Genomic DNA, 56079 nt, shown 5'->3' with positions numbered 1-56079 from the left:
TTCCGGTTCTCTTGACCAATGGGTTTCTTCAAACTGATGTTGCACGTAGAAGAGCCAGATGCCTGCGGTTGCGGCCAGTAAGGCGACAGGCAGATGCACCAGCAGGAAGGGCAGGATTCCGATTGCCCACATCAATGTTGCGGAGATAAGCGCGATCGCCAGATTTGTCGCCATGGTGGATATCCAGGGCAAGGAACCCGATCGCATCATGCCGAAGGGTAGCCGCTGCTTGAACAGGAACAGCCATGCCGGGCCGATGCCGAACATGACTGCCGGATGCCTGTACAGGCGATAGCTAAGCCGACCGGTCCAGGAACGGCGGTCATATTCCGATACCGTCAGCGTTGTTATGTCGCCAATGCCGCGCCCCTCGAGATTTCCCGCCAAGGCATGATGCTCCGCATGCGCTCGGCGCCAGTAATCATAGGGCGTAAGCGTCAGGACACCGATCACGCGGCCCGTCCAATCGTCGATGCGCCGACGCGCAAAAAAGGAGCCGTGGCCGCAATCGTGCTGGATCATAAACAAGCGAAGCAGAAAGGCGGCTGCGGGAACGATCAGAACCAGCCCGGCCCAGAAGCCGTAGTGAACCGCTGCCACGGCACCAGCCCAGCAAAACGCAAATGGAATGGCCGTTACTGCAAGTTCAAAAACACTGCGTTTGAGATGCGGTTGGCGATAATTGGCGATGATCTTGAGCCAAGCCTTTTCGTCGAAAAGGGGTGGGCTTAGGTCGCGGTGAAGAGCATCGATCAAAGAATAGTTCCGCGCATGGCAATGAATGTCGAGGAGACAAGGGCGATTGCGACCCCAGATTTAATGAGGAAAAGCGGGTAGTCGAAGCGATAGATCGCATAAAAAGAGTTCATCGTTGCTGGATGTCCTGAGGTTCGGAATGTTGGCGTGGGGATGCTCGCTTGACAACGGCGCTCGGCCGCCTGGCGCGTTTCCCTTTGGCTTCATCTTTTGTGCTTGCCGCCTGGGCTGCTTTTCGTCGCGTCCTTGACCTGATTGGCGAAGGTCGCCTCGACCTTCACCGGCGACTTTTCCTGTTTAGGCTTCCGCGTCTCGCGGTTGCTTCTCATTTGTCCCTTGGCCATTGGTTCGATCCTTTCCGTCTTGAAATTGAGCTTTCCGCTTTCGTCCTGGGGCGTGATTGATGCACATCACCCCGCCTTCCTGGGTTCTTCCTATGCGGTATCGGAAATCCTGCCCTCGTATTGGGTATCATCTTCGGCGCGTCGGATGACGACGCGATCACGAAGCGGCCGGTATGTCATGGGGATCTTTCTGCGGCACAGCGCTTAGTGCGGCTTAAATAGCACCGATTGCCCTTGGCTGATAGAAGCGCCAAGAAATATTATCCGGAGATGAAAATCACAAAAAACAACAATTGCGGTTCTATAACAATAAGAGAATGCGCGCGGAAATTAAGATGGAATTCCAGTGCGCGGATTGATTGGAGATATATTTCAGAGGCCGCCATTGGCACCCATTGCGGACATTCGATCTAATGCTAGCGCATCGGCTTCTGATTGGGATTCGCGGCGAGGAATTCGCCAAGGGTCGGGACCTCGGTATGGCGTTTCTGCTCATCTGCCATCACGAATTCTGCCCCCAACTCTCCCCGAAGCGATACCAGAAGCTGGTCCACATTGTCATTGAAGCGCTCGCACTTGGCTTGTGTCCAAAGACTCGGGCCAGGCGGGTAGAATGGGTTGAGGTAACTAGCATGTTCTTGGTCGAGACGACTGATGAACGAGTGAACCTTGCGAAATAAGGAAATTTCGGGGAGGCACTGCAATGTGCCCTTGAAGGTCATAAACGGTGGCATCAAGCGGTCCGCCCACAAGCAGCCGCGGGCGCCATAATCAAAAAAGAATCGGAGTGAGCCCTTTGTCATGGCCGGAATCGTCGTGCCTTTAGAGATGTCCGCTGTCCGGCCGCCATGCCAGCCGCGCCGCATCCCATTAAACTTGCGTCAACCCCTGCATGGCATATCTGCCCCGGCAATGCGAAAGGAGACATGCATGGCATTCGTAGGCTTCAAGAACACCCACAACAACGCGATCTATGTCAATCCCGCGCAGGTCCTCTACGTCTCCGCCTTCGAGGAAGATGTCACCATCATCGCCTATGCCGTCGCCGATGCCGGCGGCAAGCCGGTGGTGTCGCATGTCCGCGGCAGCGCCGATTTCGTGCAGCACAAGCTCGGCGGCGCGGCTGCCCGTTAGGATTGCACCTCCTTGCAGGTACGCCCGAGGAAGGGAAGGCGCCGCGGCGGTGCCGTTCCAGCACAGTTTCCGGAAATGGGACAGCCGCGGCGGTGCATGGTTACCATTCGTCAAGTGTCTGAATCTTTGGCCATTCCCGGTACGTAGAATCGCATGCCACAATATTGCCGCTTGCCTTTTGCTTCGAATGCTGTCACCAAATGCGGCTCTCGGGCATTTGCATGCCGGTGACTGGACTGATGTGGTAACGCCTTCCGGCAGGAAGGCAGCGTGGGGGACACCTGCGTGCGTAGACGTTCTTTCCCCGTTCGTGAACTACTCGACTGACCCTTCGTGCGTTGATTTTTCGATGAGAGCGCGCGAAAGCTAAAGCCGTCCATTTCCTCTCGGGGGGATGGATACCAGACAGACTAAGGGAAAAGGACTATCCCAATGGCCACCAAGGGCACCGTAAAATTCTTCAACCAGGACAAGGGTTTTGGTTTCATCACGCCGGAAGGCGGCGCAAAGGACGTTTTCGTCCACATCTCCGCGCTGCAGGCTTCTGGCATCCAGTCGCTACGCGAAGGCCAGCAGGTCACCTTCGACACCGAGCCGGATCGCATGGGCAAGGGCCCGAAGGCCGTCAACATCTCGGCCAACTAATCCAAGTTTCCTGTTTCGGCAGGATGGAACGGCGCTCCGCAAGGGGCGCCGTTTTCGTTTGCTGGGATGGCGGCCGGACCCAAAGGACGCTCGCAAGGTGGCGTGCCACTTGCGGATGCCTCCTGCCCACCTGGACGCCACGGCCGCAGTTGCACCCGTCTCCGGTCAGCTCCCGTTGGCCTTCCACGGACATGCTGTCGCAGACGCAAACATCCCCGCTCCCGACAACGGTGCGATACTCGCTCCGAAGATCCGCGCTTCATTCCCGAACACCGGGGAATCAGGTGCGGACCAAGCCGCTGGAGATGAGAGGGGAGCGTGTGCACACAAACGGCGAAGAGGCTTCTTGCGCGCAAGGGCGTGTCGCCTGTTTTTCCTTAACTGGCGTGGGAATGCCATCTCGGACAGAGTCTGGCTCAGCAGCCAAGGCACAGCTTCGCCGCCTGCCGCTCGCCGGACACCGGCGCATCGTGCAGGCTCGAGCTACGCGCCGACCGCTTCCCGTGCGCCTTCGAAATCCACCGCCGCAAAGGCGGCTGCGATCACCTCGGGCCCCGCCCCTGCCTTGACCGCATCGGTCGACAGGATCTGCCGGTAGCGCCGCGCGCCGGGCAGCCCGGTAAACAGCCCGACCATGTGCCGCGCCACCTGCTGCAGCCGCCCGCCGTTGGCGATATGGCGCTCGGCATAGGCCATCATCCGGTCGCGGATCTCGCCCCAGTCGGCTGCGTCGGTGGTAGCGCCATAAAAGCGATCATCGACATCGGAAAGAATGGCGGCGTTCTGGTAGGCTGCGCGGCCAAGCATGATGCCGTTGACGTGGTTCAGATGATCGACCGCCTCGTCCAGCGTCTGGATGCCGCCATTGACGCCGATGAAGACATCCGGCCGCGCCTCTTTCATGTGGTAGACGATCTCGTAGTCGAGCGGCGGAATCTCGCGGTTCTCCTTCGGCGACAGGCCCTTCAGCCAGGCCTTGCGGGCGTGGATCCAGATCGCATCGGCACCCGCATCGAGCACCCGGTCTAGAAGATCGGGCAGCGCCGTTTTCGGATCCTGCTCGTCGACGCCGATCCGGCATTTGACGGTGACCGGCACGTCAGCCACCGCCTTCATCGCGCTGACGCAGGCCGCCACGATCTCCGGCGTCAGCATCAGGCAGGCGCCGAACGTGCCAGACTGCACCCGATCGGAGGGGCAGCCGACATTGAGATTGATCTCGTCGTAGCCGTAGGGCGCGGCGATCCGGACCGCCTCGGCAAGCTTGGCCGGATTCGACCCGCCGAGTTGCAGCGCCACCGGATGTTCGGCTGCATCGAAGGACAGCAGCCGCTCGCGGGGCCCATGAATAATCGCATCGGCCACGACCATTTCCGTGTAGAGCAGCGCATTGCGGCTGATCTGCCGGTGAAAATAGCGGCAATGGCGATCAGTCCAGTCGATCATCGGCGCAACCGCGAAGATCGGCCGGTCGGTTTTCAAGGCCTCGGCATAGAAATTGGATGTCGTCATGTCGCGCTCATAGCGCAAAGGCGGGTGAAACGCCAGTTTTCCCCGTGCAGGGCAGCAATGTCAGGATGCAAGGCAACAATGACTGTCGCTTTGACGAACCACGCTTCCCCCTTTGGTTGCTTTCCGTCTAAGATGCCGGGACTCACGAACAGCAAGAGCTCGCAATGTCCCTTCCCGCGACCGTCATCCCGCTTCCGCAACCTGTCTTGCTTCCCGTCAAAGGCACGGCCGAACTCTTCCCGGTGCGCCGCGTCTACTGCGTCGGACGCAACTATGCTGACCATGCGATCGAAATGGGGCATGACCCGAGCCGCGAGCCACCGTTCTTCTTTCAGAAGAATGCCGACAATCTGCTGCCTGAAGGCAAGGATTTCCCCTATCCGCCTCTGTCAAGCGACGTGCATTTCGAGGTCGAGTGCGTGCTGGCGCTAAAGGCTGGCGGCCGGAATATTGCCGCCGACAAGGCGCTCGACTGCGTCTACGGCTACGCCGTCGGCATCGATTTCACGCGTCGCGATCTGCAGGCCGAGGCGAAGAAGCTCGGCCGTCCGTGGGAAGTCGCCAAGGCCTTCGAATATTCGGCACCGGTATCGCCGATCGTCCCGGCAAGCAAGCTTGGCCACCCCTCGGCGGGCCGGATCTGGCTGGATTTGAACGGCAAGCGCGTCCAGGATGGCGATCTCAACCAGATGATCTGGAAAGTGCCGGAGATCATCGCCGAACTGTCAAAGCTCTTCATCCTGGCGCCGGGCGACGTCATCATGACCGGCACACCGGCGGGCGTCGGCGCCGTCAAGAAAGGCGATCGCGTCGATTGCGGCATCGACGGCATCGCCACGCTGTCGATCAACGTGGCCTGAGGGGGAGATGCTATGCCGGTCTATGCGCTTGGCGAATTGACGCCGGACCTGCCGCCGTCAGGCACCTACTGGATCGCGCCTGACGCCCATGTCGTCGGCCAGGTCGCGATCGCTGAGGATGTCGGCATCTGGTTTGGCGCGGTGCTTCGCGGCGACAACGAGCCGATCAGCGTCGGCAAGGCAACCAACATCCAGGAGGGCGCGATGCTGCACACGGATCCGGGCTTTCCCGTGACAATCGGCGAGGGTTGCACCATCGGTCATCACGCCATCGTCCATGGCTGCACGATCGGTGACAATTCCTTGATCGGCATGGGCGCCACAGTGCTCAACGGCGCCAAAATCGGCCGCAACTGCCTGGTTGGCGCCAATGCCCTGATCACCGAGGGCAAGGAGTTTCCCGACAATTCCTTGATCGTCGGCTCTCCGGCACGGGTGGTCCGCACGCTCGACGAAACGGCGATAGCGGGGCTTCGCCGCTCCGCCAAGAAGTACGTCGGCAACTGGCAGCGTTTCGCGCGCGACTTGCGCCCTCTATAACCTTCAGAATAGCAGACCCACGCCGGCCACGTTCTTTTCGGCCGTCTCCACGAGATCGAAGACGGCACCAGGAATCTTCTACGCGGCTGCGTAAATGAGGAGTTCGAATTCGGCCAGCGCGCTGTTGAGATCGAGTTCGAGAAGATGCAGCGTCAGGTCTGCGGCCTTGACGGTAATCGTCTTTGCCACAAGCTGCGCCATGACCTTGGCGGTTTTCTGCGCGATGAAACCCAGCTGGTAGGTCATCTCGTCGCGAATGGCCGTCCATTGCTTCTTTGCCGTTGTGGCAGCGACGGACAGCAGCTCTTCGGCAGCAATCATTGCGAGAACACGGTTGCAGGAAGTTCGCCGTGGCTTAAGCAGCGCAAGCCTCGCACAGACCGCGGATCTCGATCGTGGTCTTCTCTGCCTTGAACTTCTTGCGGCGCGTCCAATCCATCAGGCGGTGATCGACCTCGTGGTCATGGAATTCCATGACATGTCCGCAGCTCTCGCAAATAGCGAAGGCGACGATGCCGTGGTTGTGGCAGTTCTGATCCGGATGCGCGCAGGCGACGAAGGCGTTGATGCTCTCGAGCCGGTGCACGACACCATATTCAAGCAGCTTCTCCAGCGCCCGATAGACCTGCAGCGGCGCACGAAAGCCGTGGTCGCGCAGCTTGTCGAGGATCGTGTAGGCGCTGAGCGGTCCGTCGGCCTTTTCGAGCACCTCGAAGACGAGAGCCTGGTTTTTGGTCAAAGCAGGTGCATTCATGAACGTGGTCCTTCCAAGGCCTGCCCGCGCCCGCGCTTCGGCAGCAGGCTCAGGACGAAGAGGATCAGGGCTGCGACGACGATCGACGGGCCAGAGGGCGTGTCGTAGGTCAGCGAGCCGAACAGACCGCCGACCACGGCAACGGCGCCGATCAGCGAGGCGAAGATGGCCATGACCTCGGGCGTCGAGGCGAAACGGCGCGCTGCGGCCGCCGGGATGATCAGCAGCGAGGTGATCAGCATGATGCCGACGATCTTCATGGCGATGGCGATGACGACGGCCATCAGCAGCATGAAGAAAAGCCGGGCCCGCTCCGGCTGCAGCCCCTCGGCCTCGGCAAGCTCAGGATTGACGGTGGAGGCGAGCAACGGACGCCAGAGCCAGGCGATCGCCGCCAGCACGACGATGCCGCCACCCCAGATCATGACGATATCAGCCTTCGAGACCGCGAGGATGTCGCCGAACAGAAAAGCGATGAGGTCGATGCGCACCCAACTCATGAAGGCGACCATAACGAGACCGATCGCCAGCGTCGCGTGCGACAGGATCCCGAGCAGCGCATCCGCAGACAGCGCCTGACGCTTCTGCAGGAACAACAAGAGGATCGACACCGTCGCGGCGACGAGGAAGACGGCAAGCGTCAGGTTGAACTGCAGAAGCAGCGAGAGCGCAACGCCGAGCAAGGCCGAGTGGGCGATCGTATCGCCGAAATAGGCCATGCGCCGCCAGATGATGAAACAGCCGAGCGGGCCGGTCGTCAGCGCCAGCCCGACGCCGGCAAGGATCGCGCGGACGAAGAAATCGTCAAACATGGCGTTCTCCTGCAGGCTGCCTGTGATCATGATCGTGGTTGTGATCATGACCGTGATCACCTGCATGATGATCACCGGCGGCATGGGGATGGTCGTGACCGTGGCCGGCGTGGTCGTGATGGGTGTGGTCGTGCCCATCGTGGTCGGGATGGTGGCCGTCGTCGGGGTGGCAGTGATCGGTCACCGAACCGTCCGAATGCAGCACCCGGCCATCCGGTAGATGTGTGTGATCGTGGTGATGACTATAGACCGCGAGTGCCTGCGCCGCGCGGCTACCGAACAACCGGACATATTCGGCACTCTGCGTTACTGCCTGCGGCGTGCCGCGGCAGCAGACATGGCCGTTGAGGCAGATAACGGTGTCCGTCGCAGCCATGACGACGTGCAGGTCGTGCGAAATCAGCAGGATGCCGCAGCCGGTCGTGTTGCGGATTGATTGGATCAGATCGTAGATCGCAATCTCGCCCGAGAAATCGACGCCCTGGACGGGTTCGTCAAGGACGAGGAGATCGGGCTTGCGGGCGATCGCGCGCGCCATCAAGGCCCGCTGAAACTCGCCGCCCGAAAGATGCTGTACTTCCGCACCAAGCATATGTGACAGTCCGACCGCATCGAGTGCGGCCGCCATATCACGCTCGGAGAGCGGACCGGTCAGCGTCATCAGCCGGCGAACGGTAAGCGGCAATGTCCAATCGATCGCCAGCCTCTGCGGCACATAGCCGACCTTGAGGCCGGCGGCGCGTTCCACCTCGCCCTCGTCGGGCTTCAGCACGCCGATCGCCGTCTTTACCGTCGTCGATTTGCCCGAGCCGTTGGGGCCGATTAGCGTGACGATCTCGCCGCGCGAGACGGAGAAATCCACACCGCGCACGAGCCAGCGGCCGTTCCTTCGAACGCCGACATTGAAAAGCGAGACCAATGGCTTCGCTTCGGAATTTGCGGGAGAGAACATCATTTTTCCGAATGTGCTGTTGCGACTTGCTATTGCACACGTTATAGCATAACGCAATTGATGTAATAACATTACAATTGCAATTCAAGCGGAGCACACCGATGAAATTCGCGATGGCCCTTACCCTCGCAGTCCCCGCCATGCTGTTTGCCGAGGCGGGCAGAACGGCGGATGCGCCTGTCGTCGTGACCTCGATCAAACCGGTGCACTCCCTCGTATCGGCTATCATGCAGGGCGTCGGTACACCCGAGCTGATCGTCGACGGCGCCGCCTCCCCGCATACCTACAACATGAAGCCGTCGAACGCGCGCGCGCTTCAGAATGCCAAGGTCGTGTTCTGGGTCGGCCCCGGACTTGAAGCGTTTCTGGAGAAGCCTCTGGAGGCGATCGGGTCTGATGCCGTCGTCGCCGAGCTCGACAAGGCGCCGGGCCTTACGAAGCTTAAATTCCGGGAAGGCGGTGCCTTCGAGCCGCACGATGACGGCGACCATGACGAAGCCGCCCATGCGGGCGCCGATCATGACCACGATCATGGGGCCTTCGACACCCACCTCTGGCTCGATCCACAAAATGCCAAGGCGATGGCAGCCGAGATCACCACCACTCTCGTCGCGGCCGACCCTGCCAACGCCCTCACCTACCAGGCCAACGCCAAGACGCTGGACGACAGGCTCGACGCGCTGGACAAGGAAATCACCGGCATCGTGTCACCGGTCAGGGACAAGCCGTTCATCGTCTTCCACGATGCCTACCAGTATTTCGAGAACCGCTATCATGTGCGGGTCGCCGGCTCGATCACCGTCAGCCCCGAAACGATCCCCGGCGCGGAACGCATTGCGGAGATCCACAAGAAGGTCGGCGAACTCGGCGCCACCTGCGTTTTCGCCGAACCGCAGTTCCAGCCGCGATTGGTCGATGTCGTGATCGAGGGAACCAAGGCGAAGGCCGGTGTGCTCGATCCGGAGGCAGCCACGCTCGACGCTGGACCAGATCTCTATTTCAACCTCATGCGCGGTATCGCCAAGAGCATGAAGGACTGCCTCTCGCGAGAAAGCTGAGAGGCGGCGAAGGCGGACCTCACAGTCCGCCTTTTTCAGCACAAGAGCTGTAATTGTATAACATCTCAGAGGCATGAATGGATACGAAGCTTCCCGTAACGGTGTTGTCGGGCTTTCTTGGCGCCGGCAAGACCACGCTGCTCAACCACATCCTTGGAAACCGGCAGGGGCTGCGGGTCGCCGTGATCGTCAATGACATGAGCGAGGTGAACATCGACGCCGCCCTCGTGCGAGACGGTGGCGCCAACCTGTCGCGAACCGACGAACAGCTGGTGGAGATGACGAACGGCTGCATCTGCTGCACACTGCGTGACGATCTGCTGAAGGAGGTCCGCCACCTGGCGGAACAGGGACGCTTCGACTATCTCCTGATCGAATCGACCGGTATTGCCGAACCTCTGCCGGTCGCGACCACCTTCGAGTTCCGCGATGAGAATGGCGCAAGCCTCTCCGACATCGCCAAGCTCGATACGATGGTGACGGTGGTCGATGCCGCGAACTTGCTCTCGGACTATGCATCCGCAGACTTTCTGGCAGATCGCGGCGAAACCGCAGGCGATGGCGACAATCGCACGATCATCGATCTGCTGGTAGAGCAGATCGAATTCGCCGATGTGATCATCCTCAACAAGATCGGCACAGCGACGCCGGCCGAGTGTCAGGCCGCGCGCCAGATCATCGTCGGGCTCAATCCCGACGCAAGGTTGATCGAGACCGACTTCGGCCAAGTGGAGCTCGGTGAAGTGCTCGGAACGGGACGCTTCGACATCGAACGCGCCGAAACGCATCCGCTCTGGTACAAGGAGCTGCACGGCTCCTCCGAACATATGCCGGAGACCGAGGAATACGGTATCCGCTCCTTTGTCTATCGCGAAAGGCGGCCCTTCGACCCTGCCAAGCTACAGCGCTTCTTCGACACCGCCTGGCCCGGCGTCGTCAGAGCGAAAGGCTTCTTCTGGCTGGCGACGCGCCCGCACCATGTCGGTGAAGTCAGCCAGGCCGGGGCACTCCTGCGGACGGGCAAGATGGGGCTCTGGTGGGCGTCGGTGCCGCGTGAGCGATGGCCGGACGATGAACGCTTCCTGAAGGCCATATCGCCCTACCTCGACCCCGTCTGGGGTGACCGCCGGCAAGAGATCGTCTTCATCGGTAGCGATCCGATGGACGAGGACTGGATACGGCAGCAGCTCGACGGCTGCCTTGTAGCGGACGAGACCTTTGCGCCGGAAAAGTGGCGCGGGCTGCCGGATCCCTTTGCCAGCTGGGGAGAGCGCGGAGCGTGACGACACAAGCTCCCAAAGCCTATCGCTGCCGATGTGAGGAATGTCAGCCTCTTGCGCCGATCGAGGGATTGGCCGCGCCGCAAGCAGTGGAAGCGGAAGCAGGCGCCATCAGTCGGCTGGCCGCCGTCGTGCAGCGGCTCCTTGACTCACGCAAACAAGCACCCGATTGAATCAGAAGGGCGGCATCGAAGCCGCCCTTTCCGGATATTGGCGTTGCCGCTTAGCGAATATTCGCGATCACGCCGTTGACCGAGCCAATGAGCAGGAAGTCGTTATCGACCTGCACCCACCGATAGCCGCGCGGCGGAGCCGACAGGCGGTAGCGATGATAATCGCGCACGTCGCGCATATGGCGGCGCTCCGCCGACGTCATGCGATGGCCGCGGCTCCACTTGTACTTCTTAACGTGAACGTCGCGCTCCACGACAACGGGCCGACGATGATCCTGGGCGCTCGCTTCGGTCGTCGCCAGCAGCGGGGCGGCAATCACGGTAGCGGCAAGAAGGAGGGTGGTGAGCTTTTTCATTGGGAGGTTCCTCGTGTTGAACACGCCCCGAACCTAGGCCAAAAAAGATGAACCGAAACTGAAACTTAAGTTAAACTTCTGTAATCATAACACATACTTAAAAGCATCTTCTAAATTAAGAAATGCGACATCGCCCGGCATTTTCGGGCGATGTCGGTGCCTCTATCAAAGCTCTTCGTAGTTGAACCAGTCGAAGTCTGCCGTTCTTGCGCGGCCCGACGTATCGAAGGCGAAGACCCCGGCGAAGGCGCCCGTAAACGAGCCGTGCTCGCCGCGCCCGCCTTCATCTGACACGACGCCCGCATCGAGCACGGGACCGATCGGCTGCCATGCCCCCTTGCCTTCCGTCTGCCAGAAGAACTGCAGGTCGTTGTCCCTGATCTCCATGGAAAGCTGCACGCGCCCCTCCGCCGGAATGGCGACGCCGCTGCCTGCCGGGAAGCTGAGGCGGCTGTGTGGGTAATCGCCGTCACAGGAAAAGATCGTGACGCAGCGCCCTAGCTTTTCATGCAGGGTCACGCCGATCGCATGGAACTTGTGCCTGTTGTAATAGTGGGTCAGGCCGGCAACCTGCTGGTAGGTGACGGGATCGAACTCGACGACCGTCTCCGCCCGAAAGCTGTGGTGCTCCTGGCGACGGGCGACGAGAGATTGCTCGAACCACGAGCCGATGCTTTCGCGCGCGATCAGTCTGAGGTGCCCTGCCCGGTCGGTCAGGTTGAAGATGCGCTCCGGCTTCGGCGTGCGTAGCCACTGAAAGTCAGCAGGCAGGCTGCCGCCATCGAAGCTGTATTCGCTGCGCATCGGCTTCTCGACGGGCACGGCGCCAGCCAGTCCCGGCACGGTGACATCTGGAACGGTCGTGCCGTTTTCAAGATAGAGCCACCCATCCTCCTTCCAGACGCACTTCTGCAGGCTGGTTTCGCGACCGAGCGTGCAGCGGCGCTTCGGCGGCATCGGCCGACCGCAGAGATGCGTGTGATAGACCTGACCATCCGGCGTTTCGACATATTGGCCGTGCCCTGCCCGCTGCAGAATGGCTTCGGGATGATCCTTCGAGGTAATCAGATGCTTGTTCGGGTGCATCTCATAGGGACCGTCGATCGCGCGCGAACGGGCCATTGTCACCGCATGATCGTAACCGGTGCCGCCCTCGGCCGTCGTCAGATAGTAATAGCCGTTGCGCTTGAAGAGATGCGGTCCTTCGACAAGCCCAAGCGGGCTGCCGGCGAAGATGTTCTTGATTGGCCCCTTCAGCGATTGTGTCACCGCATCCCATTCCTGCATCAGGATACCGTCGAACGCCGGCGACTTCGGCGCACCGCCGAAGCTCTCGGTGCGCTGATTCCACTGCATGTTGAGGAACCACTTGCGGCCATCGTCATCGTGGAACAGTGATGGGTCGAAGCCGGAAGAATTCACGTAGACCGGCTCGGACCATTCACCCTCAGTATCAGGCGAAGTCACGATGTAGTTGTGCGCATCCTTGAAGTTGCCGTCGAAGCGCTTGACGTCGGTATAAACCAGCCAGAACAGCCCATCGGCATAGGACAGACAGGGCGCCCAGACGCCGCAACTATCGGGATTGCCGCGCATGTCGAGCTGCGACTGACGCTCGAGCGGCCGCCGCACCATCGTCCAGTTCACGAGATCGCGCGAATGATGGATCTGGACGCCGGGATACCATTCGAAGGTCGAGGTTGCGATGTAATAGTCGTCCCCGACGCGGCAGATCGATGGATCCGGGTTGAAGCCCGGCAGGATCGGGTTGCGGATCATTGGTGAAATTTCCTCCCTGAAATACGCACACAGCTTGCGGCACGTACATCAAAACTCAATAGAAAAAACGCCCGGAACGTGGGTTCCAGGCACTTCGGTTTATTCGCGTTCCGCAGACTTGGCCCAGAGATTGATGTCGGCCTCGCGGGCGTAGCCATCGATCTCCTTGAGTTCCTCGGCCGTGAAGTCGAGATTGTCGAGCGCTTTGACACAATCGACGATTTGCGACGAGCGGCTGGCGCCGATCAGCGCCGACGTCACCCGGTCGCCACGCAGCACCCAGGCGATCGCCATCTGTGCCAGCGTCTGGCCGCGGCGCTCCGCGATCTCGTTGAGCTTGCGGATGTTGTCGATGATCTGAGGACGGATGAACTCCTTCTTCAGGAAGTGGTTCTGGGCCGCACGGCTGTCCTGAGGGATGCCGCCGAGGTACTTCGTCGTCAGCATGCCCTGCGCCAGCGGCGAGAACACGATCGAGCCCATACCGACGTCATCGAGCGTGTCGAGCAGCTTGTCGTCCTCGACCCAGCGGTTGAGCATCGAATAGCTCGGCTGGTGGATCAGGCAAGGCGTGCCAAGGTCCTTCAGGATCGCTGCCGCCTCACGGGTACGCTGCGAATTATAGGACGAGATGCCGACATAGAGCGCGCGGCCGGAGCGCACGATATGGTCGAGTGCGCCGCATGTCTCTTCCAGCGGCGTATCCGGATCGAAGCGGTGCGAATAGAAGATATCGACATAGTCGAGGCCCATGCGCTTCAGGCTCTGGTCGCACGAGGCGATCAGGTACTTGCGGCTGCCCCACTCACCGTAAGGACCGGGCCACATGTCGTAGCCAGCCTTGGACGAGATGATCAGTTGGTCACGCAGACCTGAAAATTCGGTGCGCAGGATTTCGCCGAAGGCGGTCTCGGCTCTGCCAGGAGGCGGGCCGTAGTTGTTGGCGAGGTCGAAATGGGTGATGCCGAGATCGAAGGCGGTGCGGCACATGTCGATCTTGCGGTCATGCGGCGTGTCACCGCCGAAATTGTGCCAGAGGCCGAGGGAGACGGCCGGCAGCTTCAGGCCTGAACGGCCCGTGCGGTTATACTTCATCTTTGAATAGCGGTCGGAAACCGGTTGCCAGCTCATAATTCTGATCCTTTAAGCAAAAAGGCGCGGGCTCGTCGCCCGCGCCGGACCATAGTCCTTTGGACGCTTACTTCAAGAGCGCCTGTGCCTCTTCGATGCCGAGGGCGGCCGGCTGCGTGCAGGTCGTCGTCAGCTCGATGAAGCGGCCTTCCTCGCCCGACTTCAGGATCGAAGTCATGACGTCGACGCCGTGCAGCGTGCGATCGAGCGAGCAACGCGCATCGCGGCCCTCGATGATCGCCATCGCCATGTCGGCGAGACCTGCGGTGCGGTAGTTGGCGCGCGGTCCCTGCGGGCTTTCCTGGTTGAAGATCCCGAACGGATGCTCCCAGCCGTCCAGCGCCTTGATCTCCTTGTCGCGGCCGCTGGCCTCGACGACACCGCCGAAAAAGTTCGGGTCCGGGACGTAGAGCGAACCGTCGGTGCCGTAGAGCTCCATGTTGGCATGGCGGTGAGACCAGACGTCCCAGCTCGCCGTCAGCGTGACGGTCGCGCCGCTGACGAATTCGAGGATCGCCTGGATCGTCGTCGGCGTCTTGACCGGGATGATCTCGCCATGACGCGGCTGGCTGGTGATCGTACGGGTGTCGGACGCCATGGAGGTCATGGCGCCGACGCGCTTCACCGGACCGATCAGGTTGATCAGGTTGGCGATGTAGTAAGGGCCGAGATCGAGGATCGGACCGCCGCCGGGCAGGAAGAAGAAGTCCGGGTTTGGATGCCACATCTCCATGCCCGGGCTCATGACATAGCACGCACCCGAGGTGACGCGGCCGATGCCGCCTTCGTCGATGTACTTGCGGGCAAGCTGATGCGCGCCGCCGAGGAAGGTATCCGGAGCGCAACCGACGGAGAGGTTCTTCTCCTTGGCGATGCGGCGCAGCTCTTCACCCTGCTCGAGGGTGAGAACCAGCGGCTTTTCCGAATAGACATGCTTGCCGGCTTCGAGGATCGCCTTCGAGACCGGGAAATGCGCGTCGGGGATGGTGAGGTTGACGATGACGTCGATCTCGTCATTGGCGAGAAGCTCGTCGATCGTCTGCGCTTTGACGCCATATTCTTCCGCGCGGGCCTGGGCGGCCTGCACGTTGATATCGGCGCAGGCCAGAACCTTCAGCCCCTTGAAAAGGGGCGAAAGCGAAAAGTAGGTGGTGGAGATGTTGCCGCATCCAATGATGCCGACGCCAAGTTCCTTGGTCATGATGTGCCTCAGTATGTCTTGAAGGATGCGATCGAGCGGGTGATCAGGCGATCGACATCAGCCGGGTTGTCGTGCTCGACGACGTAGTGCTTGGTCTTGGTGCCCGTGAGGGCTGCGACGAGCTTTGCCCAAGGCAGCGTCCCGTGGCCGACATCGGCCCAGCCATCCTCGTTCTTGTTCTCGCCTGCCGGCGCAATGTCCTTGACATGAGCCGAGGTGATCCGAGACCCGAGCTTTTCGATCCAGGCGAACGGATCGGCACCGCCACGAACGACCCAGGCGATATCGGCTTCCCAGGAAATATCAGGCGCGCCTTCGAAGATGCGCTCGATCGGCAGAGAACCATCGGCAAGCTTCGCGAACTCAAAATCGTGGTTGTGCCAGCCGAACTCATAGCCCGCATCCTTGTAGGGCTTGCTCATTTCCTGCAGGCGCTTGCCGAATGCCAGCCAGCCGGCAGCATCGGTCGGGCGCTGATCGGCCGCCAGGTGGGGAGCATAGATCGAGTCCATGCCGAGGATCTTGGCAATATTCAGCGACTTCTTGACTTCGCCGTCGAGGAAATCGGGACTGAAATGTCCGCTGGCCATGACAAGGCCGTTCTTGTCGAGTTCCGCACGCAGGCTCTTCAGGCCGGCATCGTCGAGATCCGCGTAGATGCCGCCAAAGCCTTCGACTTCCTGATAGCCGGCCTTGCCGAGCTTTTCGAAGATCGCAGAATAGGGCTGGAAGTTACGGGCGCTGTAAAGCTGAAAACTCAGTTTCGTCATCATTCCTCCTCGGGCCTCGTGCCCTTTGCATTTCAGTCAGGATCAATCCACGGATTGGCAGGATTGCAGGTCGTAGAAACGGAAGTCCGGCAGTGCGTCGCTCTCCAGCGACTTGGCCGGGGTGAAGGTAATGCGGCGCGTCTCGCCCGCCGCCAGATCGAAGGCATTGTCGGAATACTTGCCGTCGGTGTCGGTCTCGATCATCACGAAGAGCGCCAGTCCCTTGGCGGTGACGTTGAGGCAGACGGAGCCATCCTCCTCGACATATTCGTGCGTCACCATCAGGCCTGCCGGCTCCAGCTCCAAGGCCTTGTAGGTGCCGTGGACATAGTGCCCCTCGCCGCCCATGCCGTTCGACGCCGTGAAGCGCCAGGCAAGCAATGTACCCGTCGGTAGATCCGCCACGTCCATGGTTGCGGCGGTAACTGCCGCATCAGGCGTGCAGACCGCCTGAACATCCTTCAGGTGCTTGCGCTCGCCCTTCATGTCGAGCACCGAGATCGACAGATCGACGCTGACTTCGGCCAGCGTGTCGTTGACCAGCGAAAAGCGGATCGTCTTGCTGTCCTCATCGGGAATCGCCGCCACAGCGACCGGCTGGAAGAAGCGCTTGACGAGATAGTGCATCGCCTTCCAGCGACCGCCGTAATCAAGGCTCGACCAAGAGGCAACCGGCCATGTGTCGTTGAGCTGCCAGTAGATCGTGCCCATGCAATGCGGCTTCAGCGAGCGCCAGTATTCCACCGCCGTCTTGATTGCGATACCCTGCTGGATCTGGCTGAGATAGACGAAGTTCGGGAAATCCTTCGGGAAGCGGAAGTAGCGGAACATCGTCCCGGCAATGCGCTCATTGCCGCCGGCATTCTTCTGGTGCAGCTCCATGACCGGCGACGCGACGTTCATATCCTTGGCGTCGGCATAGGTCTTGATGACGGGCAGCGACGTATAGGACTGGAAGCCGAACTCCGAGCAGAAGCGCGGGCGCACCGTGCGATAGTTGTCGAACGACTTGTTCTCGTGCCAGACCGACCAGTAGTGCATGTCGCCGGAACCGTCGGCATGCCAGGCATCGCCGAAATCGAGATAGCCGGACGCCGGGCTCGACGGCCACCAGATCGCGTCCGGCGCCGCCTTCTTCATCGCCTGCTCGATCGTCCGGTTGAGGCGGTCGTAGGAAACGAGGTAGCGGTCGCGGTCCTTCCGTGATTCCTCGAACCAGGTCAGTGCGCCGACGAGCTCGTTGTCACCGCACCACAGCGCGATCGACGGATGCGAGTTCAGGCGGCGGACCTGATAGTCGACCTCGAGCGTGACGTTGTCGAGGAAGTCCTCGGTTGAGGGATAAAGATTGCAGGCGAACATGAAGTCCTGCCAGATCATCAGGCCGAGCCGATCGCACAGATCGTAGAAATGGTCGTGCTCGTAAAAGCCGCCGCCCCAGACGCGGATCATGTTCATGTTGGCGGCCTTGGCCGACTGCAGCAGATCCTTGCTCTTCTCAGGGCTCGACAGCGAGAAAAGCGCGTCGGCCGGGATCCAGTTGGCACCGCGGCAGAAGATTTCGCGGCCGTTGACCTTCAACGCGAAACGGCTGCCGGCAGCATCGGGTGTCGTGATGAGTTCGACCGTGCGAAGGCCGATGTGCTTGGTCACCGCATCCGTCGGCAAATCGACCGTCAGTGCATATAGCGCCTGCTCGCCGCTGCCCGCCGGCCACCAGAGCCGCGGCTTGTCGATTTCGAAGACATGATTGACCACCGTCTCGCCGGCACCAACGCCGACGTCGAGACGAACGCGCTCACCATCGAGCGAGAAATGGACCGGCACGATGCCGGGGTTCTTGGCAAACAACGTCGCGCTGACCTGCAGATCCACGGAACCGTTGAGATTGTGCACCTGCCGCGTCGTGACGTGCTCGATGCGAGCCGTCTCGAGCTTGCGCAACGCGATCGTGCCATAGAGCCCAAGGGGGGCAATCGCGATGTTCCAGTCCCAGCCGAAATGGCACTGTGGCTTGCGCAGCATGTTGCCGTTGGGGATAGGCGAATTGCCTGTCGAATAGGGAATATAGAAGGGCTGCCTAGCCTGCCGGTCGGCGCCGGCCGCAATGCTCGAATGCAGGACGACGCGAATAACATTGTCGCCGGCCTTCAACTGGCCGCCGACGTCAGGTCGATAGCGCCGAAAGCTGTTATCTGCGAGCAGAACCGGCGAGCCGTTGATGAAGACGGCAGCCACCGTATCGAGATAGTCGATGTCGAGATACCAGTCGCCATCCGGCTCCGACAGCGTGAAGCTACGCTCGAGCACCCAGTCGCGATGCGCCACCCACTGAACGACTTCCTCGTTGCGGCCGAAAAATGGATCGGGAATGAGCTCGGCGGCATGCAGGGCCGTGTGCACATCGCCCGGCAGCTTAATCGATGTCGTGACTTCGCCATCGGCTGAAGTGAGCGTCCACGATCCTGATAGGTCGAGGTTAAACCCATTTGTCGGCAAGAATGTCATAGTATTATCCCGATCGGGCCGCGCTTGGGAATGCCCGCACCCGCGAGCCGCAGCCGAACTTGGTGGCCAGGTGGCCGATTAGACGAACGGGCGGAACCGAAGCTCCGCCCGCATTGCGGTTTCTAAAGGCGAAGCTCGGTCTCGGCATCGAAGATCGACGCCAGCGACATGTCGAAGCCGAGCTTGACAGCCGAGCCCGGGCTGAAGCGGCGTGCGCCATTGATGCGCACCGACATCGTGTGGCCGGCATGCTTCAGCCAGAGCAGGTTATCGGCGCCCATCGGTTCCTCAATGTCGACGGTTGCATCGTGAACCTCAGCACCGAGATTCTCGTTGACCTTCACATGCTCCGGACGAACGCCGAGGATGACCTTGCGCCCGGCCTGCAGCACTTCGGGCGTTTCATAGTCTGCGACAGAGAAATTCACGCCGTTGGCAGTGAAGAACGTCTGGTCGCCCTGCTTGGCGATCTCGCCGTGCAGGAAATTCATCGACGGCGATCCAATGAAGCCGGCAACGAAGAGATTGCGTGGCTTGTTGTAGATCGTCGTCGGATCGGCGAGTTGCTGGATGATGCCGCTCTTCATGATCGCGATGCGGTCGGCCAAGGTCAGCGCTTCGATCTGGTCGTGCGTGACGTAGATCATCGTATTGTTCAGCGACTGGTGCAGACGCTTGATTTCGACACGCAGTTCCGAGCGCAGCTTGGCGTCGAGGTTCGACAGCGGTTCGTCGAACAGGAACACGTCCACATCGCGCACCAGGGCGCGGCCGATCGCGACGCGCTGGCGTTGGCCGCCCGAAAGCTCGGCCGGCTTGCGCTTCAGGAGCGGCTGGATCTGCAGGATCTCGGCGGCACGCGCAACGCGCTTGTCGATTTCCTGCTGCGGCACCTTGGCAACCTGAAGACCGAAGGACAGGTTTTTCTCGACGCTCATCTGCGGATAGAGCGCGTAGGACTGGAACACCATACCGATGCCGCGGTCCTTGGGCTCCTCCCAGGTGACATTCTTGCCCTTAATGAAGATCTGACCGTCCGACGCATCGAGCAGACCGGCGATGCAGTTCAGCAAAGTGGACTTGCCGCAGCCTGAAGAGCCGAGCAGTACGAGGAATTCGCCGTTGTTGATTTCGAGATTGAGGTCTTTGAGCACGCTGACCGCGCCGAAATTCAACGAAAGATCTCTGATGGAAACGCTCGAATTCATGGATCAGCCTTTCACTGCGCCGGCGGCGATGCCACGGACGAAAAGTCGTCCCGACACGAAATAGACAACGAGCGGCACCAGACCCGTGAGGATAGTTGCGGCCATATTGACGTTGTATTCCTTCACGCCTTGGACAGAATTGACGATGTTGTTGAGCTGCACGGTCATTGGATAGGTGTCAGGCCTTGTGAAGACGACACCGAACAGGAAGTCGTTCCAGATACCGGTGACCTGCAGGATCATGGCGACGACGAAGATCGGCAGCGACATGGGCAGCATGATCTTGAAGAAGATCTGCCAGAAGCCTGCCCCGTCGATACGCGCAGCCTTGAAAAGTTCCTGCGGCAGCGACGCGAAGTAGTTGCGGAACAGCAGCGTCAGGATCGGCATGCCGAAGATGCTGTGCACGACAATCAGCCCCGTCAGCGTTCCGTAGATGCCGATCTCGCGCAGCACGATGACGATCGGATAGATCATGACCTGATAGGGAATGAATGCACCGACGACGAGGATCGAGAAGAAGAGTTCTGATCCCTTGAATCGCCAGTTGGCGAGCGCGTAGCCGTTGACAGAGGCAATGGCGATCGAGACGATCACCGAAGGAACCGTGATGCGCACCGAATTCCAGAAGCCGCGCGAGAGGCCATCGCAGTTGAGACCCGTGCAGGCGGTCGCCCACGCCTTTACCCAGGGCTCGAAGGTGATTTCGAGCGGCGGTGCGAAGATGTTGCCAAGCCGGATTTCCGGCATGCCCTTCAGCGACGTCACGATCATCACGTAGAGCGGAAGCAGGTAATAGGCCGCGGCGACGAAAAGCGTGCCGTAGAGCATGATGTTGCGCGGAGAGATCACCCGCTTCGGCTTCGGGCCGCTAGGGCCGGAGACGGACTTGTCGGAGATGCGACCATCGGCAGTCTTGAGAGCAATAGCATCAGGCACGTTTACGCCCTCCGAATTCCAGATAGGCCCAGGGAATGATGATGATCGCAACGGTGATCAGCATCATGGTCGAGGCAGCAAAGCCCTGCCCCAGATTCTGAGCCTGGAACATGTAGTCGTAGACGTATTTCGCGGGCACCTCCGACGCGATGCCGGGACCGCCGCTGGTCTGCGCCACCACGAGGTCATAGACCTTGACGATGCCGCTGGCGATGATGACGAGCGTCGTGATGAAGACAGGCCGCATCATCGGAATGACGATGAAGAGATAGGTCTTCCACATCGGGATGCCGTCGACGCGCGCAGCCTTCCAGATGTCTTCATCAATACCGCGCAGACCGGCGAGCATCAGGCACATGACAAGACCCGTGCCTTGCCAGAGGGCGGCAATCAGGATGCCGTAGATGACGATACTTGGCGTATAGAGCGGGTCAAAGGTGAAGCTCGTCCAGCCGAGCGAGCGCACCACCGACTGGACGCCGAATTCGGGGTTGAGCACCCACTGCCACACAAGGCCCGTCACGATGAAGGACAGGGCGAACGGATAGAGAAAGATCGTCCGGAACGTATTCTCGAACCGGATCTTCTGATCCATCAGCGCCGCCAGCACGAAACCGATCACCAGGCTGAAGATAAGAGAGAGAACGCCGTAGACAGCGAGGTTCTCGATGGAGACGATCCAGCGCGGAGCAGCCCAAAGGCGCTTGTATTGATCGAAACCGACGAAGCTCAACCGCGGAAGGAGCTTCGAGTTGGTGAATGAATAGAACACCGTCCAGACCGTGCCGCCGAGAAAGATAACAAGGGCGGTAAGGATCATGGGGATGGATGCAATCTTCGAATTCAGATTGCGCAGTAGCTGACTTGGCCGGCCTGCTTTCGCTTGACCCGTCATTGTAATTCCTCCTGAATCGCAATTCCTCTGTGATCCAGAGCGGCGAACCGTCTGCCGGTCGCCTCCTCTTCTCACTCCCGTACCGAGACCGGACGATCGCGCATCAGCGCGTGTCAGTCGCGAGCGCTGCCGCCACCCGGATCACGATGGGAGTTCCGGGCAAATCCGGCTCCGTCAGACGGAGCCGGATCGCAACAGCATCGGAATGCAACGATCAGTCGGCAGAAGCGATGATTTCAGCGAAGCGCTTCTGAGCAGCTTCCGGCGTCATCGACGGATTTGCGAAGAACTCGGAGAAGAGGTCTTCCTTCTGCTTCTGGCTGTCCGCCGACAGAAGCTGGTCCGTGCCTTCGATCACATTGCCCTTGGCCAGGATGTCGAGACCTTTCTTCATGCAGTCGTTGGCGGCTGCAAGGTCAACGTCACCGCGAACCGGCAGCGAGCCCTTCTTCAGGTTGAAGGCAACCTGCGTCTTGGGATCGAGAAGCGTCTTGGCGAGGACATCCTGCGCCTTCGACTTGGCTTCATCCTTAAGCAGCGGGAAATAGAAGGCATCACCACCGGTGGAGATGATTTCATTCACGCCGAGGCCCGGAAGGCAGGTGTAGTCGGTACCGGCTTTCTGGCCGGCCAGCTGGAACTCGCCCTGTGCCCAGTCACCCATGATCTGGCCACCGGCCTTGCCTGTGATGACGAGGTTGGTTGCCTGGTTCCAGTCCTGGACGTTGCTGCCCTTCGACATCTTGCGAGCGTCGTCGGCAGCCTTGAAGACCTTGGCGATCTCCGGACCAGCGGCAGCTTCCGCGTCCTTCTCCTTGAACACCTTGTAGAACGTCTCCTTGCCGGCGATGGCAACCATCAGCACGTCGAACGCGCCGGCAGCCTGCCACGGCTGACCGCCAACGGCGAGCGGAACGATGCCGGCCTTCTCAAGCGCCGGAGCAGCAGCGACGAATTCGTCCCAGTTCTTCGGCACTTCGACGCCGGCCTTCTTGAAGGCTGCATTCGAAAGCCACAGCCACTGCCAGGAGTGAATGTTGACTGGAGCGCAATAGATCTTGCCGTCGATCGTGCAGGAATCGAGCAGGCTCGACGGACGAATAATGTCCTTCCAGTGCTCGGCGGTGGCGACGTCGGTCAGGTCGCGCATCAGACCAGCCTGGACCAGTTCCTCCGCCTGGCGGCCATGGTTGAACTGCGTCGCACCCATCGGGTCACCGCCGGTGATGCGGCTGATCATGATCGGACGCGCAGTACCGCCGGAGCCGGCGATTGCACCGTCGACCCACTTGTTGCCGGTCGCATCGAATGCCTTTGCGAGCTCCGCCACGGCAGCAGCTTCGCCGCCCGATGTCCACCAATGGGTGACTTCAAGATCGGTCGCGCTGGCCGCACCGAGCGGCAGCACTACGGAAGCGGCAAGTGCAGCCGCCATCAAACGAAAATTCATGAGTTCTCCTCCCTCACTGAAACGTTGCCGGAAAAACTTAGTTCAATCGATATTTGGGTGCAACAGCTCGCCTCCAAAATTTTCTTTTCGAGGGGCATTTGCTACCAATGACTGTTGATATGCTTGTATTTTCAACACCGTGGCGCCATTCTAGCCAACAGATTGAGCACTTGCACGCCAATACTAGCATATTGATATAGATATGTTTTATTGCCATATTAGGCCTGCGAAACCAAGATTTCTGTTCGCAACCGCAAAAAATCCGAGCAAAATCGACATATGCAATCATCGCGAGTAGTGGCCGCAACGCCATGATAGAAAGCCCTCGACATTTCTACTGTATCGTTACAGATTTTGCTCCTTACGGGAGGAGCGGCGATTGCGTTCTTTATGCTTACAGCGCTTCGAAAAGACTCTATAAGCGGGACCAAAACGCGCAGGACGGCCTAGAGGGATGGAAAACAAAGCGAATTTTGCAGGAGTGGCCTCCGAGGCAACTCGAGAGCGGCCGACACTGAAAACGATTGCCTTCATGACCGGGCTCGGCGTGACGACGGTGTCGCGCGCCCTCAAGGATGCCCCTGACATCGGCGCGGAAACCAAGGAACGGGTTCGCATGGTCGCCCGCCAGCTCGGCTATCAGCCCAACAGGGCCGGCGTGCGCCTACGAACCGGCAAGACCAACGTCATTGCGCTGGTCCTCAGCATCGATGAAGAAATCATGGGCTTCAGCAGCCAAATGGTGTTCGGCATCTCGGAAGTGCTGACGGGCACGCCCTATCACATCGTCGTCACGCCGCATTCCCACAGCAAGGATCCGATGCTGCCGGTGCGCTACATCCTGGAAACGGGATCGGCGGACGGCGTCATCATCTCCCGCATTGAGCCCGACGATGCGCGGGTCCGGCTGCTCGCCGAACACAACATGCCCTTTGCGACGCACGGGCGCACCGATGCCGGCCTTACCCACCCCTTTCACGACTTCGACAACGAGGCGTTCGCCCATCAGGCCGTCGAGAAGCTGGTCGGCAAAGGCCGCAAGCGCATTGCCCTTCTCCAGCCTCCAAGCAAGCTCACATACTACACGCACATGCGCATCGGATTTCAGACGGGACTGCATGACTACGGCGCCGAGGAAGTGCCGTTGCGCGTCACGATCGACAACCCGCTGGAGGAAATCCGCAATGCCGTCGAGGTGATGATGCGCGCGCCGAATGCGCCGGATGGAATCGTTTGCTCCGCCGGAAGTGCCGCCATCGCCGTCAACGCCGGTATAGAGGCCGCTGGCAAGCGGCTTGGCCGGGATGTCGACATGGTCTCCAAGGAATCGGCGCCGATCCTCAACTGGATCCGTCCCGAGATCATCACCGCCTATGAGGACGTCCGCCACGCCGGGCGGGAGATGGCGAAGGCGGTTATCGCCCGCATCGACGGCATCGAACCGGAGTTGCTGCAAAGCATCAGCCAGCCCGTTTGGTCGCGGAAAGTCAAGTAGACCATCGCCATCACCGCGCCACCTCAATCCGATGGCGGCAGAGGTACAAGCAGTCACAGCGGAGACGCACTGGATATGACTACGGCACTGCTGATCATCGACGTTCAAAACGCCATTCTCGCGGGAAAATGCAGCCCCGAGCGTCAACCCATCATCGATGCGGCACTGAATGAAACGGTTTCACGGCTCCAGTCGCTTCGTGCCGAGGCCCATCGCCAGGGGGCACCGGTCGTGCTCGTCCAGCACGACGGCGATCCCGGTCACCGCCTGGCGGTTGGCACTGACGGCTGGGCCATCCGGCCGGAACTGTCTCCTGCCGAAGGCGATACCGTTGTTCACAAGAAGAGCTCGGACTCGTTTTTCGAAACGGATCTTGCCGACCGATTGGCGGAACGCAACGTGACCCATCTGATCGTCGGCGGCTGTATGACGCAATTCTGTGTCGACACAACGGTCAGGCGTGCAGTGTCGCTGGGTTATGATGTCACGCTGGTTGGCGACGGCCATACGACGGCCGATTCTGATACGCTGAACTTCGCCGATATCGTCGCGCATCACAATGAAACGCTCGACGATTTCGATGCCGGCAGTGCCCGCATCCTGGTTCGCCCGATGGCGGATATTCGCTTCTGAAGCGACACTTTTCAGGTCCGAGACCAGCCGGGCGTACCCGGCTGGCTTCATCAAGCCGTTTTAGAACGTTGAAGCACCACTGCCCCACGGGCCGTGGTGGAAGTCCTTGCCGTCGAGGCGATCGAAGCCATGCGCGCCGAAGAAATCGCGCTGCGCCTGGATCAGGTTGGCGGTGCCGCGGCCCTGGCGATAGGCATCGAAGTAGGTCAGAGCCGAGGTGAGCGCCGGAACCGGCAGACCGGCCTGCAGGGCTGCACCAACCACGCGGCGCAGCGCCGGCAAAGATTCCTTGACCATCTCGGAGAAAGCCGGCGTTACGATTAGGTTGGCCGCATCCGGAGCCTTGGTGAAGGCAGAGGTGATTTCGTCGAGGAACTGCGAGCGGATGATGCAGCCGGCACGCCAGATCTTGGCGATGACAGGCATCGGCAGCGACCAGTTGAACTCGCGCGAGGCTTCCGCCATGACGGCGAAGCCCTGTGCATAGGCGCCGATCTTGGCCGCAAACAGCGCCAGTTCCAGATCCTTGTTGAGTTCCGGACCGTAAGCGATCGGGAACTTGTATTCCGGCTTGCCGAAGATCTTTTCGGCCGCCTCTCGCTCGGTCTTCATCGACGACAGGCTGCGGGCGGCAACGGCGGCTTCGATCGCGGTTGCCGGGATGCCCATGTTCTGGGCTTCGATCGCCGACCACTTGCCGGTGCCCTTCTGGCCAGCCTTGTCGAGGATCATGTCAACCATGGAACCGCCGGAAACCGGATCGGTCGCCGCCAAGACCTTTTCGGAGATCTCGATCAGATAGGAGTTCAGGCGGCCCTTGTTCCACTCGCCGAAGATCTTGCTGATCTCCTGCGAGTTCTTGCTAAGACCGTCGCGCAGGATGCCGTAGATTTCGGCAATCATCTGCATGTCGGCATATTCGATGCCGTTGTGGATCGTCTTGACGAAGTGGCCGGCACCGTCATTGCCGAGCCAGGCAACGCAAGGGTCGTCGTTGTACTTGGCGGCAATCGAGGTCAGCACCTTCTCAACGCGCTTCCAGGAGTCCTCGGTGCCGCCGACCATGATCGAAGGACCATGACGTGCCCCTTCCTCGCCGCCCGAGACACCCATGCCGATGAAGGTCAGGTCGGTGTTCTTCAGGCGGTCGAAGCGGGCGATTGTGTCGCGGAAGTTGGCGTTGCCGGCATCGATCATGATGTCGCCCTTGGACAGATACGGGCGCAACAGTTCCATCTGCTGATCGACGGCCTCGCCGGCCTTAATCATGATGATGATCGGACGCGGCGGGCGGATCGCTTCGACGAACTCTTCGATCGTCTTGCAGGGAATGATCTGCTTTTTCAGATCGCCGGCGCTCTCGTAGAATTCATCCGTTTTCTCAGGAGTGCGGTTGAAGACGGCAATCTTGTTGCCTTTTTCCGCAATGTTGAGCGCCAGGTTGGAACCCATGACGGCAAGGCCGATGAGCCCGATTTCTGCCTTTTCCACGATACACCTCCGATGAGTCATTTTGGACCGGTGTTGTGGCACTCTCTGGCTCAAACGGCAAGTTCGATTCGGCTTCGAATCGGCCTCGTATTGCCCGCATTACAAACTAAGCCATATTCTCTCTTAGACGCAGGGGGAAGAAGATTGATGGGCCGTACAGCACGACAGGAGGCCGCCTTTCTGGCCGCACGCGCGGGCCTTTACAGGGAGCACGCGCCCTCACCTGTGCTTGAGGCGCATTTTTGCTGCCTGTGGTCGCACGATATCCATGATGGCCCCAATCGCAGAATTGCGATCGTTCCGGACGGTTACTGCGACATCGTCTGGATGGGTGGCAGGCTTCTGGTCGCCGGGCCGGACCGTAGCAGTGCCTTCCCGTCCCTCGCCAGCGGCGAGAAGATAGTGGGCGCGCGCTTTGCCCCGGGTGCGGCGGCTGAATGGCTCAAAGTGCAGCTCTGCGACATCGTCGGCCAATCTATTCCTCTGGACGATTTCTGGGGAGCGGCGGCGCTGAGATTGAATGAATTGCTAGGTGCCTGCGCCCATTCGGACGAACGGCTGTCGCAGTTAGAAACAGCACTTGAGAAGGAGGTCGCCAAACGTGCGGCGCCGGCAAGGGACATGGCCTCGGTATTTGCGCGGGCAAGTGACATTTCGCCGTGCAGGAACGTCACCGATCTGATGCTCGACGACCTCTCCATCGGCGTGCGCCAGCTTCGCCGCCGTTGCTACACCCATTTCGGCTACGGACCGAAGACGCTCGCCCGAATTCGCCGGTTTCAGGGCATGCTCAGCCTTTGCCGCAGCAAGAAGGCCCTCCCGCTCGCAGCGCTGGCAGTGGCGGCCGGCTACTCCGATCAGGCGCATATGACCCGCGATGCACGCGAAATTTCCACGCTGACGCCCATGCAGCTTCAGCAGCAGATAGCCGGCTGAGCGTCCGTTTTCTTCAATACGAAGCCGACTGTTCTGCTATCTCCATTTCGAGCAACACAGGAATCGCCATGTCTACGATGCCCGCAAGGATCATCCACCGCTCCATCGACCGGAATTGGCGCGACGTCTATGCTTTTGCCGCCGCACCTGAAAACATGCCGCTCTGGGCGTCCGGACTTGCCTCAGGGCTGGAGCGGAGCGGCGATGACTGGATTGCCACCGGCGCGCTCGGCACGGTGAAGGTCAGTTTCGTCCCGCACAACGAGTTCGGCGTCATCGACCATACAGTGACGATCGAGAGCGGGCTGCGGGTCTACAACGCGCTGCGGATCGTACCGAACGGCGATGGTTGCGAGATCATGTTCACGCTGTTGCGCATCCCGGGCATGACGGACGAACAGTTCGAAGCAGATGCCGCCCATATCGCGAAAGATCTGGCGGCATTGAAGGTATTGATGGAAGCATAGGAGGCGATCGTGGCTGCAGCAGTGGACAACCGACGCATTGACTACGTCGAATTCAACGTCGGCAATATAGAAGCCTCTAAGGCATTCTACGGCAAGGCTTTCGGCTGGTCCTTTACCGACTACGGCCCACAATACTGCGAATTCGATGACGGGAGGCTCAAGGGCGGCTTTACGACGCTGGGCACGCCGCGCACCGGCGGACCTCTCGTCATCCTCTACGCAGACGATCTTGAAGCCGCCCTTTCAAGCGTGGAACGTGCCGGTGGATCCATAGTGAAGCCAATCACCGGGTTCCCTGGCGGACGCCGGTTTCACTTCAGTGATCCGGATGGATATGAGCTTGCCGTTTGGACGAAGAACTGATCAAACGATAACGGTCGACGCCTTCGCTCCTGTATGCTGCAGGATGATCAGGGCCCCGATCACACTTCCTGAAGAATCCCGCAATGGCGACATGCGGCAGCGAACCGTCTTTACGGCGTCGCCGTCGCCGCGCTCGTAAGCGTAGTCGCTCCCGCGCCCGGCAAAACAAGCGTCGAGCCTTGCCTTCGCGCCCTCGTGAAAGCGCTTCTCACCAATAAACTCGATCAGGTGGCGACCGATCATATCGATCGGCTTCCTGCGGAGATAGGTCGAGTTGACGGTGTTGGAATAGAGATAGCGATAATCCCTTGTCAGCACCGCGACACGGTCCGGCATGGCATCAAGGATTGCAGCGTTCAAGAAGTTGCCATTGTCAACATTCGGCGTAAACGCAAGGGGGGCAGCCACAGGCCGCCGCTCGACGGGCGGCATCCGCCAGCGGGGCGCTGCGCCGCCGAAATACTTTTCCATGAGCTCGGAAAGCAGTGCGACATAACCGCGGACCGACTCGCTGTCCTCGGCATACTGGTCGATAAGGCAGCCGACGAACTCGAGCTGCGTATGAACTTCGAGAATATTCACGGCTGGGTATCCGAGGATTGCGTCGACAAGAGGCTCGATTGAGCAATCGAGCATGTTCACACGCGCATCATCGCCTGCAGCAATTGCAGCATCGATCTGCGCACAACACAATGAGAACGCCCGAAAAAGCCCTAGCAAGACGCCTCCAATGCATTCCCTAAGAGAATGCGACCGAGAGATCGGCTGAGCTTTGCGTTACGGAAGTTGAAACCGCCGACGCCTAGCCACTCGCCTTGATGGCAATCGGTAACATGACGCACGTTCATATTCAATGAACGCACGCCCCTGTTTTTCAATGATAAGATGTAAGGATGGGGTAGCGTTTACTTCAGCACGTCGTGTTTTATCTTCCAGCGGTCGTGATACCAGAGCCACTGTTCGGGATACTCCCGCACCCAGCTTTCCACCTTGTCGTTCAGGAGTTGCGCCGTCGCGACCATATCGAGATTACCGTTGGCATCTCGAGGCATCTCAAGCTTCGGCTCGATTTCCAGGCGATAGCGATTGCCCGGAAGCCGGATGCAGCGTGCCGGATAGACCTCGCAATTGAATTGACGGACAAGCTTTCCCAGCAATGGGTTGGTTTTGACATCGAGCCCGAAGAACTTCGTCTTCAGGCCCTTGCGGAACTTCTGGTCGACCAGGACACCAACGCCCTGCCCGGCTTCCAGCTGCCGCGCCAAGGCAAACGACGAGCCGGCATGAGACGGCACCAGCCTGCCCATGCGCGCGCTGCGAAAATCGAAGACTCTCTGCGCGACATAGGGGTTGTTCGGCGGGCGGAATAGCACAGACACATGGAGACCAAACGCCGCGCCAGCCACTGGCAGCAGCTCGAAATTGCCCGTGTGCGCTGTGAAAACGATAAATGGGCGCGGATTTTCGAGCAGATCGATAAAAATCGGTATGCCGGAAACCTCGACCCGGCCCGGTTCCTCGCGTTCATAATCGAAATCGAATAGGCGGTCGAGAAACACATACTCAGCGGCGAGACGTCCCATATTCCCCCAGCTCGCCAACGCAATCTCCTGGATCTCCGCCTCGCTTTTCTCAGGAAAAGCATTGCGAAGGTTGGTGAGCATCAGCCGGTGGCGCCTTACGCGCGGGCCGAGCTTTCGCATCAGCCGATCCGCAAAATTGACCGCACCGTCAGCTGGAAACAGCTTTAGGAGGTTCAGGAAACCAAACATCATCTGCGCGATCAACCACTGGCGAAAGTGGTTGATCGCAAGGACGATCCGAGTGATGAAGAGCTTCAAGGGCTCAATCCATCTTGAGGATGATCTTGCCGAAGATCTGGCGCGATTCCATCCGCTCCAATGCGCGATCGATATCGTCGAATCCGACTTCAGTGTCGATGACAGGATGGACCAGTCCGCGCCCCATCTTCTGCATGGCATCAGCCATGTTCTCCATGCGGCAACCAAAGGAGCCAAGCAGCTTCAGCTGTTGCTGGAAGAGCATCATGAGGTTCATCTCTGTCGAGACACCCGATGTCGAACCACAGGTGACGAGGCGACCGCCGCGCTTCATGCAGAGCATCGAACCTGCCCATGTGTCCTTGCCGACGTGCTCGAAAACGACATCGACGCCCTTCTTCTTGGTGAGCTTGCGGACAACACCCTCGAAGCGGTCGATGCGATAGTTGATAACGTGATCGGCGCCGAGCGCCTTGGCCTTCTCGATCTTGTCGTCGGAGCCGACAGTCGTGATGACGGTGCAGCCGATCTTTTTGGCCAGCTGGATCGCCGCCGTGCCGATGCCGGAACCGCCCGCATGAACTAGGATGGTCTCGCCGGGCTCAAGCTTCGCATTGTCAAACAGCATGTGCTCGACCGTTCCAAAGGTTACGGGAGCAAGTGCGGCGCCAATCGCGTCGACGCCGGGAGGGGCCGGAACGAGCAGGCGCGCCGGCAGGTTCACCTTCTCCTGCGCGAAGCCATCAAGATGGAAACCGTGAACGCCGGACACATGTTCGCAGAGATTATCGCGCCCTTCACGGCATGGACGGCAGAGGCCGCAGGTGCGCGCACCGTAGATCGAGACCAGCTGACCAGGCAGCACGTTGGCAACGCCCGGTCCGATCGATTCGACAACGCCCGAAGCCTCGGCGCCGATGACGAGCGGCATCTTGCGCTTTGCAAAAGCCATGCCGCGCCAGCCCCAGACGTCGATGTGATTGAGAGCGACCGCCTTGACACGCAGCGTAACCTCGCCTGCGCCCGGGGCCTCGGGTTCCGGCAGGTCGGTGATCTCAAGCTTGCGATCGTCAATTAGCTGCAAAGCGCGCATGGCAAAGTCCTTCGCCGCGAGGGCGTTCTATCTCGATGTTTTGTCGGAACCGCTTAAGCCGGTTCGAGCGCCATGACAAGGCTGGCGTTCTGCCCGCCGAAGCCGAAGGAATTGGAAAGCACGGCACTGACCTGGCTCTCCCGCTTCTTGTTCGGCACCACGTCGATAACGATCGAGGGATCGGGGTTGGTGTAGTTGATCGTCGGTGGCAGCGTGCCGGTCAGCATCGTCTGCAGCGAGAACACCGCTTCCACCGCGCCGGCGGCCGTCAGCGTGTGGCCGATCATCGATTTGTTCGACGACAATGGAATGGATGCCATCCGCTCGCCGAACACGGCCAGCATGGAGGCATATTCCATCTTGTCGTTCTCAGGCGTCGAGGTGCCGTGGGCGTTGATGTAGCCAATATCGCCCTCTCCCATGCCGGCATCGGCCAACGCGGCCCGGATCGTCGCGATCGCCGGTCCGCCATCCGGAGATGAACGGGTACGATGGAAGGAGTCAGCCTTTTCGCCAGCGCCCTTCATGATGCCGAGAACTTTCGCGCCCCGCGCAACAGCCGCCTCGAGCGATTCCAGCACCAGGGTAGCGGCACCTTCGGCGATAACGAAGCCGTCGCGATCCTTGCTGAACGGCTTGGAGGCCTTGGTCGGCGGATCGTTCTGTGTGGAGAGAGCCGAAAGCAGCGAGAAGCGGATGAGTGCCTCTGCGCTTACCGAGCCGTCGGTCGCCACAGCAAGCGCCCGCGACGTGCGGCCCTGGCGGATTGCTTCGATGCCGAGCTGGATCGCAGTCGCGCCCGATGCGCAGGCGGTCGATAGCGTCACCGGCAGGCCGCGCGTGCCGAAGCGATCAGCAAGGCGTTCGGATATTGCACCAAACAGCGATGCCTCGTGGAAAGCAGCATCCGGCCGCTGGCGCATGGCAGCGAGGAACCGGTCATAGGCGTCTCCGGCGTGGTCGGCCGGCGGCGAACGGTCTGCGAGTTCGAAACGCGCACTCCATTCCGGTTCGATCGGCGGCGCAGCCAGGAACAGCGGTCCATCAAAATCACTGCTGATGCCAGCATCGGCGAGCGCTTCGATCGTGGTTTCCCGGGCGAACGCATAGGAGCGTTCGACGGCGTTTGCGACCGGAACGTCGATGAAATCGACGGTGCCAGCGATGCGGGTCGAAAGCCCCTCGGTCGGAAAGCGATTGATCGCATGAATGCCTGAGGTACCGGCCGTCAGTGCCGACCAGTTGTCCTTCAGGCCCTGCCCCAGCGAGGTAATGATACCGACACCCGTCACTGCGACGATCGGGCGGCCGAGGTGATCCTTGTAAGCCGAATCTTTCATTTGCACACTCCTCACGCTTCCGCGGAAAGAACCGCGACGCCTTCGCCGCGCTGGTGACCGACTGTCGTAACGATGGCTGCCTTGGTCGCGGCGCCCATCGGCCTTTCGTGGATCGGGTCGAAGACCGGGACCTTTGCCTTACTGTCCACCGCCAATGCCGCCAGCGCCAGACCGAGCGTGAAATGCGCCTCAAGTCCATGGCCGGTCACACCGCCGAAACCGCGGATAGCCGCGCCTGGCAGATGACGTTCGAGAACGGCCTTTTCGCGCCCCGCCAAGTCGGGAATGCCTGTCGAGCCGGAGAAGATCGCCGTGCTTTCCGGCGAAACGTCGACTGCGGCTTCCAGCAATCGCTCGAGGCGCTTCTCGAGACTGCCGGGATTGCGATTGCCGCGATCGCCTTCGATGGAGGACATCGACGCGTAGATATGCGCGCCGCGTGCCTCAGCATGGGCGCGCGACTCCAGAACGAGGAATGCGCCGAGGGAACCGGAAATGACACCGCCCTGATCGCGCGACCAGAGCGGCTGCCATTCGTTGCGGCTGTGGACGTTGATCGCTTCGAACAAGAGCACCATGTCCAGACGCTCCGCCGAGAAGGCTCCGCCAACCAGGGCATGCGTCGATTCACCCGACTTGATGCGATAGAAGGCCGTTTCAACCGCAGAAATGCCAGCAGATTCCTCACCCATGAAGGTTCGCGAAGAGCCCGTTACCTTGTGGACGATGGAAATGTTGCCGGCAAGCAGGTTGGACAGCTGCGCCAGAAAGAGCGTCGGACGGAGCTCCGTCGTCAGCTTCTCGTTCAGGAGAACCTCACGGTCGTTGCGCTTCAGGCCCTCGTCGACGATCAGCGTATCGACGTTGATGTCGCGCTCGCCGCCGCCAGCCGCGACGATCATATCCATGGAGCCGCAGGCTTCCGCATCGTCCTTGAAGCCGGCGTCGTCGAGGGCAAGGCCGGCTGCGAAAACACCGATGCGCTGCCAGTTTTCCATCTGCCGTTGATCGCCTCGTTTGGCGATCTGCTGCGACCAGTCGATCTCCGGAAGCGGATGAACCGGATACGGCTTGAACTTCTCAAGCTCGACCACTGTCTGCGGCGCACCTTCGGCATTGAGCAGCGCGATATGCGGCTCCTTGCCGACGCCCTGACACGTTACAATGCCGACGCCCGTGATCACGACATCATTGTGAGCCTTGCTCATCCATTCACTCCCTGCGCAGCGATCGCATCCATCAGGCCAACTTCGCCGGCCCGCTTCTTGACGATATCCCCGAGCGGAACCTCGCTGAAAGGCAGGGTCCGCAGCTTCAGCTGCGCGTCGCAAACCTTCTTGCCGCCGCTTGTGATCTTCGCCTTGGTTACCGCAAATCCAGAGCCGTCGTGCTCGAGAAATGCCTCGATATCCAGCACCGCCTCCGGTTCGACGAAGGTACGCATCTTGGCGCCGTCGACGGACATCAGGAACGGCATTGCAGCAAAATCAGTTGCCGCCAGCACGAGCATGCCGGATGCCTGCGCCATCGTTTCGATCAGCAGCACGCCGGGAACCAGCGGCATACCGGGAAAATGACCTTCGAAGACCGGGCTTTTCGCCGGCACGATCGAGCGTGCCTTGAGCGTCCCGTTATGAAGGTCGACCGCCTCGATGCGGTCAATCATCTGGAAGTATTCCAGTAGCATCGAATCCTCCGGCCACAAGGGCACCTCGCCCTGAGGCTAGACCTACTTAGGAACGAAACCGCCCGGCCGCCATGGTTAACAGCGGCAGGGCGGAGAAAAAGATGACGATGTCAATCAGGCCTTGGCGGCGCGCAACTCGTCGATCTTGGCACAGAGGTTCTTCAAAACGAAATATTCTTCCGTGGAAACCTTGCCTTCGTTGACTTCCTGCGTCCACTTCTCGAGCGGGATCTTGATGCCGAATTCCTTGTCGATCGCAAAGACGATATCGAGGAAGTCGAGGCTGTCGATACCGAGGTCGTCAATCGTATGGCTCTCCGGCTTGATCGTATCACGATCGATCTCGCTGGTTTCTGCAATGATGTCGGCAACTTTATCGAATGTAGCGGTCACGCCTTTACCTCTTGAAATGACGATTTGACCCTCCTCATAGGCAAATCCATTTCAAAAAGCCAATGCTTTCCGCCGTCTCGGCACGCAATTTGCAGGACCAGTGTTGCCTAAACAGCAAAGCATGACGACGCGTTTACCACGGCGCGCTAGCCAAACGCTTCCCGTTCGGGCCTAGAGCAGGACCAGGAAAAGAACCAGCGCAGTGGCAGCGAGGATCGAGCAGCTGGCATAAAAGACCGAGACGCCATCTTCGATATCGACCACAGTTGCCGTATCGCGCCCGCCGCCGTTGATCATCGGCTCCATGACGACAACCCCGGAATACACGCGCGGCCCGGCGAGTTGCACATTCAGAGCCCCGGCCATCGCCGCCTCTGGCCGCCCGGAATTCGGCGAACGATGCAGGCCGCCGTCGCGGGCCGCAACGCGCATCGCCTCCTGAAAGGCGGTGCGCCCCCGACGCAACCAGGCTCCGGCAGCGATCAACAGAATCGAAAAGCGCGCTGCCGGCCAGTTGGCGAAGTCATCCAGTCGCGCCGCAGCCCAGCCGAAATCGGCATATCTGTCGGACTTGTGGCCGATCATTGAATCCGCCGTGTTCAGCATCTTGTAGGCGAAGAGGCCGGGCAAGCCGAAAACGGCGTACCATAGGGCTGGCGCAACCACGCCATCTGAGAAATTCTCGGCCAGGCTCTCGATCGCGGCACGGCAGACGGCGGGCTCGTCGAGTGTTTCCGGATCACGCCCTACGATTCGCGAAACCGCCAGCCGGCCACCACTGATGCCTCCGGTTTTCAGTCCTGCGGCAACGGCCTCCACATGATCGGCAAGGCTCTTCTGCGCCATGAAGACGGCAACGCAAATGACTTCGAAGAGGATCCCGGCCAGACCGAACAGCGAGAAGAACCAATGCAGCACAATGCCGGCGACGGCACTGAGGATCAAGAGACCGGCGATCGACCAGACGCCGTTGCGCCGGCGTTCACGCTTGTGGAGCTCATCACGATTGAACATCTGGTCGACACGGGAGATCGCGTTTCCAAACAGCACGACCGGATGCTGCAGCCGCATCCAGAGAGCATCGGGATCACCGACGACCCTGTCCAGCAAAAGGGCCAGAACCAGCACGAGAAGGTTATGATCAAGCGTCATGATGTGTAACTCTGCAGTGCATCGGAAAGCCGCTGGTCGCCAGCCGCATCGGCGGCGAGACCGAAACGCAACCAGCGTGGCTCATAATCGAATTTGCGGACCAGAATATGATGCTGGCAGAAATGCCGGTGCAATTTGGCCGCCTGCTCGTGGTCGACAAGGGCAAAGAGATCAGTCCCTCCGACGATGCGTAGACTGCCTTGCCTGAGAACGGTGTGCAGCGCGCCGGACCTTTCCGATAGCCGGCGCTGTATCGGGGCGACATCCGATGCGCAAAGGTCTGTTGCGATCGAAAGCGCCGGACCTGACACCGCCCATGGCCCAAGCAGCTCTTCGATGCGCTTCATGATCGGCTGCACAGCCACGGCAAACCCCAGGCGCAACCCTGCCAGTCCAAAGAACTTGCCAAAAGAACGGAAAATGAGAACATTCGGCAGCCGTGAGGCAAAGGGTGCCAGGCTCAGTTGAGGGCCTGCATCCCCGAAGGCTTCATCCACAACGACAACACCTCCCCTGGCCTTCATCTCTTTGCTGAATGCGACGAGCCTTTCCGGAGCGTAGGCACGACCATCGGGGTTGTTCGGATTGACGATGACGACAATTGCGTGATCCGCTCTGACGTCATCCAAGCCGGCGATCAGATCAACAGAATGACCTGCCATCTTGAAGGCGCGCTCATACTCACCGTAAGTCGGAGCCAGAATTGCGACCCGCCCGGCAACCTCAAAGAGCCGCGGCAATAACTGGATGGCGGATTGCGTGCCGGGAACAGGAAGTGGAAGGATGTCGCCGCTGCGATAATAGCTCTGCGCCGCGGCGCGCGCTCGATCGATGAGGTCTCTGTCAGGCAGACGGTGCCAGGCGCGTACCGGGACATCGGGCAGCGGAACCGGGCACGGATTGATCCCCGTCGAAAGATCAAGCCAATGCTCCAACTCGCCGCCGTAGATAGCGGCCGCAGCCGTGATGCCGCCTCCGTGAATGATCGGGGCGTTCATCCTGTCCCCTCGGCAAGGTCGATCAGGTGCATGTACGATCCGGCGATCTGCCCACGCTGGAGGCCCGCTCGCCCGAGGTCGTTGCCCAACGCGTCCGTCACCTGAAAGAGGCGATCGGCCGCCCCCTCGGAAACCACGGCCGAATAATGAAACTCGTGTGCCGTCATGGACTGTTCGAAGTAGGCAGCGCTCAGCGGTTTCACGCGCCGATAGCCAAGGTGACGTTTGCGCTCCTCGTAACTCGTGACGACAGGCAACAGGCCGAGCATCTCGTGACGCTTGCCGGTGCCGTCGACCAGCCCTTCGCCGAGAACCATGTATCCGCCGCACTCACCGTAGATTCGCACGCCCTTGCCTGCCGCATCGATAAGCTTTGCCCTGAAATTGCGCGCAGCGGCGATCCGCCCCGGATGCAGTTCAGGATAGCCGCCCGGAAGATAGATCGAGTCCGCCGTCGGATCCGGGGCCTCATCGGCAAGCGGTGAGAAAAAGGTGATTTCCGCACCGCGCCGACGCCAACCGAGAAGCATGTGCTCGTAGGAAAAAGCAAAGGCGATGTCGCGGGCCACGGCGATCCTGGTGCCGAGCGGCGGCAACCGGGCAATGTTCGCGGGAGACGGACGGTTGAGCCCCTGGCGAGCAATACGTAACAGGAATTCGAAATTGCATTCTTTTGATACGGCATCAGCCGCATGTTCAATGAAACTCTCGAGCGTCTGATGCTCTCCGGCTTGGACAAGACCGAGATGCCTTTCGGGAAGAGCAATGTCATTGTCACGGCGAACGACGGCGACGATCGGCATGCGGATCGCTTCGAGCGCCTTGCGAAGCATCATCTCATGGCGTTCGCCGCCAACCTTGTTGAGGATCACGCCGGCGATGCGTACATCGGCCCGGAAGCCCGCGAATCCTGTCACCAGTGCCGCCACCGACTGCGACATATGCGAGGCGTCGACGACGAGCACCACGGAAAGACCTAGCATGGCGGCAAGGTCCGCTGCGGTTCCCTTCCCGTCTGTCGCACCGTCGAAAAGCCCCATCATTGCCTCGATGACGAGGATGCGGTCACCGGAGCGATGCAGGGTCGCATTGGCGGAGATCAATTCCGGGCGCATCGCCCAAGGATCGAAGTTGAGACAGGCAACGCCGCTTGCCGCCGAATGAAAGGCAGGGTCGATATAGTCGGGGCCTGCCTTTCCGGGGGCGATCGCTATACCGCGCTTGCGAAGCGCGCGCAGAAGTCCCAGCGTAACCGTCGTCTTGCCCGATCCGGAGGAAGGGGCTGCAATCAACAAACCGCTCATGCCGTCTCCCTACTGTTCGAGTCCCGGAACGGGTCAGGGCGCAACCTGCGTCCTGCGAGCGCACCCAGCCAATCGAGCGACTGCCTGAGCAGCACCACCTCCCCGACCACGACGATCGCCGGTGGCTCGAGCCCCGACGCCGCAACAGCTGCAGGCGCCTCGCCAAGTGTCGTTTCAAGTACCTGCTGATCGCCCGTCGATGCGTTGCAGACGAAGGCGACCGGTTCTTCCGGGGACCGCCCAGCAGCGATGAGATTCCTGCTGATCTGCGCGATATGTTTCATCGCCATATACATGACGATTACAGGCGAGGCTTTGCCAATGGCTTCCCAATTGATGGCATTCGGCACGATGCCCGAAGCGTCATGCCCCGTGAGGAATGTCACCGCATGGTTGACATCCCGGTGCGTGACCGGAATGCCGGCATAGGCCAATCCGCCGATGCCGGCGGTGATGCCCGGAACGATGCGAAACGGAACATTGTGCTCGACCAGCGTCAACGCTTCCTCGCCGCCACGTCCGAAGACAAAAGGATCGCCGCCCTTGAGACGCAGGACGCGCTTTCCGGCACGAGCGAGTTCGACAAGCCGCAACGAAATGTCCCGCTGCTTGGCGGACGGCTTGCCACCACGCTTTCCGGCATATTCCAGCAGGGCATCGGGCCGCGCGAGCTTCAGGCAGTCGGCGTTCACCAGCGCATCGTGAACCACCACGTCCGCCTCTGCCAGACCCTTGGCTGCAAGGAGCGTCAGCAATCCGGGCTCGCCCGGACCTGCACCAACAAGCCAGACGCTGCCCGGCTCAAGAGCCGGCAGATGTGAAAACGCAGCTTCGATCATTGGCATGATCTATGCTCCGCCGGTGGCAAGGTCAACGCCGCTGATCGGGCCACGAGAAAGAAGTGAAAGGCACACCCTCTCCAACCCCTCTGCTGGCCCACGGACGCAACAAAGATCCGCGCTCGGCCGTGGCGCGACCGGGCACAAGTTCTCACGCGCGCAGAAGTGTATCGCGTATGAGATCGATCACCTTTTCGGAGTCGATGCCGGTGCAGACGATCTGGCTCGGCAGGCCATCCCAATTGCCTGGCGGGAACCGGCGGCCGTCCGGTTTCACGATCGTCTGTCCATCGGCAATCCCGCCGCAAACCACGCGCACCGGACCGCGGATGGTCGAGAACAGCTCGGGTGCGACGACGTAGACGCAAGCGCAGCTGTCGTGAACCATCATGCCGTCCTCGACGGCGTGCTTGTAGAAATCGATATAGTCCTGCGAAAGATCATTCAGCAGCTTTACGGCGCTGTCGCCCCTGGCCGCAACCTCGGCGAGGTAGCTGCGGCTCATCGTCGTGATCGCAGTCACGTCGAGGCCAATGATGGAAACCTTACAAGGCGCGGTGAGGACGATGTCGGCCGCTTCCGGATCGCCATGGATGTTGGCTTCCGCGACCGGCGACACGTTGCCCGGAACATAGAAGTTGCCACCCATGATGACGACGTCCTTGACGAGACCGGCAATCTCCGGATCCTCCTTGAGCGCCATCGCCAGGTTGGTCATGCGACCGACGGCAACCAGCCGAACCTCGCCCGGATTGGCGCGGACGGTATCGATGATGAAGCGGTGCGCAGGACGCGGATCGAGCGGCAGACCGACCGTTTCGGGCACCTCGATGTTGCCGAGGCCGTTCTCGCCATGCACGACGGTCGGCCACGCCCCCTCCCTACGCTCCGGATCGATCGTCACGCTCGCCCCCTTGGCGACGGGAGCAGAAATATCCCATTCGCGCTTCAGGAACAGCGCGTTGCGCGTCGTCGTCTCCACCGATGCGTTGCCGAAGACAGTCGTGATTCCAATCAGATCGATTTCGGGATGACGGTGCAGGAAAAGCAGCGCCATTGCATCATCGACGCCCGGATCCGTGTCATAAATGACCTTGTGCATGAGTGTGCCTCTTTTCGTTATTGTCGCAGGGCAGCCGGACGGCGCCGCGAAGTCGGCGGCCACCATAGCGTCCGCTAATCTTTCTGCAACAGGGCACACGCAATCGCTGCAGTGGCGCGTCGCGACTTGATCTTCGGGACAACGAGCTCCGCATGCGTTCCAATCGCGGCCAACGCGGCCGATTCGGCGACGCCGTGACACCCCACCCGAGCGAAGACGATCACCGAAGGATTTTTCAGCCGCGACGTCTCTTCCTCGAGCCGCGCGGCAGCGAAGAACAAGAGCGGTACGCCAAGGTGGCGCGCTACTCCAAGGATCGCGGATTCATTGCTCCGCGTATCGATCGATGCGACGGCCGCCAGCGTGCCAGCGTCGATGCCCGCCGCCGCCAACGCCGCAATGGCAAGCTCCTGAACCTCACGCTCCGGCGTCCCGCGCTCGCAGCCGAGGCCGATCACGTACCGGCGCGTTTTATCGAATCCAATTCCAGTCATGTGCGACAATGAAACCTGCCCCTTGTGTCCCTCAAGCCATTGCAGCATGGGGCGGGAAATGCAACATGCGCCGCGTACCACATTCCAGAGCTTCCCTCCTTGTCCGATCTTGCCCCCAATCTGCTCTTCATGCTGGCCGCAGCCGGCTTCCTCGCTGGATTTGTCGATTCCATAGCCGGCGGCGGAGGCCTGATCACGGTCCCGGCAATGCTGATCGCGGGTATTCCACCGCTCCAAACACTCGGCACCAACAAGGTGCAGTCGGTATTCGGCGCAGCCTCCGCGACGATCGCCTATGCCCGAAAGGGGCATGTTCATCTGCGCACGCAGCTACCGATGGCGCTGATGGCGGTCCTCGGCGGCGCTCTCGGCGCCGCATTGGCGACGATCGTGCCTGGTGACGTACTGCGGGCGATCATGCCGGTCCTTCTGGTGGCAATCGCGCTATATTTTGCGTTGAAGCCAAATCTGAACGACGTCGACAAACATCGCCGCATGACGCCTTTCGTCTTCGGCCTGACGCTGGTGCCGGCCATAGGATTTTACGACGGTGTCTTTGGTCCCGGCACCGGCTCCTTCTTCATGCTGTCCTTCGTGTCTCTTGCCGGTTTCGGTATGCTGAAGGCAACGGCGCACACCAAGCTCTTGAATTTCGGCTCGAATGTAGGCGCCCTCATCATCTTCGTTTCCTTCGGTGCAATCCTTTGGAAAATCGGCCTAATGATGGGCGTCTGCCAGTTCCTGGGGGCGCAGCTCGGCTCGCGGCTTGCGATGCGGACTGGCGCCCGTTTGATCAAGCCGCTGCTCGTCCTCGTCTGCGTCGCCTTCACGATCAAGCTTCTCTCCGATCCTGCCAATCCGATCCGACTCTGGCTGGAGATCTGACATTTTCCTCGATTACCTCCCACGTAATTGAGGGAGCCGCGTCGCCTCTCCATGATCGCGATGCCTGGATAGACCGGGCGCCAACAGGAGATGATCGATGACCAATGCAACCATCGATGCCGAACGCTACATCGCAATCTGGAACAAGACGGACGCGACCCGCAGCCGAGCCAGTTCATGAGGTTGAGCTTCTCACCGAGAAAGACGACACGAAAACCGCGACGAGAACAATCGAAAGCTTGTCGATCGGGGCGACGCGAGCGGCGTCACCAATCTTCAATGCGCGGAAATAGGCAAGCCACGAGGCTCCGGTCACCGCCCCCGAAAGGCAGAGGAACAGCCATGTCTTGCCTGAAATGCTGGAGAAAGGCTGCCATTGTCCGATTGCGGCGACAATGGCCCTGATGATGACAACGATGACCACGGTGCGGATCAGGCTGGCGAGATCGGAACTGATGCCAGCGACGCCGATCTTGGCGAAGATCGCAGTCAACGCTGCAAAGGTCGCCGAAAGCACCGCCCAGAAAATCAGAACTCCACGCCCGGCTGCCCCTTGATGCCCGAGCGGAACGGATGCTTGATCAGCTCCATCTCGGTAACGAGATCGGCGATCTCGATCAGCTCGTCCTTGGCGTTGCGCCCGGTCAGGACGACATGAGTCATATACGGCTTCTCGTTCTTCAGGAACTCCACCACCTCGTTGATATCGAGGTAGTCGTAGCGCAACGCGATATTGATCTCGTCGAGCAGCACCATCGAGTTGCGCTCGTCGCGGATCAGCTCCTTCGCCTTCTCCCAGGCGGCACCGGCGGCAGCCACGTCGCGAGCGCGATCCTGGGTCTCCCAGGTGAAGCCCTCGCCCATGGTATGGAACTGGCAGATGTCGGAGAAGTGCTTCTCGATCAGGTCGCGCTCGCCGGTCCACATCGCGCCCTTGATGAACTGCACGACAGCGGAGGGCTTTCCATGCGCGATATGGCGGAAGATCATTCCGAACGCCGAGGAGGACTTGCCCTTGCCTTTCCCGGTATGGACGATGATGAGACCCTTCTCATCGGTCTTTGAGGCCATGATCTTGTCGCGGGCGGCTTTCTTCTTCGCCATCTTCTCGGCGTGGCGTGCGTCGTCGTGGCCAGTCGGCTCAGTGGTTTCGGCAGTCATCTCAATTTTCCCCGGATGCAAGCTTGAATGTGTCTGAAAGATCGAACCGCGCCGAATTGCTTCGCGGCGTCCAAAGGTGCCGATCGATGGCCTCGAGCAGTCGCTCCTTCATGTCGTCGAAGGCGGCAGGGTTTTTCTCGACCATGAAATCGCGCACCTTCGGATCGACCACGAAGGCCTGATAGACGGCTTCGAAATGATGATTGGCCACCGCTCCCGTCGTCGCGGCAAAGGCGAAAAGATAATCGACAGTCGCAGCGATCTCAAAGGCTCCTTTGTAGCCATGGCGAATAACGCCATCGATCCACTTCGGATTAACCACGCGGCCACGCACAACACGCCCGATCTCCTCTTCCAACGATCGGATGACCGGCTTTTCCGGCCTCGAATGATCGTTGTGGTAGATCGATGGCCGATCGCCCGCCAGCATTTCGGCTGCAGCCGCCATCCCGCCCTCGAACTGGTAGTAGTCGTCGCTGTCCAGAAGGTCGTGCTCGCGATTGTCCTGGTTCTGGACGACAGCCTGGATCGAGCGCAGGCGCTCTTCGAAGACGCCACGCTCCGCCCGGCCCTCTTCGCCGGCACCGTAAGCATAGCTACCCCACACGAGATAGGCTTCGGCCAGATCGGCGCGACGCTCCCATCCCTTTTCATCGATCAATGCCTGTAAGCCGGCGCCGTAGGCCCCCGGCTTTGAGCCGAAGATACGATAGCCGGCGCGACGACCCGCTTGCGTCGCGTCCAGACCGGCAGCCTCGAGCCGCGCCGCCTCGCCGCGCATGCGCTCGGCAATCGGATTGTCCACCGCATCCTCGTCGAGCGCGCCGACCGCACGGATGGCCTTGTCGAACAGCGCGATCTGTTCGGGAAAGGCATCTCGGAAAAAGCCGGAAATGCGCAACGTCACGTCGACACGCGGGCGGCGCAGCAGCGCCGGCGGAATGACTTCGTAGCCGGTGACGCGCCGCGAGGTCATGTCCCAGACCGGCTTCACGCCGATCAGGGCCAGAGCCTGTGCAATATCATCGCCGCCGGTGCGCATGTTCGAAGTGCCCCAGGCGGTCAGGCCGAAGGACACCGGCCATTCGCCGTGATCCTGCACATAGCGGCGGATCAGCAATTCGGCGGACTTCCTCCCTAGCTCGTAAGCGGCCGGCGTCGGAACCGCGCGGCTGTCGAGCGAGTAAAAGTTTCGCCCAGTCGGCAGTACATCCGGGCGTCCTCGCGTCGGCGCACCCGACGGCCCGGGCGCCACGAAACGGCCGTCGAGCCCCCGGAGCAGACCTTCGATCTCGGCAGCCCCGCAGGCCAAAATGGCGGGCTTGAGCCGCATTTCGATCTCCGCAAGCACGGCGCGTGTGGCCCCCCAATCCTCCGGGCAAGCGAACTCGCCTGCGACCAGCCTTGCCGCAAGCAGTTCGATCCGCTCGACAGTATCGCCGTTCGTTCGCCAGATCGCGTCTGTGGTATCAGCAAGACTATCCGGAAGCGGCCCGGCCCAAGGCTCGGCCATGTCGCAGTCGAGAGGGTCGAAATCCAGGCCGATATCTGCGGCAATCGCCCGCTGGAGGCTGCGGTCGCCGTCCTGGCCGAGGCCCCGCGGGACCCGAGCCAATGACACCGTCAAATCGGTCAGCAATCGGCCCTGAGGCGAGACGCCGAACACATGCAGGCCATCGCGAATCTGCATCTCCTTGAGGTCGCAGAGATAGGCATCGAGCTTCTTCAGCGCTTCGGTTTCGCTCTCGCCTTTGTTGATACCGGCATCGCGGTCGAGACCTATGTCCGCCACGAGGTCGAGAATCTGGTTGCCGAGAAGCCGAATGCGGCGCGGATCGCCACCTGACGCCTCGTAGTATTCGTCGACCAGCGCCTCCAGATCCTTCAGCGGCCCGTAGCTCTCGGCACGTGTCAGCGGCGGTGTCAGATGGTCGATGATCACGGCGCCAGCGCGACGCTTCGCCTGAGTTCCCTCGCCGGGATCATTGACGATGAAGGGATAGAGATGCGGCATCGGGCCGAGGATGGCTTCCGGATAGCATTCCTCGGAGAGCGCCAGCGCCTTGCCCGGCAGCCACTCGAGATTGCCGTGCTTGCCCATGTGGATGACGGCGTGCGCGCCGAACTCGTGGCGAAGGAAAGCGTAGAAGGCAAGATAGCCGTGCGGCGGCACAAGATCCGGCGAATGATAGCTTTCCTTCGGATCGATGTTGTAGCCCCGCGCCGGCTGGATGCCGACCAGCACCTCCCCAAGCCGCATGAACGGCAGCGCAAAAGCGCCGTTCAGCACATAGGGATCGGTCTCGGGCGCACCCCAGCGCGCACCGATTTCATCCTGAATCGTTTTGGGAAGACTTGCGAAGAAAGCTTTGTAACGACTCAAGGAAAGCACTTCGCGGACAAGCTTCCCATCCGTGCCGGAATTTGTCGGGCCTTCCATAAGCCGCCGGATCAGCGCTTCGCCATCATCCGGCACATCCGCCACTCGATAACCGGCGGCACGCATCGCCTTCAGCGCCTCGACGGTGCCGGCAGGCGTGTCCAGCCCGACGCCATTGCCGAGTCTGCCATCGCGGTTTGGATAGTTGGCCATGACAAGCGCAATGCGCCGGTCGCCGGCAGATGTCGTGCGCAGCGTCGCCCAGCTGGCAGCAAGCCGGGCCGTATAGTGCATCCGCTCGATATCGGGCTCGCTGCCGACAATGTTGGCCTCGACCCTCGCATCGTAGCGAGCCGCGGATTTGAAGGAGACCGCGCGGGCAAGCACCCGTCCGTCCACTTCAGGCAGCGCAACATTCATTCCAAGATCGCGCGCGGTGAGGCCCTGCGAGGAGGTGGCCCAGGCCTGACGCGACGACGCCGAAAAGATCGCCTGAAGCACGACCGCGTCGTTGGCTTCCAACACGGTCGGTTCACGATCCGCGCCCGGCGCAGATACGGCAAAGCCAGTCGTGTTGATCACCACTTCGGGTTTGATGAGGTCAAAGACACTTTCGAGAATGCCCTTCGAGACGGGGTCCTTGAGACTATAGGCAAACACCGGCAGCGGCCGGATGCCTTCGGCCAGCAGCGTATCGATCAAGGCTTCGACAGGCCTGGTCTCGCCGCTCTGCACGAGCGCCCGATAAAAGCTGACTGCAACGACAGGCGAATGCGACGGCCCTTGCAGGAATCGAAGCCGCCCATCGCATGCCGCTTTCCACTCCTCGACACCGACGACGCCCTTGCCCGGCCACCAGATCCCGGCCTTCATCAGCGGCGATGCCGCTTCGGGCTTTTCAGCGCCTGATAGCACCGCGCCGGCATAAGCGAGAAACGCACGTGAATTGGCGTCGCCACCTTCGATGAGATAGGCCCAGAGGGCATTTAAGTCTTCAAGCGGAACATTCGAAAACGGCGTCAAACCCGCGTCCGGCTTCGAATCTCCCGGCAGTACGGCGATAAGCGCGCCATGGCGCGCTGCCGCCGCATGAAGCGCCTCGAGTGCATAGTGGAAATAGCTTGCGCCACCCAACGCCCTGACGACGATCAGCTTCGCATGCCGGGCCGTCCGCTTGATATAGGCGTCGACCGACATCGGATGCTTCAAGCTCATCAGGCTTGCCAGCCGCAGCCCGAAGCCAGCGGCCGCTTCGTCATACGCGGCCGCCACTGCAGCAAGCTCGGTGTCGGCCGCCGACAAAAAGAGGACATCACCGGGAGACTGACCGAGATCGATCGCCTCCTCGCCGTCACTTATCGTTCCCTGCTGTGCCAGGAGCAAATGCATTGGTCTGCCTTATGCCAGCGCTTCTATCGCCTTGCGCACCGCCGCTTCGTCCATCTCGTGCAGGCCGATGACGACCAGGCGGGTACCGCGCGCTTCGCCGGGCGCCCAGGCGCGATCGAAATAGTGGTCGACGCGGGTTCCAACCGCCTGGACTTGCAGGCGCATCGGCTTGCCAGGAACATCGACGAATCCCTTGAGGCGCAGCACGTCATGCTGGCCGATGATCGACTTCAACGCGCCCACGAAGGCGGCAGGATCGGCAACGGGGCCGAGTTCCACGACAAAGCTGTCGAACTCGTCGTGGTCGTGCGTTACGCCGTCCTGGTGCTCGAGTTCATGATGGGACTTGCGGTTGACTACATCGTCTTCGGTACCGACGCCGAGCCCGAGCAGCACGCTCGCCGGAACCTCGCCATTGCGTGCCTCGATCATGACAGGCTTGCGGGCAACACGGGAAGCGACCTCGTCGCGCACGCGACCGAGGCCTGCCGCATCGAGAAGATCGGTCTTGTTGAGCACGATCAGATCGGCGCAGGTCAGTTGATCCTCGAAAAGCTCCTCGATCGGGCTTTCGTGGTCGAGCGACTCGTCCTCCACGCGGCGGGCCTCGACGGCATCGTGATCGTCGGCAAAGCGCCCGGCGGCAACGGCGGCGCTATCGACGACGGTGACCACGCCATCGACGGTGACCTGCGTGCGGATGTCGGGCCAGTTGAAGGCGGCAACGAGCGGCTGGGGCAGCGCGAGGCCGGAGGTTTCGATGACGATGTGGTCGGGGCGCTGTTCGCGTTCCAAAAGCTTCGTCATCGTCGGAATGAAGTCGTCGGCAACCGTGCAGCAGATGCAGCCATTGGTGAGCTCGATGATATCGTCCTCGGTGCAGTTTTCGGCGCCGCAGCCCCTGAGCACCTCGCCGTCGACGCCGAGATCGCCGAACTCGTTGATAATCAGCGCGATCTTCTTGCCGTTTGTATTGGAAAGCAGATTGCGGATCATCGTCGTCTTGCCGGCGCCGAGAAAGCCGGTGATCACGGTCGCCGGGATTTTCTGCTGGTTCATGAAATTCAACCCTTCATCTTCAGCGGCAGACCTGCCGCGATAAAATACACATCCGCGGCTTCAGCCGCGATCATTTGATGCAAGCGGCCGGCATGATCCCGGAATTCCCGCGCCATGCGGTTTTCCGGAACGATGCCCAGACCGACCTCATTGGAAACGATGACGAGGCGCGCACGCGCCGTAGGCACGTACGCGGCAAGCGAGGCGAACTCTGCCCCAATGTCGCGCTGCTCCATCATCAGATTGGTGACCCAAAGCGTCAGGCAATCGACAAGGATCGCCCGCCCCTCGCCGTCGATCGCCCGCAGGCATCCGACAAGATCGAGCGGTTCTTCCTGGGTATGCCACAGATGGCCACGATCGGCTTTGTGCTTGTCGATCCGGACGCGCATCTCGTCGTCCCAAGCCCGGCCCGTTGCCACATAATGGCGCTCCAGACCGGTCGAAACGACCAACTGCTCGGCAAAACGTGATTTTCCAGAGCGCGCACCGCCCAAGACGAAGGTCGCGCCGGATGATATCGGGCTCATGGAAAGTACTGTCCGATCTGCGGAAGTCTTCCGCGAGAAGCCGGAGCGGCTGCAAAACGCAGCCGGAAAATCTCTCTTTCAGCCATGACAACCTCCGTGCTGGCAGCGGGCATCACCCAGGAATGGGCTGTTCGCCCGGCACGATTGGCAGGTCTCCTGGCTCGCGGATTTTAGCCGCGATCGGGGCAGACCGGAAACCGGTCGCCCAGATCGTGCTAGCGGATCTTCCTCGCCTTCCCGGCTGCATTTCATGAAAAGGCGGACGATTCGTAGACGTAAGAGGCGTCCAGCCCCGGTTGATCATGATGCACTGCCAGTGACTTTTCCGTCGCCGCTTCCGCGCCGCCCGCCTGCACTATTGCAGACCGTCAACCACGGGGAACCAACGCCGGACGGAAAACCCTGACCGCTCTACAGTCGCGGGGTCGGCTATGATGACGGTGCCCGGATTGGGTCCACCGCTTCACATTCCCTTTTCATCCGTACCGATTCAACCGGTCCGGAACCATCCGTTATGAAGTCATCGTTAGGCAAGGCTACTGGCGAAGTCAATCGTGAGCCATCACTCACGACAACGACATTGCATGCCTCGGGCCGCGGTCAAGACGACCTTCTCTACCATATTTATCGTCTTTTATCAGTGGCTTACGTCACAAATAATTGTTGCCAGCGCCGGTCTTTTGCCGCAATTGCATCGCAAGCGGGTCGCGCCACTGATTGCCCTTCCCCTCACCGCACTTGACCGCACCAGCGCCCGCCTAGTTTCTCTGCCATGCTCCTGAAAGTCGATATCCGCCGCTTCGGCCCGTTTCACACCCTCCTCGATATCGGGCGGATGCGCGCTCTGCTGCGGCGGAGCGAAATGGGGATGGTTATCGCCGGCGCGATCGTCGGGGTGATCTCCGGGCTGGCTGTGACAGGCATGAGCCTGGCCTCCCGTGCAATGCACAGGCTGATCTTCGGAATCAGCGACGTCGAGAGGCTGAGCTCCTCGCAGATCGATAACAAGTTCCTGCTACTGACGGCACCGGTTTGCGGCGGCATCCTGCTCGGTCTTTTGCTGTTCATCCTCGCCAAGACCCGTAAGAAGCCGATGGTGGACCCGATCGAGGCAAACGCTCTGCATGGCGGTCGGCTATCGCTCACCGACAGCATTCTGGTGGCCGTCCAGAACCTTATTTCGAACGGATTCGGCGCTTCGGTGGGCCTGGAAGCCGGCTACACACAGTTGGCGGCCGGTCTGGCCTCGAAGCTTGGCCTAAAGTTGCAGCTTCGCCGGTCGGACCTGCGCGTTCTCGTCGGATGCGGCGCGGCCGGTGCGATTGCCGCGGCCTTCAATGCGCCGCTGACCGGCGCCTTCTATGCCTTCGAGCTCATCATTGGCACATACACCATCGTCTCGCTGACGCCCGTTGTCGTTTCCGCACTGGTCGCGACCCAGTTTGCGCGGCTGCTGGCCGGCAGCGATTTCCTGATCGATGTTGGCGAATTCGGCTCGGTCATGCCGGCGGACTATGTCCCGGCTCTGCTACTCGGTGCCGTCTGCGCGGGCGTTGGCATTCTCATCATGCAGGGCGTCGCCTCGATCGAGGAACTGGCGCGCCGGAGTTCCATCGCAACGCCGCTGCGCCCCGCCCTTGGCGGCATCGTCGTCGGTCTGCTGGCCCTTATCACGCCGCAGGTCCTGTCAGCGGGACACGGAGCGCTGCACCTCAATCTCGGGCGCGATGTCGCTATTCCGGTCCTCATTGGGTTGCTTCTCCTCAAAGCCTTCGCCTCCGCGATCTCGATCGGCTCGGGTTTCAGAGGCGGCCTCTTCTTCGCGTCGCTGTTCATGGGGGCGTTGCTCGGCAAGCTATTTGCCTATTCCGCACCCTATTTCGCCCACGCGACGCTGACACCCGTCATCTACGCGGTCGTCGGCATGAGTTCGCTCGCAGTCGCCGTTATTGGCGGCCCCCTGACGATGACGTTCCTGGCGCTGGAGATCACCGGCGACTTTCCAATCACCGCGCTTGTCCTTGCGGCCGTCATCACGTCCTCACTCGTCGTGCGCAGCACCTTCGGCTACTCCTTCGCAACATGGCGCTTCCACCTGCGCGGCGAGAGCATTCGCAGCGCCCACGATGTCGGCTGGATTCGCAACCTGACGGTCGGCCGGCTGATGCGCGCCGATGTGAAGACCGCCAACGCCACGCTCTCGATCGACGAGTTCAAGGAGCGCTTCCCCATTGGTTCGGCGCAGCGCGTCGTCCTGGTGGACGACACGGGCAAATATAGCGGCCTGGTGCTCGTTCCCGATATTTACGCGAACCTGACCGACACCGACGACACCGGCAAGGATCTCAGCGAATTCATCCGCTACAAGAACGATTTCCTGCAGCCGCAGATGAACGCCAAGCAGGCAGCCGCCATCTTCGACAAGACCGAAAGCGAAGCGCTGGCCGTCGTCAACAATCTGATTGAGCGCAAGGTTGTCGGGCAACTGAGCGAGGCCTATACGCTCCGCCGCTATAGCGAAGAACTAGATCGCCGCCGCCGCGAAATATCTGGCGAGATCTAGCCGAAGAGCTTGTCGAGCCAGCGCCGGTCAAGACAGGCTTCCAACTCGGCCGCAATGTCGTCAAGGGCCTTTTCGACACCCGCACGGTAATCGTTCGCTTCGCCCGAAAGACCGAGACTCCGCAGCAAATGGGAACGATAAATGTCACTCGTGAAGAGCCCGTGCAGATATGTGCCGGCAATCCGGCCGTCTGCGGATACTGCACCGTCCGGCTTTCCATCGATGATCGCGAACGGCCGGCCGCAATCCTCTCCGACGGTGATGCCGAGGTGGATCTGATAGCCTGCAAGCGGCGCGCCGTCTTCCACCGTCACGGCGACGCTGTTCCGCACCGTCTTTTCCGGTGCCATCATCGTCTCGACATCCAGTAGGCCGAGACCGGTAGTCTCCACCGCATCTCCCTCGATGCCCAAGGGGTCGCGGACCTTACGTCCGAGCATCTGATAGCCGCCGCAAATGCCGATGACCCGGCCACCCCGTTTCACATGGGCCAGGAGATCGGCATCCCAACCTTGCGTGCGCATATCCGCCAGATCCGATATCGTCGACTTCGAACCGGGCAGGATGACCAGACGGGCGTCCGACGGCAGCCGCTCGCCGGGGCGGACAAAAACCAACTCGACATCCGGCTCCGCAGCCAGCGGATCCAGATCGTCGAAATTCGCGATGCGGGAAAACACCGGTACGGCAATCCTCAGCGCAGCCGTACCGCCTCGTGCCAGGCGCTCCAGCGCCACCGAGTCCTCGGCCGGCAATTGCGAAGCGTATTTGAGCCACGGCACCACACCGAAGCATGGCCACCCGGTATGATCCCGTACAGCATCGATCCCTGCATCGAACAGCGAAACGTCGCCGCGGAACTTGTTGATGATGTAGCCGGATATCATTGCCCGGTCTTCCCCGGATAGGATCGTATGCGTGCCGACCAGCGAAGCGATCACGCCGCCCCGATCGATATCGCCCACCAGGACGACGGGCACGCCGGCGCGTGCCGCAAATCCCATATTGGCGATATCGCCGGCCCTGAGATTGATTTCGGCAGGCGAGCCGGCGCCTTCCACAATGACAAGATCTGCTCTGATCGAAACTTCGGAAAAGCTCTGCATCACGTAGTCGAGGAGTGCGGGCTTGAGTTTTTGATAGTCCCGCCCTTTGGCCTGCCCCCAGACCTTGCCGTGGACGATGATCTGGCTGCCGTATTCGGATTGCGGCTTGAGCAACACAGGATTCATGTGCACGGAGGACGGTACCCGCGCAGCGAGCGACTGCAGCCATTGCGCACGGCCGATCTCACCACCGTCATCAGCGACAGCGGCATTGTTTGACATGTTCTGGGGCTTGAAGGGACGGACCGAAAGGCCGCGATTGGCAGCAAGCCGGCAAAGCCCCGCAACAAGAACGGTCTTGCCGACGTCGGAGCCGGTACCCTGGAGCATGATGGCCTTGGTCATTGTCGCAGAACTCCGGAGAAATTCGCCTCGGCCTACAACGACGTCAAGGTTGCGGTCAATCGCAGGCGCCGAAAATGCGAAGGCCGCGTCAACCGTTGAAGGTTGCGCGGCCTGCCGAAATACGCTGGCGCATTCGCCCACACACGGCGAAGCTCACGTTCCCCGGGACGCACTACCTGATCCGGAGAAGCAGCGGTGTCCCCCGCTACGCAACAACAGATAGCGCCACATTATTACCGGAGGGTTAGCAAGCCCTTAAGCAAAGATGAATTTTGGCATTTTCTGACTTTTCTTCTCGATCGAGGCGCCGCTGCCAAGTCTACCAACACAATCTCTGAACGCTCGCGGTAATCTTTTGGTGAGACTAGCATTAACGATATTAAATCAGATGTTTAGACTTCACGCCTCAAGCACAGAAGACAATTGATTTCCGCAACCGAACGCGTAGGCTGCCTTCCAAGGCGCCAAGACGAGCGCCACCGCAAAAGCCCGGACAACAGCACGAGGACCTCCGCGAGGTGTGGAACGCCTAGGTTGTGGCCGCTGCAGCAAGAATGGGAACGCAAGATGAGATTTCTCTGCACGTCAATCCTGCTCGCCGCAGGAGTTTGTGCAGCCGCCGCTACCGCGCAGGCTGCCGAATGCGGCAACGTCGCCATCGCTGAAATGAAATGGGCCTCGGCCGGTATTGCCGCCAACTTCGATAAGTTCATTCTCGAGAAGGGTTACGGCTGCTCGGTCAAGATCGTCCCGGGTGACACGATGCCGACTTTCCTCTCGATGAACGGAAAAGGTGAGCCGGATATCGCGTCCGAGTTCTGGATCAATTCAGTGCGCACCGAACTCGATAGCGCAGTCAAGGAGGGCAAGTTGATCCAGGCGGCCGAAATCCTCTCGGAGGGCGCCGTCGAGGGCTGGTGGATACCGAAATTCATCGCCGATGCCAATCCGGAGATCCGCAGCGTAGAGGACGCACTCAAGCATCCCGAACTTTTCCCGGCACCGGGCAATTCATCGCAGGGCGCGGTCTATAGTTGTCCCGTCGGCTGGAGTTGCCAGATATCGACGTCAAATCTGTTCCGCGCGCTGGGAGCCGACAAGAACGGGTTTCAGCTTGTCGAAACCAGCAGCCCGCAGGAACTTGATGATTCCATCGCAGCCGCATTCCAGAAAAAGACCGGTTGGCTTGGCTACTATTGGGCCCCGACAGCCATCCTCGGCAAATACGACATGACTCTCCTCAGCTTCGGCGTCGGTCATAACAAGGCAGAATGGGACAGCTGCACATCGGTCCCTGGCTGCGCTCGACCGCAGGTGAACTCCTACCCAGTCTCCAGGGCCTACACGATCGTGACCAAGGGCTTCGCCGATCGGGCCGGGTCGGCGATGGATTATCTCAAGGTCCGCTCATGGGACAACACGACGATCAACGAAGTGCTTGCCTGGCAGGATGAGAACCACAAGAGCAACGAGGAGGCCACGATCTATTTCCTCCAGAACTATGCCGCCCTGTGGACCAAATGGGTTCCTGCCGATGTCGCCCAGAAGGTCAAGGCCGGGCTTTAAGGCGAGCCCGCCGGACGATAGATCCGCGCATGAGAGTGAACGCGCGACGAGAACGTCTTCCCTGTGGCGTTGTGGTTTTCCTATAAGCAGCGACTGCTTGTGCCCGAATCGTGCAAAGTCGCGTTTGCCCAGACCAGGAGAATAGAGATGACACCTGCTCCATTTCCAGACCGAGACACGATCGCCTCAAAGTTTGCGAGCTTCGGTGAACAGGAGAAAGCCTACATTGTCCTGCTGATGGAAAACGCGGCACAGGATGAGAACCTCATCGATGGCCTCCACCGCCACCTGGACAACGCCGCGAGCGCATCGTTCCTGAACACATTGAAACTCGATCACCTTGGGAAATGGATTGGCGAGGCAGCACCCGTTCGCCTGCAGATACGCCTCATGGAGGCCGCGAAATCAAGCCAGCATCCCGTCTATGCAGCTTTCCGGACCGGGCTTTCGCGTTCCGGCGGGCTGGAAAAGGCCTACCCGCCGGCAGCGATCTGACGCCGTATTACCTCGTGGCCGCGCGACCGACCGAACGACCTGCATCCTGAGTCGCGTTTACGGCATTTGCCGTGTCGCGACCGATGCCGCGAATCGTGTTTCCACACGAAGAAAGCACGAGCAGTATTGCGAGGGCGGAGCCGATCTTAGCCATTGTCGTCATTATGAAATCCTTCCTTCTCAATCGTCCGGGCGCGGGCGACTCCCGCCACGCGCGTTAAACCCCGGAGGAAGAAAAGAGGTCCCCGCTTAGTTGTCAAGCAGCAACGGCTTTTGCTTTTTCGGCAAAGGCAAAGCGGATACTTTCGGCCACAGCCCGCATCGGGCTGTTCATCTGCGATGCGGTGAGCAGCCTGATGTCGAAGGAACCAAGCTCGGGCAATCCTTCCTGCAGTCCGAGGATCGCCATCTCATCGGTGACATAGGAACGCGGCAGCGGCGCGATTGCCAGGTCGGAAACCACAGCTGCCCGTTGCGCCATCGTGTGGCCGCTGAGAAAAGCGACACGATAACCGCGCTTCATGCGCTCAAGTTGCGACAGTGCCTCCGAGCGCCAGATGCAGCCATCTTCCCAGATCGAGATCGGCAGCGGATCGCGGCGATGCGCCGTACCGCACTTGGCGCCAGCCCACACCAGCCGCTCGCGAAATACGATCTCGCCGTCAGTCGGCAGTGGACGCGTCGCGCAATTGATCAGCGCCAGGTCCAGGCGTTGCTCTTCAATGCGCTTCTTGAGGCCGATGCTCATGTCGATGGTAACGTCGACCATAATGCTCGGGAAACTCTCAGCGAAGCTTTTCAGGATACGCGGCAGCAGTCGTTCCCCGATATCCTCCGGCGCACCGAGCCGCACCACGCCGCTTAGTTCGGGCATGATGAACCGCGAAACCGCCTCGTTGGACAAAGCGAGAATGTTGCGCGCATAAGACAGCAGCACCTCACCATGCTGGGTCAGGCTGACGGACCGCGCATCCCGCAGGAAAAGCGTAGCGCCGAGTTGCTCCTCCAGCTTCTTGATCTGCATGGAGACCGCCGACGGTGTCCGGTAGACGGCTTCCGCGGCAGTGGAAAAATTGCCGGTCTCTGCTATGGCAACGAAGGTGCGCAGCACGTCGTTATCAAGCAAGGGAATGGGACGGCGAAAGGGAATGCTCATCGTCACATCTTTCAATTTTTCTGAATTTGAATTCCATATCATTTTGTTTGATTGAAAGTCAACCCGACAATATCCTTCCTTCGTAGCGGCGAGTACTGATGAAAGGAGGCCGCGATGAACACTCTCAACGCTATCTTTGACATCTTTTACGCATTCAGATCACGCCAGATCTCCCGCCAGACGCGCAATCGCACACGAGATCAGTTGGCACGGCTGCCGAGACATCTCGCCGATGATCTCGACCTGCAAGCTCTTGGCATGACCGAGCCTCGCTGAGACGCGAGACCCCAGCAGCGGCTTCAAAGACGCGGTCAAAGGCTCTAATATATACGCTCCGCGGCGCGGCTACGGAGCGTAATGACCATGGCGATGAATGACGCGTGTTTCCAAGGTGATATCCCTGCAGCGTATGACCGGTACCTGGTACCGATCCTGTTTGACCCTTATGCGGCCGATCTGGCGCAGCGCCTGGCGCCGCTTCATCCGCACCGCGTTCTCGAAGTCGCGGCGGGGTCTGGCGCTCTGACGCGTGCGCTATCGTCGGTGCTTCCGCACGCCGAAATCATCGCCACCGATTTGAACCAAGCCATGTTGGATGTCGCCGCATTGAGACATTCCGGAGGGCATGTCGCATGGCAACAGGCCGACGCCTTGAGCCTGCCCTTCCCCGCTCAGATCTTTGACGCCGTCACAAGCCAGTTCGGCGTCATGTTCTTTCCCGACAAGCACCGCGCCTACCGCGAAATCCTCCGGGTACTGAAGCCGAAGGGGACATTCCTCTTCAACACCTGGGACTCCGTGGAGAACAACGCCTTCGCA

General features: G+C 60.5%; 55 protein-coding genes, 1 pseudogene and 1 riboswitch (2 of these 57 cut by a window edge). Of the genes and pseudogenes, 17 read left to right on the top strand and 39 right to left on the bottom strand.

The window, feature by feature from the left end; all coding sequences use genetic code 11:
- Together FHX09_RS17865 and FHX09_RS17860 are read right to left on the bottom strand one after the other, a co-directional pair.
- Positions 1 to 756 carry the 5' portion of a fatty acid desaturase gene (locus tag FHX09_RS17865; protein WP_132595331.1) on the bottom strand. It extends 285 nt beyond the left edge of the window, so 756 of the gene's 1041 nt are visible here — the first part of the coding sequence; the start codon lies at positions 754 to 756; the stop codon falls past the left edge of the window.
- Between the two features lie 760 nt (positions 757 to 1516).
- Complete coding sequence (locus FHX09_RS17860; RefSeq protein WP_184450482.1) at positions 1517 to 1903, bottom strand: hypothetical protein; 387 nt, start codon at positions 1901 to 1903, stop codon at positions 1517 to 1519.
- A gap of 127 nt (positions 1904 to 2030) precedes the next feature.
- On the opposite strand from FHX09_RS17860, the gene FHX09_RS17855 reads away from it, so the two are divergent.
- Both FHX09_RS17855 and FHX09_RS17850 read left to right on the top strand, forming a co-directional pair.
- Positions 2031 to 2234, top strand: a complete 204-nt coding sequence (locus tag FHX09_RS17855; protein WP_007788307.1) for a hypothetical protein — start codon at positions 2031 to 2033, stop codon at positions 2232 to 2234.
- A gap of 432 nt (positions 2235 to 2666) precedes the next feature.
- The gene (locus tag FHX09_RS17850) at positions 2667 to 2879 is read left to right on the top strand and encodes a cold-shock protein (RefSeq protein ID WP_007533154.1); all 213 of its coding nucleotides are present in this window, start codon (positions 2667 to 2669) and stop codon (positions 2877 to 2879) included.
- Between the two features lie 483 nt (positions 2880 to 3362).
- On the opposite strand, the gene dusA is transcribed toward FHX09_RS17850, so the two are convergent.
- Entirely contained in the window at positions 3363 to 4361 is a 999-nt protein-coding gene (gene dusA, locus FHX09_RS17845) for a tRNA dihydrouridine(20/20a) synthase DusA (protein ID WP_184450491.1), read from the bottom strand.
- 194 nt (positions 4362 to 4555) lie between these two features.
- Between dusA and FHX09_RS17840 the strand changes: the two genes are divergently transcribed.
- Both FHX09_RS17840 and FHX09_RS17835 read left to right on the top strand, forming a co-directional pair.
- Positions 4556 to 5251 (top strand): fumarylacetoacetate hydrolase family protein, encoded by a 696-nt coding sequence (locus FHX09_RS17840; RefSeq protein WP_007788310.1) that lies wholly within the window; start codon positions 4556 to 4558, stop codon positions 5249 to 5251.
- A 12-nt stretch (positions 5252 to 5263) separates the two neighbouring features.
- Positions 5264 to 5791, top strand: coding sequence for a gamma carbonic anhydrase family protein (locus FHX09_RS17835; protein WP_132592896.1), 528 nt, complete (start codon positions 5264 to 5266; stop codon positions 5789 to 5791).
- A gap of 78 nt (positions 5792 to 5869) precedes the next feature.
- Here FHX09_RS17835 and FHX09_RS17830 read toward each other — a convergent pair whose 3' ends face one another.
- The 4 genes from FHX09_RS17830 to FHX09_RS17815 are packed head-to-tail and all read right to left on the bottom strand — an operon-like array spanning position 5870 to position 8309.
- Positions 5870 to 6112, bottom strand: coding sequence for a hypothetical protein (locus FHX09_RS17830; RefSeq protein ID WP_132592894.1), 243 nt, complete (start codon positions 6110 to 6112; stop codon positions 5870 to 5872).
- Positions 6113 to 6146: 34 nt separating this feature from the next.
- Positions 6147 to 6545, bottom strand: a complete 399-nt coding sequence (locus FHX09_RS17825) for a Fur family transcriptional regulator (protein WP_184450481.1) — start codon at positions 6543 to 6545, stop codon at positions 6147 to 6149.
- Entirely contained in the window at positions 6542 to 7357 is an 816-nt protein-coding gene (gene znuB, locus FHX09_RS17820; RefSeq protein WP_132592892.1) for a zinc ABC transporter permease subunit ZnuB, read from the bottom strand. The genes FHX09_RS17825 and znuB overlap by 4 nt, the downstream gene beginning before the upstream one ends.
- Positions 7350 to 8309, bottom strand: coding sequence for a metal ABC transporter ATP-binding protein (locus tag FHX09_RS17815; protein ID WP_165933160.1), 960 nt, complete (start codon positions 8307 to 8309; stop codon positions 7350 to 7352). The genes znuB and FHX09_RS17815 overlap by 8 nt, the downstream gene beginning before the upstream one ends.
- Positions 8310 to 8410: 101 nt before the next feature.
- Between FHX09_RS17815 and FHX09_RS17810 the strand changes: the two genes are divergently transcribed.
- Positions 8411 to 9367: a zinc ABC transporter substrate-binding protein gene (locus tag FHX09_RS17810; RefSeq protein ID WP_183721647.1), complete on the top strand. Its 957-nt coding sequence runs from the start codon at positions 8411 to 8413 to the stop codon at positions 9365 to 9367.
- Between the two features lie 77 nt (positions 9368 to 9444).
- Positions 9445 to 10650, top strand: a complete 1206-nt coding sequence (gene zigA, locus FHX09_RS17805) for a zinc metallochaperone GTPase ZigA (RefSeq protein ID WP_132592886.1) — start codon at positions 9445 to 9447, stop codon at positions 10648 to 10650.
- Between the two features lie 220 nt (positions 10651 to 10870).
- Here the strand turns inward: zigA and FHX09_RS17800 are convergent, their stop codons facing one another.
- The 10 genes from FHX09_RS17800 to FHX09_RS17755 all read right to left on the bottom strand — a co-directional run bounded on the left by FHX09_RS17800 (position 10871) and on the right by FHX09_RS17755 (position 23057).
- The gene (locus FHX09_RS17800; RefSeq protein WP_132592884.1) at positions 10871 to 11176 is read right to left on the bottom strand and encodes an RcnB family protein; all 306 of its coding nucleotides are present in this window, start codon (positions 11174 to 11176) and stop codon (positions 10871 to 10873) included.
- 165 nt (positions 11177 to 11341) lie between these two features.
- On the bottom strand, positions 11342 to 12955 hold the full coding sequence (locus tag FHX09_RS17795) for a glycoside hydrolase family 43 protein (RefSeq protein ID WP_184450480.1): 1614 nt from the start codon (positions 12953 to 12955) through the stop codon (positions 11342 to 11344).
- Positions 12956 to 13054: 99 nt separating this feature from the next.
- Positions 13055 to 14086 (bottom strand): L-glyceraldehyde 3-phosphate reductase, encoded by a 1032-nt coding sequence (gene mgrA, locus FHX09_RS17790; protein ID WP_184450479.1) that lies wholly within the window; start codon positions 14084 to 14086, stop codon positions 13055 to 13057.
- Between the two features lie 67 nt (positions 14087 to 14153).
- Positions 14154 to 15287, bottom strand: coding sequence for a Gfo/Idh/MocA family oxidoreductase (locus FHX09_RS17785; protein ID WP_007788330.1), 1134 nt, complete (start codon positions 15285 to 15287; stop codon positions 14154 to 14156).
- A gap of 8 nt (positions 15288 to 15295) precedes the next feature.
- Positions 15296 to 16057, bottom strand: coding sequence for a sugar phosphate isomerase/epimerase (locus FHX09_RS17780; RefSeq protein ID WP_132592906.1), 762 nt, complete (start codon positions 16055 to 16057; stop codon positions 15296 to 15298).
- Between the two features lie 42 nt (positions 16058 to 16099).
- Positions 16100 to 18565 (bottom strand): glycoside hydrolase family 2 protein, encoded by a 2466-nt coding sequence (locus FHX09_RS17775; RefSeq protein ID WP_184450477.1) that lies wholly within the window; start codon positions 18563 to 18565, stop codon positions 16100 to 16102.
- Positions 18566 to 18687: 122 nt separating this feature from the next.
- Positions 18688 to 19773: an ABC transporter ATP-binding protein gene (locus FHX09_RS17770; protein WP_007788333.1), complete on the bottom strand. Its 1086-nt coding sequence runs from the start codon at positions 19771 to 19773 to the stop codon at positions 18688 to 18690.
- 3 nt (positions 19774 to 19776) lie between these two features.
- Positions 19777 to 20712, bottom strand: coding sequence for a carbohydrate ABC transporter permease (locus FHX09_RS17765; RefSeq protein WP_132592876.1), 936 nt, complete (start codon positions 20710 to 20712; stop codon positions 19777 to 19779).
- Positions 20705 to 21607, bottom strand: coding sequence for a sugar ABC transporter permease (locus tag FHX09_RS17760; RefSeq protein ID WP_007788335.1), 903 nt, complete (start codon positions 21605 to 21607; stop codon positions 20705 to 20707). Before FHX09_RS17760 ends, FHX09_RS17765 begins: the two co-directional genes overlap by 8 nt.
- Before the next feature lie 214 nt (positions 21608 to 21821).
- Positions 21822 to 23057, bottom strand: a complete 1236-nt coding sequence (locus FHX09_RS17755; RefSeq protein WP_007788337.1) for an ABC transporter substrate-binding protein — start codon at positions 23055 to 23057, stop codon at positions 21822 to 21824.
- 454 nt (positions 23058 to 23511) lie between these two features.
- Here FHX09_RS17755 and FHX09_RS17750 point away from each other — a divergent pair, with 454 nt between their 5' ends.
- Both FHX09_RS17750 and FHX09_RS17745 read left to right on the top strand, forming a co-directional pair.
- Complete coding sequence (locus tag FHX09_RS17750; RefSeq protein ID WP_132592874.1) at positions 23512 to 24552, top strand: LacI family transcriptional regulator; 1041 nt, start codon at positions 23512 to 23514, stop codon at positions 24550 to 24552.
- A 75-nt stretch (positions 24553 to 24627) separates the two neighbouring features.
- Positions 24628 to 25185, top strand: a complete 558-nt coding sequence (locus FHX09_RS17745) for a cysteine hydrolase family protein (RefSeq protein WP_007788341.1) — start codon at positions 24628 to 24630, stop codon at positions 25183 to 25185.
- A 60-nt stretch (positions 25186 to 25245) separates the two neighbouring features.
- Here the strand turns inward: FHX09_RS17745 and gndA are convergent, their stop codons facing one another.
- A complete protein-coding gene (gene gndA, locus FHX09_RS17740) occupies positions 25246 to 26697 on the bottom strand; it encodes an NADP-dependent phosphogluconate dehydrogenase (RefSeq protein ID WP_184450476.1) in 1452 nt (483 codons plus the stop codon).
- A 126-nt stretch (positions 26698 to 26823) separates the two neighbouring features.
- Between gndA and FHX09_RS17735 the strand changes: the two genes are divergently transcribed.
- From FHX09_RS17735 to FHX09_RS17725, 3 genes are all read left to right on the top strand, one after another.
- Positions 26824 to 27612, top strand: a complete 789-nt coding sequence (locus FHX09_RS17735; RefSeq protein ID WP_132592870.1) for a helix-turn-helix domain-containing protein — start codon at positions 26824 to 26826, stop codon at positions 27610 to 27612.
- Between the two features lie 68 nt (positions 27613 to 27680).
- Entirely contained in the window at positions 27681 to 28079 is a 399-nt protein-coding gene (locus FHX09_RS17730) for a hypothetical protein (protein WP_007788348.1), read from the top strand.
- Between the two features lie 9 nt (positions 28080 to 28088).
- Positions 28089 to 28442: a VOC family protein gene (locus tag FHX09_RS17725; RefSeq protein WP_007788350.1), complete on the top strand. Its 354-nt coding sequence runs from the start codon at positions 28089 to 28091 to the stop codon at positions 28440 to 28442.
- Here FHX09_RS17725 and FHX09_RS17720 read toward each other — a convergent pair whose 3' ends face one another.
- The 13 genes from FHX09_RS17720 to FHX09_RS17660 form a co-directional block, all read right to left on the bottom strand.
- Positions 28443 to 29162, bottom strand: coding sequence for a PAS domain-containing protein (locus FHX09_RS17720; protein WP_007788353.1), 720 nt, complete (start codon positions 29160 to 29162; stop codon positions 28443 to 28445).
- 185 nt (positions 29163 to 29347) lie between these two features.
- Positions 29348 to 30283 (bottom strand): lipid A biosynthesis lauroyl acyltransferase, encoded by a 936-nt coding sequence (locus tag FHX09_RS17715; RefSeq protein WP_184450474.1) that lies wholly within the window; start codon positions 30281 to 30283, stop codon positions 29348 to 29350.
- A 4-nt stretch (positions 30284 to 30287) separates the two neighbouring features.
- Positions 30288 to 31316, bottom strand: coding sequence for a zinc-binding dehydrogenase (locus tag FHX09_RS17710; protein WP_132592866.1), 1029 nt, complete (start codon positions 31314 to 31316; stop codon positions 30288 to 30290).
- A 53-nt stretch (positions 31317 to 31369) separates the two neighbouring features.
- Positions 31370 to 32656 (bottom strand): beta-ketoacyl-ACP synthase, encoded by a 1287-nt coding sequence (locus FHX09_RS17705; RefSeq protein WP_183721632.1) that lies wholly within the window; start codon positions 32654 to 32656, stop codon positions 31370 to 31372.
- Between the two features lie 11 nt (positions 32657 to 32667).
- Positions 32668 to 33864, bottom strand: coding sequence for a beta-ketoacyl-ACP synthase (locus tag FHX09_RS17700; RefSeq protein ID WP_132592862.1), 1197 nt, complete (start codon positions 33862 to 33864; stop codon positions 32668 to 32670).
- On the bottom strand, positions 33861 to 34343 hold the full coding sequence (locus FHX09_RS17695) for a 3-hydroxyacyl-ACP dehydratase FabZ family protein (protein WP_007788358.1): 483 nt from the start codon (positions 34341 to 34343) through the stop codon (positions 33861 to 33863). The genes FHX09_RS17700 and FHX09_RS17695 overlap by 4 nt, the downstream gene beginning before the upstream one ends.
- A gap of 114 nt (positions 34344 to 34457) precedes the next feature.
- Positions 34458 to 34736, bottom strand: coding sequence for an acyl carrier protein (locus tag FHX09_RS17690; RefSeq protein WP_007533215.1), 279 nt, complete (start codon positions 34734 to 34736; stop codon positions 34458 to 34460).
- A gap of 171 nt (positions 34737 to 34907) precedes the next feature.
- The gene (cbiB, locus tag FHX09_RS17685) at positions 34908 to 35888 is read right to left on the bottom strand and encodes an adenosylcobinamide-phosphate synthase CbiB (RefSeq protein WP_132592860.1); all 981 of its coding nucleotides are present in this window, start codon (positions 35886 to 35888) and stop codon (positions 34908 to 34910) included.
- Positions 35885 to 36886 (bottom strand): threonine-phosphate decarboxylase CobD, encoded by a 1002-nt coding sequence (gene cobD / locus FHX09_RS17680; protein WP_132592858.1) that lies wholly within the window; start codon positions 36884 to 36886, stop codon positions 35885 to 35887. The genes cbiB and cobD overlap by 4 nt, the downstream gene beginning before the upstream one ends.
- Complete coding sequence (locus FHX09_RS17675) at positions 36883 to 38190, bottom strand: cobyrinate a,c-diamide synthase (RefSeq protein WP_007788364.1); 1308 nt, start codon at positions 38188 to 38190, stop codon at positions 36883 to 36885. The genes cobD and FHX09_RS17675 overlap by 4 nt, the downstream gene beginning before the upstream one ends.
- Positions 38187 to 39029: a uroporphyrinogen-III C-methyltransferase gene (cobA, locus tag FHX09_RS17670; RefSeq protein ID WP_183721659.1), complete on the bottom strand. Its 843-nt coding sequence runs from the start codon at positions 39027 to 39029 to the stop codon at positions 38187 to 38189. Before cobA ends, FHX09_RS17675 begins: the two co-directional genes overlap by 4 nt.
- Positions 39030 to 39180: 151 nt before the next feature.
- A complete protein-coding gene (locus FHX09_RS17665; protein ID WP_132592854.1) occupies positions 39181 to 40131 on the bottom strand; it encodes a nucleoside hydrolase in 951 nt (316 codons plus the stop codon).
- A gap of 74 nt (positions 40132 to 40205) precedes the next feature.
- On the bottom strand, positions 40206 to 40625 hold the full coding sequence (locus FHX09_RS17660) for a cobalamin biosynthesis protein (protein ID WP_184450472.1): 420 nt from the start codon (positions 40623 to 40625) through the stop codon (positions 40206 to 40208).
- 99 nt (positions 40626 to 40724) lie between these two features.
- On the opposite strand from FHX09_RS17660, the gene FHX09_RS17655 reads away from it, so the two are divergent.
- Entirely contained in the window at positions 40725 to 41510 is a 786-nt protein-coding gene (locus FHX09_RS17655) for a TSUP family transporter (RefSeq protein WP_132592850.1), read from the top strand.
- Between the two features lie 164 nt (positions 41511 to 41674).
- On the opposite strand, the pseudogene FHX09_RS17650 reads toward FHX09_RS17655, so the two are convergent.
- From FHX09_RS17650 to cobU, 5 genes and pseudogenes are all read right to left on the bottom strand, one after another.
- Positions 41675 to 42042 (bottom strand): annotated as a pseudogene (locus FHX09_RS17650) (EamA family transporter); the annotation flags it as partial.
- On the bottom strand, positions 42039 to 42671 hold the full coding sequence (cobO, locus tag FHX09_RS17645; protein WP_007788375.1) for a cob(I)yrinic acid a,c-diamide adenosyltransferase: 633 nt from the start codon (positions 42669 to 42671) through the stop codon (positions 42039 to 42041). The pseudogene FHX09_RS17650 and the gene cobO, both read right to left, overlap by 4 nt.
- Position 42672: 1 nt before the next feature.
- Positions 42673 to 46440, bottom strand: a complete 3768-nt coding sequence (gene cobN, locus FHX09_RS17640; RefSeq protein ID WP_184450470.1) for a cobaltochelatase subunit CobN — start codon at positions 46438 to 46440, stop codon at positions 42673 to 42675.
- A gap of 9 nt (positions 46441 to 46449) precedes the next feature.
- Entirely contained in the window at positions 46450 to 47499 is a 1050-nt protein-coding gene (gene cobW / locus FHX09_RS17635; protein ID WP_184450468.1) for a cobalamin biosynthesis protein CobW, read from the bottom strand.
- A 5-nt stretch (positions 47500 to 47504) separates the two neighbouring features.
- Complete coding sequence (gene cobU / locus FHX09_RS17630) at positions 47505 to 48029, bottom strand: bifunctional adenosylcobinamide kinase/adenosylcobinamide-phosphate guanylyltransferase (protein WP_007788380.1); 525 nt, start codon at positions 48027 to 48029, stop codon at positions 47505 to 47507.
- Between the two features lie 128 nt (positions 48030 to 48157).
- A riboswitch (cobalamin riboswitch) is annotated at positions 48158 to 48554 on the bottom strand.
- A 247-nt stretch (positions 48555 to 48801) separates the two neighbouring features.
- On the opposite strand from cobU, the gene FHX09_RS17625 reads away from it, so the two are divergent.
- Entirely contained in the window at positions 48802 to 50592 is a 1791-nt protein-coding gene (locus tag FHX09_RS17625; protein ID WP_184450467.1) for a chloride channel protein, read from the top strand.
- Here the strand turns inward: FHX09_RS17625 and FHX09_RS17620 are convergent.
- A complete protein-coding gene (locus tag FHX09_RS17620; protein ID WP_132592844.1) occupies positions 50589 to 52043 on the bottom strand; it encodes a cobyric acid synthase in 1455 nt (484 codons plus the stop codon). The two genes, FHX09_RS17625 and FHX09_RS17620, sit on opposite strands and share 4 nt — an antisense overlap.
- Positions 52044 to 52610: 567 nt before the next feature.
- Here FHX09_RS17620 and FHX09_RS17615 point away from each other — a divergent pair.
- Together FHX09_RS17615 and FHX09_RS17610 are read left to right on the top strand one after the other, a co-directional pair.
- Positions 52611 to 53609, top strand: coding sequence for a glycine betaine ABC transporter substrate-binding protein (locus FHX09_RS17615; RefSeq protein WP_007788383.1), 999 nt, complete (start codon positions 52611 to 52613; stop codon positions 53607 to 53609).
- A 147-nt stretch (positions 53610 to 53756) separates the two neighbouring features.
- Complete coding sequence (locus tag FHX09_RS17610; RefSeq protein ID WP_132592842.1) at positions 53757 to 54104, top strand: hypothetical protein; 348 nt, start codon at positions 53757 to 53759, stop codon at positions 54102 to 54104.
- Positions 54105 to 54111: 7 nt separating this feature from the next.
- Here the strand turns inward: FHX09_RS17610 and FHX09_RS29970 are convergent, their stop codons facing one another.
- Both FHX09_RS29970 and FHX09_RS17605 read right to left on the bottom strand, forming a co-directional pair.
- A complete protein-coding gene (locus FHX09_RS29970; RefSeq protein ID WP_007788385.1) occupies positions 54112 to 54267 on the bottom strand; it encodes an entericidin A/B family lipoprotein in 156 nt (51 codons plus the stop codon).
- A gap of 93 nt (positions 54268 to 54360) precedes the next feature.
- Complete coding sequence (locus FHX09_RS17605; RefSeq protein WP_183721624.1) at positions 54361 to 55302, bottom strand: LysR family transcriptional regulator; 942 nt, start codon at positions 55300 to 55302, stop codon at positions 54361 to 54363.
- Between the two features lie 72 nt (positions 55303 to 55374).
- On the opposite strand from FHX09_RS17605, the gene FHX09_RS17600 reads away from it, so the two are divergent.
- Both FHX09_RS17600 and FHX09_RS17595 read left to right on the top strand, forming a co-directional pair.
- Entirely contained in the window at positions 55375 to 55536 is a 162-nt protein-coding gene (locus FHX09_RS17600; protein WP_007788387.1) for a hypothetical protein, read from the top strand.
- Positions 55537 to 55623: 87 nt separating this feature from the next.
- Positions 55624 to 56079, top strand: the 5' portion of a protein-coding gene (locus FHX09_RS17595; RefSeq protein WP_132592840.1) for a methyltransferase domain-containing protein. It continues 357 nt past the right edge of the window; 456 of the gene's 813 nt are visible here — the first part of the coding sequence; its start codon is at positions 55624 to 55626; its stop codon lies beyond the right edge, outside the window.

The sequence above is a fragment of the Rhizobium sp. BK538 genome (assembly GCF_014197575.1).
In the GTDB taxonomy this organism is placed as follows: Bacteria; Pseudomonadota; Alphaproteobacteria; order Rhizobiales; family Rhizobiaceae; genus Rhizobium.
This window is presented reverse-complemented; position numbering and strand designations above follow the sequence as displayed.

What these genes read in the sequence shown, in the direction of transcription:
- cobD (WP_132592858.1), bottom strand. Translation starts at nt 36,886, where the DNA reads ATGAACGCCCCGATCATTCACGGAGGCGGCATCACGGCTGCGGCCGCT.
- FHX09_RS17840 (WP_007788310.1), top strand. Translation starts at nt 4,556, where the DNA reads ATGTCCCTTCCCGCGACCGTCATCCCGCTTCCGCAACCTGTCTTGCTT.
- FHX09_RS17855 (WP_007788307.1), top strand. Translation starts at nt 2,031, where the DNA reads ATGGCATTCGTAGGCTTCAAGAACACCCACAACAACGCGATCTATGTC.
- FHX09_RS17660 (WP_184450472.1), bottom strand. Translation starts at nt 40,625, where the DNA reads ATGACTGGAATTGGATTCGATAAAACGCGCCGGTACGTGATCGGCCTC.
- FHX09_RS17830 (WP_132592894.1), bottom strand. Translation starts at nt 6,112, where the DNA reads ATGATTGCTGCCGAAGAGCTGCTGTCCGTCGCTGCCACAACGGCAAAG.
- zigA (WP_132592886.1), top strand. Translation starts at nt 9,445, where the DNA reads ATGGATACGAAGCTTCCCGTAACGGTGTTGTCGGGCTTTCTTGGCGCC.
- znuB (WP_132592892.1), bottom strand. Translation starts at nt 7,357, where the DNA reads ATGTTTGACGATTTCTTCGTCCGCGCGATCCTTGCCGGCGTCGGGCTG.
- FHX09_RS17625 (WP_184450467.1), top strand. Translation starts at nt 48,802, where the DNA reads ATGCTCCTGAAAGTCGATATCCGCCGCTTCGGCCCGTTTCACACCCTC.
- cbiB (WP_132592860.1), bottom strand. Translation starts at nt 35,888, where the DNA reads ATGACGCTTGATCATAACCTTCTCGTGCTGGTTCTGGCCCTTTTGCTG.
- cobA (WP_183721659.1), bottom strand. Translation starts at nt 39,029, where the DNA reads ATGATCGAAGCTGCGTTTTCACATCTGCCGGCTCTTGAGCCGGGCAGC.
- FHX09_RS17615 (WP_007788383.1), top strand. Translation starts at nt 52,611, where the DNA reads ATGAGATTTCTCTGCACGTCAATCCTGCTCGCCGCAGGAGTTTGTGCA.
- cobU (WP_007788380.1), bottom strand. Translation starts at nt 48,029, where the DNA reads ATGAGCCCGATATCATCCGGCGCGACCTTCGTCTTGGGCGGTGCGCGC.
- FHX09_RS17815 (WP_165933160.1), bottom strand. Translation starts at nt 8,309, where the DNA reads ATGTTCTCTCCCGCAAATTCCGAAGCGAAGCCATTGGTCTCGCTTTTC.
- FHX09_RS17705 (WP_183721632.1), bottom strand. Translation starts at nt 32,656, where the DNA reads ATGAAAGATTCGGCTTACAAGGATCACCTCGGCCGCCCGATCGTCGCA.
- FHX09_RS17800 (WP_132592884.1), bottom strand. Translation starts at nt 11,176, where the DNA reads ATGAAAAAGCTCACCACCCTCCTTCTTGCCGCTACCGTGATTGCCGCC.
- cobW (WP_184450468.1), bottom strand. Translation starts at nt 47,499, where the DNA reads ATGAACCAGCAGAAAATCCCGGCGACCGTGATCACCGGCTTTCTCGGC.
- FHX09_RS17850 (WP_007533154.1), top strand. Translation starts at nt 2,667, where the DNA reads ATGGCCACCAAGGGCACCGTAAAATTCTTCAACCAGGACAAGGGTTTT.
- FHX09_RS17780 (WP_132592906.1), bottom strand. Translation starts at nt 16,057, where the DNA reads ATGACGAAACTGAGTTTTCAGCTTTACAGCGCCCGTAACTTCCAGCCC.
- FHX09_RS29970 (WP_007788385.1), bottom strand. Translation starts at nt 54,267, where the DNA reads ATGACGACAATGGCTAAGATCGGCTCCGCCCTCGCAATACTGCTCGTG.
- gndA (WP_184450476.1), bottom strand. Translation starts at nt 26,697, where the DNA reads ATGACTCATCGGAGGTGTATCGTGGAAAAGGCAGAAATCGGGCTCATC.
- FHX09_RS17860 (WP_184450482.1), bottom strand. Translation starts at nt 1,903, where the DNA reads ATGACAAAGGGCTCACTCCGATTCTTTTTTGATTATGGCGCCCGCGGC.
- FHX09_RS17620 (WP_132592844.1), bottom strand. Translation starts at nt 52,043, where the DNA reads ATGACCAAGGCCATCATGCTCCAGGGTACCGGCTCCGACGTCGGCAAG.
- FHX09_RS17610 (WP_132592842.1), top strand. Translation starts at nt 53,757, where the DNA reads ATGACACCTGCTCCATTTCCAGACCGAGACACGATCGCCTCAAAGTTT.
- mgrA (WP_184450479.1), bottom strand. Translation starts at nt 14,086, where the DNA reads ATGAGCTGGCAACCGGTTTCCGACCGCTATTCAAAGATGAAGTATAAC.
- FHX09_RS17750 (WP_132592874.1), top strand. Translation starts at nt 23,512, where the DNA reads ATGGAAAACAAAGCGAATTTTGCAGGAGTGGCCTCCGAGGCAACTCGA.
- FHX09_RS17795 (WP_184450480.1), bottom strand. Translation starts at nt 12,955, where the DNA reads ATGATCCGCAACCCGATCCTGCCGGGCTTCAACCCGGATCCATCGATC.
- cobN (WP_184450470.1), bottom strand. Translation starts at nt 46,440, where the DNA reads ATGCATTTGCTCCTGGCACAGCAGGGAACGATAAGTGACGGCGAGGAG.
- FHX09_RS17695 (WP_007788358.1), bottom strand. Translation starts at nt 34,343, where the DNA reads ATGCTACTGGAATACTTCCAGATGATTGACCGCATCGAGGCGGTCGAC.
- FHX09_RS17825 (WP_184450481.1), bottom strand. Translation starts at nt 6,545, where the DNA reads ATGAATGCACCTGCTTTGACCAAAAACCAGGCTCTCGTCTTCGAGGTG.
- cobO (WP_007788375.1), bottom strand. Translation starts at nt 42,671, where the DNA reads ATGACTGCCGAAACCACTGAGCCGACTGGCCACGACGACGCACGCCAC.
- FHX09_RS17755 (WP_007788337.1), bottom strand. Translation starts at nt 23,057, where the DNA reads ATGAATTTTCGTTTGATGGCGGCTGCACTTGCCGCTTCCGTAGTGCTG.
- FHX09_RS17730 (WP_007788348.1), top strand. Translation starts at nt 27,681, where the DNA reads ATGTCTACGATGCCCGCAAGGATCATCCACCGCTCCATCGACCGGAAT.
- FHX09_RS17770 (WP_007788333.1), bottom strand. Translation starts at nt 19,773, where the DNA reads ATGAATTCGAGCGTTTCCATCAGAGATCTTTCGTTGAATTTCGGCGCG.
- FHX09_RS17605 (WP_183721624.1), bottom strand. Translation starts at nt 55,302, where the DNA reads ATGATATGGAATTCAAATTCAGAAAAATTGAAAGATGTGACGATGAGC.
- FHX09_RS17700 (WP_132592862.1), bottom strand. Translation starts at nt 33,864, where the DNA reads ATGAGCAAGGCTCACAATGATGTCGTGATCACGGGCGTCGGCATTGTA.
- FHX09_RS17600 (WP_007788387.1), top strand. Translation starts at nt 55,375, where the DNA reads ATGAACACTCTCAACGCTATCTTTGACATCTTTTACGCATTCAGATCA.
- FHX09_RS17745 (WP_007788341.1), top strand. Translation starts at nt 24,628, where the DNA reads ATGACTACGGCACTGCTGATCATCGACGTTCAAAACGCCATTCTCGCG.
- FHX09_RS17835 (WP_132592896.1), top strand. Translation starts at nt 5,264, where the DNA reads ATGCCGGTCTATGCGCTTGGCGAATTGACGCCGGACCTGCCGCCGTCA.
- FHX09_RS17785 (WP_007788330.1), bottom strand. Translation starts at nt 15,287, where the DNA reads ATGACCAAGGAACTTGGCGTCGGCATCATTGGATGCGGCAACATCTCC.
- FHX09_RS17710 (WP_132592866.1), bottom strand. Translation starts at nt 31,316, where the DNA reads ATGCGCGCTTTGCAGCTAATTGACGATCGCAAGCTTGAGATCACCGAC.
- FHX09_RS17810 (WP_183721647.1), top strand. Translation starts at nt 8,411, where the DNA reads ATGAAATTCGCGATGGCCCTTACCCTCGCAGTCCCCGCCATGCTGTTT.
- FHX09_RS17775 (WP_184450477.1), bottom strand. Translation starts at nt 18,565, where the DNA reads ATGACATTCTTGCCGACAAATGGGTTTAACCTCGACCTATCAGGATCG.
- FHX09_RS17735 (WP_132592870.1), top strand. Translation starts at nt 26,824, where the DNA reads ATGGGCCGTACAGCACGACAGGAGGCCGCCTTTCTGGCCGCACGCGCG.
- FHX09_RS17675 (WP_007788364.1), bottom strand. Translation starts at nt 38,190, where the DNA reads ATGAGCGGTTTGTTGATTGCAGCCCCTTCCTCCGGATCGGGCAAGACG.
- FHX09_RS17760 (WP_007788335.1), bottom strand. Translation starts at nt 21,607, where the DNA reads ATGACGGGTCAAGCGAAAGCAGGCCGGCCAAGTCAGCTACTGCGCAAT.
- FHX09_RS17665 (WP_132592854.1), bottom strand. Translation starts at nt 40,131, where the DNA reads ATGCACAAGGTCATTTATGACACGGATCCGGGCGTCGATGATGCAATG.